Here is a 54,728-nt window from a genome sequence, read left to right as displayed (position 1 = left end):
GGAACGGCGCGGGGGGTTGCTCCGCCGGGCTTATTGCTCCGCCGCGGTCATCATCCGTTCGATCCAGCCCGGCTGCCGCGGTTCCGGCCGGATGTCCGGCGGCGGGCTCGCCAGAGCAGTGTGGCCGTTGCGGTGCGGGTCGGGAATGTGGTGGCAATCCACGTCGGCCAGCGTCTTGTAGCAATAGACACGGGAGCGGTCGACGTAGACCTTCTCCGGGCAGTAATGCCCGGTTTCCGAGAAGGACACGGACGAGCAGTCGCGCCCGGTCGCGGCGGACACCAGATGATCGCCGAGCGTCTTTTTGGTGCTGGTGACGGAGGCCAGATCGGCGCCGAGGCTGGCGACCATCATCGGCCCGCCGCAAGCGCCGAGCGGGATCACCGCCAACGCCAGCACCGCGATTGACTGAGCGAGCCTCATCACCCTTCGCACCCCGTCCCGTGTTCGATCCGATTCCAGGCGAACCTCATTAAGAAGCCGTGAATCAGCGCAGCAGCGTGCAGATCCGCGACCGGCACTGCACCAGCACGAAGGTGTCCTTGTCCTCCGTGCAGCCCACCTTGAACACGGTCTGGCCGGAGCGGCCGGTGACGTAGCTCATCACCTCCACCTTGGCGGGCGTGCAGTTGCCCAGCGACTTGGCGGCCTCCTTCGCCTCGGCCTGCCCGGCGGAGACGTTGGCGGCCTGGACCGTCGGCGACGCCGACAGGCACAGCGCGAGGGCGCCGAGGGCAGCGAGGCGGGGAGCGGTGACGCGCATGGCCGGATCGGTGGGCTGGTGGATGCTGAGGAAGTTTATGGCACGGGCGTCGCGAATTCGGCTGTGCAAAAGTGGTAACCGCCGACTCACGCGCTTTTTGCGGGCTTGGCGTGCCGGTGGGACAGGAAGAAACGCAGCATCTCCCGCGCGGCGTCCGGCCCCTGCGGGTCGGTGTAGGTGCCGTCCGGGCTGCCGCCGGACCAGGCGTGGCCGCTGCCGTGGACGGTCCACTGTTCGAACAGCGTTGCTCCATCGCGGTCCTTGTGGACGGTGCGGGTGAAGCCGTGCCCGCCGGGTGCCTGCCCATCCTCGGTCGTCGCGCTCAGCCCCTCCGCGTTGGCCGTGGCCTGGGCCATCACATGGTCGCCGTTGCGCGGGTGCACGACCTTGTCCGCGTCGCCGTGGAAGACGACGGCCGGGACCACCGGAGCCCCCGCCGCCGGACGCTGGCCGGGTGAGGAGCCGGCCTTCATCGCCAGCAGGGCGGAGGGCACGCCGCTGGCCGCGCCGTAGGGCAGGCCGGAATGGACGCCCACCGCGGCGAACAGGTCGGGATAGGTGGTTGCCAGGACCATCGCGGCGGACCCGCCTGCGGAAATCCCGGCGACGTAGACGCGCTGCGGGTCGGCCCCCTGTTCCGCCAGGACCTGCCGGGCCGCTCCGGCGATCAGCGCCGGTTCGCCGCGGTCGCGACGCTGGTGGTTGGGGTTGAACCAGTTCCAGCATTTCTTGTCGTTCGCCGCTGGGGTCTGCTCCGGGTAGAGGACGAGACAACCGGCCTCCTCGGCCAGCCGGTTCATGCGGGTTCCGACGGCAAAGTCTTCCGGCGACTGGGTGCAGCCGTGCAGCATGACCAGCAGCGGACGCGGTCCCGCCGTCGCACCCTTCGGCACGAACAGCCGGTAGGCGAGCGAGCCGGACTCGCCGGTGAAGACCCCGGAGTCCATCGGCTCCGCCACGGGGACGGGCTTCGGCGGGGGCGGAGGAACGGCGGCGCCGCGGCGGAACAGTTTTCCGGTCAGGCGACGGAGAAAGGCGGCGGCGCGGGCCAGGGCCGGGCGGGGCCGGGTGGTGTCGGTCACGATCGGCGGCTCCGGGATCGTTCGGGAGGGAAGGCGGCGGATGGTACGGGACGGAAGCGGCGGAGGACAACCGCCGATCTGTACTCCGCTCCGGCAACTCCATGGCGGTTTGCGCCGAGCCGCCAACTGCGCTAACCATCCGGTTCTGCAAGCGCCCGTCCGGCAAGCGTCCCCTCACAGGCGTCAAGGTGGCCCGACCGTCATGAGCACCGATATCACCCTCGTCCTGGGCGGCGCCCGCTCCGGCAAGAGCCGCTACGCCGAGGGGCTGGTCACCGCATCGCCCGGCCCGCGGGTCTACATCGCCACCGCCCAGGTCTGGGACTCCGAGATGGCCGATCGCGTCGCCCGCCACAAGGAGGACCGCGGCCCCGGCTGGACGACGGTGGAGGAACCGCTCGACCTGCCCGGCGCGCTGCGCCGCCACGCCGGTTCCGGAACGAACGTGCTGGTCGACTGCCTCACGCTGTGGCTGTCCAACCTGATGATGGCCGACGTCGACGTGCCCGCCCGTTCCGCCGAGCTGCTGGCCGCTTTGGCCGGTGTGGAGGGGCGGGTGGTGCTGGTTTCCAACGAGGTGGGGCTGGGCATCGTGCCGGACAACGCGCTGGCCCGCCGCTTCCGCGACCATGCGGGACGGCTGCATCAGGACATCGCCGCCGTGGCCCAGCGGGTGGCCTTCGTCGCCGCCGGGCTGCCGCTGCTGCTGAAGGGAGAGACACCATGACCGAAGACGCCAACCGGAACGATGCCGGCCGGAACCTTGACGACCAGAACGTGCGCCACGCCGAGAAGATGAAGCGGCGCAAGGCGCTGCACGACCGGGTGATGGCCGGCAAGACGCAGGAGAAGGGCCTGCTGATGGTCAACACCGGCAACGGCAAGGGCAAATCCACCGCTGCCTTCGGCCTGATCCTGCGCGCCGCCGGGCACGGCATGCGGGTGGGCGTGGTGCAGTTTGTCAAGGGCGCCTGGTCCACCGGCGAGACGGTGGCGCTGGAGCGCTTCGACGACCTCGTGGACTTCTTCACGATGGGCGAGGGCTTCACCTGGGAGACCCAGGACCGCGAGCGCGACATCGCCGCCGCCAAGGCCGCCTGGGCCAAGGCGCAGGAACTGATGGCCGACCCCCGGTACAGCCTCGTCGTGCTGGACGAGCTGAACATCGTCCTGCGCATGGGCTACCTGCCGGTGGAGGAGGTGCTGCCGGTGCTGACCGGGCGGCGCGAGGGGCTGCATGTGCTGGTCACCGGCCGCACCGCCAAGCCGGAACTGATCGAGGCCGCCGACCTCGTGACCGAGATGACCCTGGTCAAGCACCCCTTCCAGGCGGGCATCAAGGCCCAGCCGGGCATCGAGTTCTGAGCCATGCGCGCGATCATGCTCCAAGGCACCGGCTCCGACGTCGGCAAGTCGCTGCTGGTGGCCGGGCTGTGCCGGGCGCTGGTCCGCCGCGGCCTGACCGTGCGGCCCTTCAAGCCGCAGAACATGTCCAACAACGCCGCCGTCACCGCCGACGGCGGGGAGATCGGGCGCGCCCAGGCGCTCCAGGCGCGGGCCTGCGGGGTGGCGCCGTCCGTCCACATGAACCCTGTGCTGCTGAAGCCGCAGTCGGACGTCGGGTCCCAGGTGGTGGTGCGCGGCGTCGTCGAGGGAACGGCGCGGGCCGGCGATTACCAGTCGCGCAAGGGACGGCTTCTCCCCACCGTGCTCGACAGCTTCGAGCGGCTGAAGGCCGAGGCGGACGTGGTGGTGGTCGAGGGGGCGGGCAGCCCGGCCGAGGTCAATCTGCGGGCCGGCGACATCGCCAACATGGGTTTCGCCACCGTGGCGGGCGTGCCGGTGGTGCTGGTCGGCGACATCGACCGCGGCGGGGTGATCGCCAGCCTCGTCGGCACCCACGCGCTGATCCCGCCGGAGGAGCGGGCGCTGGTCGCCGGCTTCCTCATCAACAAGTTCCGCGGCGACGTGCGGCTGTTCGACGGCGGTCTGTCGGTCATCGCGGAGCGCACGGGCTGGCCAAGCTTCGGCGTCGTGCCCTGGCTGGCCGACGCCGCCCTGCTGCCGGCGGAGGACGCGGTGGCGCTGGACACCTGGAAGACCCGTTCCGGGGGGCGGCTGCGGGTCGCCGTGCCGATGCTGTCGCGCATCGCCAACTTCGACGATTTCGACCCGCTGGCCCAGGAGCCGGACGTGGCCCTGTCCATGGTGCCGCGCGGCCAGCCGCTGCCGGGCGACGCCGATCTGGTCATCCTGCCGGGCAGCAAGGCGACCATCGCCGATCTGGCGGTGCTGCGCGCCCAGGGCTGGGACGTCGACCTCGCCGCCCATCGCCGGCGCGGCGGGCGGGTGCTGGGCATCTGCGGCGGCTACCAGATGCTCGGCCGCCGCATCGCCGACCCGGACGGCATCGAGGGCCCGCCGGGCGAGGCCGAGGGGCTGGCCCTGCTGGAGGTGGACACCGTGCTGAAGGGGCCGAAGGTGCTGGAGGAGGCGACCGGGACGGAGACCATCACGGGGGCCGCGGTCGCCGGCTACGAGATGCACATGGGCCGCACGGAGGGGACGGACCGCGCCCGCCCCATGCTGACCCTGGCGAACGGGCGGACGGATGGCGCGGTGTCCGCCGACGGGCGGGTGATGGGCTGCTACCTACACGGCCTGTTCGGGGCGGACGGCTTTCGCGCCGCCTTCCTGACCGGGCTGGGGGTGGAGGCGTCCGGCCAGTCCTACGCGGCGACGGTCGAACAGGCGCTCGACCGCATCGCCGCCCGGCTGGAGGAGCATGTGGACGTCGACGCCCTGCTGGCCGCGGCGCGCTGATGGAAGGCGGGCGTTTCATGAAACCGATTTCATGATCCCGCAACGCTGAGGTCAGGCGGGCGACGCTACAACTGCAGTCATTGACGACGTTTGATTACTGGCGAGTCATCCACCGGCGGTTCCCGCCGCCGGCCACACACGATCCGGAATGTTCCCGCATACCCTCGGATCGTTTCTTGCGGCGGTGTGCATCGGGTTTTTGCCTTGGATCGGCGTCCCCCGCCCAGGCTTCCCCCCAAACCCTTGCACACCGCCGTCTTCTTTTCTCCTCACGGGCGTCTTCGGAAACCGCCGCGCTTGACGCGGAGCCCCCTCGGCGGGCTTGAATGGGTGCCACAGGCCCCGTGTCCCCGCTGCCGAGACTCCATTCCCGTGCGTCCCGTCGTTCTCTTCCCCCTGTTCCGCCCGGTGACGGCGCTCCCCGGTCTCGGTCCCCGGCTGGGCAAGCTCGTCGAAAAGCTGGCCGGTCCGCAGGTCGTGGACCTGCTGTGGCACCTACCGTCCGGCGTCATCGACCGCCGCTACGCCCCGAAGATCGCCGAGGCGCCGAACGGGCGGATCGCCACCATGACGGTGCGCATCGATTCGCACGCCGCCCCACACAATTCCCGCCATCCTTACAAGGTGCGCTGCACCGACGAGACGGGCGTGCTGGAGCTGATCTATTTCCATGTGAAGGGCGATTGGCTGGAGCGGCAGATGCCGGTCGGCGCGACGGTGGTGGTGTCGGGCAAGGTCGAGTGGTTCCACGACACGCCGCAGATCACCCATCCGGACGCCGTGGTCCCGCTGGAGTCGAAGGACGAGATCGAGGCGGTGGAGCCGGTCTATCCGATGACGGCCGGGCTTCCGGCCAAGACGCTGCGCAAGGCCGTGCGCGCCATGCTGACCGACGTGCCGGAGCTGCCGGAATGGCAGGACGCCGCGTGGCGGTCGCGCAACGGCTGGCCGACCTGGCACGAGTCGATCCGCCGCGCCCACACCCCGGAGGACGAGGCCGACCTCGCCCCCACCAACCCGATCCGCCGAAGGCTGGCCTATGACGAGCTGCTGTCGAACCAGCTCGCCCTGACGCTGGTCCGCATGCAGCAGCGCCGCCTATCGGGCCGCGTCATCCAAGGCGACGGGCGGCTGCGCGCCAAGGTGGCCGCGGCGCTGCCCTTCTCGCTGACCAAGTCCCAGGCCGGATCGCTGGAGGAAATCTACGAGGACATGGCGGCGGAGCGGCGGATGCTGCGCCTCCTCCAGGGCGACGTCGGCAGCGGCAAGACGGTGGTCGCTCTGATGGCGATGCTGAACGCGGTGGAGGCCGGTCATCAGGCCGCCCTGATGGCGCCGACCGAGATCCTGGCCCGCCAGCACGCCGAAAGCCTCGCCCCGCTGTGCAAGGCGGCGGGGGTGGACCTCGCCTTGCTGACCGGGCGCGACAAGGGCAAGGCGCGGCAGGCGGTGCTGGACCGGCTGGCCTCGGGCGAGCTGCCGCTGCTGGTCGGCACCCACGCGCTGTTCCAGGAGGACGTCGCCTTCAAGGACCTCGCCCTGGCGGTGATCGACGAGCAGCACCGCTTCGGCGTCCACCAGCGGCTCCAGCTCTCCGCCAAGGGGCGGGCGGTGGACGTGCTGGTGATGACGGCGACGCCGATCCCGCGCACGCTGACCCTGACCGCCTACGGCGACATGGACGTGTCGCGCCTGACCGAGAAGCCGGCGGGGCGCAAGCCGATCCAGACCGTGACCGTCGCGCTCGACCGTCTGGAGGAGGTGGTGCACGGCATCCACCGCAAGGTCCAGGAGGGCGCGCGGGTCTACTGGGTCTGCCCGCTGGTCGACGAATCGGAACAGACCGACCTCGCCGCCGCGACGGAGCGCCACGCCTTCCTGCGCGCCACCTTCGGCGACCGGGTGGGGCTGGTCCATGGCAAGATGCGCGGGCCGGACAAGGACGCGGTGATGGCCGCCTTCCAGGCCGGGACCCTGGACGTGCTGGTCGCCACGACGGTCATCGAGGTCGGCGTGAACGTGCCCGAGGCCACCGTCATGGTGATCGAGCACGCCGAGCGCTTCGGCCTTGCCCAGCTTCACCAGCTCCGCGGCCGGGTGGGGCGTGGCGAGAAGCCGTCGTCCTGCCTGCTGATGTTCGACCCGCAACTGACGGAGACGGCGCGCGCCCGCCTGAAGACGATGCGCGACACCGAGGACGGCTTCGTCATCGCGGAGGAGGACTTGCGGCTGCGTGGCGCGGGCGAGGTGCTGGGCACCCGTCAGTCGGGGTTGCCCGAGTTCCGCATGGCCGATCTGGCGGTGCACGGCGACCTGCTGGCCGCCGCCCGCGACGACGCGAAGCTGATCGTGGACCGTGATCCCGATCTGGCCGGCGAGCGCGGTCAGTCGCTGCGGACTCTGTTGTACCTGTTCGAACGGGACGCAGCGGCGAAGACGTTGCGGTCGGGGTAGGAGCGCAGATCAAGACCCCGTTTTCATGGGCGTAAACCATTGATTTTTCTCGGTCCGATCAAAAACTTGATCGGCGCCTCAAGTCTGTTCTCCAGCAAGCTTCTCAAGCCTGACGTGCGCGCGCTTTTTCGCGCGAGCCTGCCCGTTGCCGGGTCCCAAAAGAGTGCCTCTCTTTCAATGCCTCACCGCTGCCAAGTCGGCAGGAGAAATGCTCGTCTACACTCCTTCAACAAAAGGCGATGCATACGTGAATATTCAAATAATTTGTGTCTGTGTCTAATGATTAGATAACTAATGGTTTGTGCACTTTTGTGTTTTCCCCTTGAAAATTGTCTCCCTGTCGGCTAAGGGACTGTCTGAAATTTCGTGTACGGGCCATAACTTCGGGACCGAAGGAGGCCCCGCATGGCACGACGCAAACACCCCAGCATTCCGGATGCGCTGCTTGACCAATTGCTCGCCGGCGCCGATCCGAAGAGTGCCTTCGCCAAGGATGGCCTGCTCGATGAGCTGAAGAAGGCGCTCGCCGAGCGGGCGCTGAACGCCGAGATCGACCATCACCTGGAGAGCGGTGAGCCGGACGGGCGGTCCAACAGCCGCAACGGCTATGGGCGCAAGACGGTGCTCACTGACACCGGCAAGATCGCCCTGGAGGTGCCGCGCGACCGGCTCGGCACCTTCGACCCGCAGCTCATCGCCAAGTACCAGCGCCGCTTCCCGGGCTTCGACGAGAAGATCATCTCCATGTACGCCCGCGGCATGAGCGTGCGGGAGATCCAGGGACATCTGCGCGAGTTGTACGGCATCGAGGTCTCGCCCGACCTGGTCAGCGCCGTCACCGACGCCGTGCTGGAGGAGGTAGCGGCCTGGCAGGAGCGCCCGCTGGAGCCGCTTTACCCGCTGGTCTTCTTCGACGCGCTGCGGGTCAAGGTGCGCGACGAGGGCACGGTGCGCAACAAGGCGGTCCATGTCGCGCTCGGCGTGCGGCCCGACGGCACCAAGGAGGTGCTGGGGCTGTGGATCGAGCAGACCGAGGGCGCCAAGTTCTGGCTGCGCGTCATGAGCGAGCTGAAGAACCGCGGGGTGGAGGACGTGCTGATCGCCATCGTCGATGGCCTGAAGGGCTTTCCCGAGGCGATCACCGCGGTGTTTCCGCAGGCCCAGGTGCAAACCTGCATCGTCCACCTCATTCGCGGGTCGCTGGAGTTCGTGTCCTGGAAGGACCGCCGGGCGGTCGCGGCGGCGCTGAAGGAGGTTTACCGGGCCACCGACGCGGCCGCTGGGGAACGAGCCCTGGAGGCGTTTGCTGCCGGCCCCTGGGGCACCAAGTATCCGGCGATCGCCCTGGCTTGGCGGCGCAACTGGGTGGCGGTGATCCCCTTCTTCGCGTTCCCTGACGACGTCCGCCGGATCGTCTACACCACGAATGCCATTGAGGCGCTGAACGCGAAGCTGCGCCGGGCGGTGCGCACCCGCGGCCACTTCCCGACCGACGACAGCGCGCTGAAGCTGCTGTTCCTGGTCTTGAACCAAGTCACCAAAGACTGGAAGATGCCACCACGCGAGTGGGGCATGGCGAAAGCCCAGCTCGCCATCCTGTTCGAGGACCGGTTCTCGCTCACCTGATCACAACCGGCCCGTACACGGAATTCCTGACAGTCCCTCGGCTAATGATGAATCCTCATCAATGGAACCATTAATAGAATAAGGAGTTCGTCATGGCTGTGATTATTGGAACGGCGGGCGCGGATTATCTGCCTGGAACCGCCGGGGACGATAGTATTGTTGGCCTTCAAGGAAACGACGAAATATACGGCGGCGGCGGAGATGACTGGATCTACGCCGATGATGGAAACGATTACGCTGACGGCGGCTGGGGACGGGATCGTGTTTACGGGAACAACGGCAACGATACGCTCCTCGGCGGAGGAACAGCGTCCGGATTGAGCAATGCCGATACGCTATACGGCGGATCTGGCAATGATTTGTACTATCACGACTTTTCTCTTGGCGGAATTACCGTTATTGATGATCTCTCAGGGAATGAGTTCAATAATTCTGACTTTCTTTACATGGTGAATGCCACATCGCTCACGGTGACTTGGGGCGATGATCGATCCACATTTTACATTTACCAGAGCGGCGAGCTTAACGATGGCAGCTTCGACAATGGGATCATGATTCGCGGAATGCTGACGAATCTCGGAAACGATGGTGTTGGTACCATTGAGGGAGCCGCAGTCAACGGATCGCTCGTCAGCGGTTGGGGCGCTCTCGCGCACTCGTCATGGAACAGCCTGTTCACCTGAGTAATTCTTGGAAGAGAGTAATTAAACATTAACAATATTGATCAACGCTTGTACACAGGACGCGTGAGAAATTCAAAGCGCCTTGTCTGCTGGGCGTTGATCAATGTTTGATATTAGCATAATGAGTCCTGAATTTATTAACGCATATGTATGTTGTTTTGCGTATGAATGGTGTATTCTTGATCCTTTTTGTTTATAATTAGCGCAATGTCCCTTTTCCTAACTGGCGAGGAATCCGGCGATGAGCATTTCCGATGTCTCCTCACAACTGGGCGGATCAATCCAACGCACATCGTCTTCCGTTCCGTCTCCGTCCGCTTCGTCGGCGTCAGGAGGCGGAACAGCGCGGGCGATCGGTGGGACCACCGGAGGGATTGCGGACAGTGTGTCGTTGAGCCCTCTGGCCTCTTCTCTGCGCGATGAGTCTTTGACCGCGTTCAATGCGCTGTCTGCTGAAACACGGACGCAGTTGTCGTCGTTGGTCGACAGCGGCAAGCTGACCGGCGAAGACGTCCATAATGCGCTCAAACAGCGGCTTAAAGAGTCCCGTCTCACGGCGTACTCGGCGACGTTTCGCATGGCTCACAATGATAATGCGGGGCTTTTCTCCAGCGACGACACCACGTCGGATGATTTCAGAAAGGCTCTCAGCGCGACCAGCGCAAAGCGAGAGGAGCTTATGGGAAAGCTGTCCCTGCTGGATCAGCGTGGTCAGGGAGCGTCGGAGCAGTATGGGGAGATATCGACCTCACTGATGGCGCAGGGCACCAACCCGGCGCTGTTGCTTGCTCAATCCGGTAACCAGCGTATGATTCTGGATCCCTTCCAGGGCTTCAGCATCACGCAGCCCGCCGATTCGCGGATGGCGTACACACGAAAGGAAGCCGATGCGGCTTATAAGTTGAAGGATGCCGGGGTTGACCTGTCGTCCATCGACAAGGCCCTTCGCTCCCTCGGAGAGCGTGATGCGGCTTCTCTGATTGCCGAGCGGACGGGGCAGCCATCCACCCATACGGTTGCGCAGGACCGTGAATTCACGTCGGACGATTCGTTGTTTCCTTCGATCTCCCTTCCCACATCGCAAGCCAGGACGGACGCTCCGGCGATGGGCCAGCGGGTTCAATTGCGCGAAGAGGTCATGGCGGCGTGGGAAGCGATGCAGAAGGGCGGAGTTGGTGCCTTCGAAGACGCGAAATCCGCTCAGCAATACCGTGAAGGCATCCGTGTGAGCTACTGAGCGGGTTGAGGGCGCTGGTGACCGTCAGGCGCTTTTGCGCTCCCGATCCAGCTTGTGAAGCTGCGGTGGAGGCTTGCGGTCGGGCGGGGTGACGATGCCGCCGGACATCACCAGCTTCAGCCCGTCCTCCACCGTCATGTCCAGAACGGTCACCTCGCGCCGCGGCAGGATCGCCAGATAGCCGGCGGTCGGCGGGGCGCAGGGGATGAAGACGTGCACCATCTCCTCCTCGGAGATCTTCTGGATCTCCGGATGGGCGCCGCCGGTGATGAAGCCCAGCGACCACATGCCGTGGCGCGGGAACTCCACCAGCACCACCTCGCGGAAGGCCTTGGACTTCTTGGCAAGCACCGTCTCGACGATCTGCTTCACCGCCCCGTAGACGGAGCGGACGACCGGCATGCGCTCCACCACGCCCTCGCCGATGCGCACCACCAGCCGCCCGACATAGCCGGCGGCAAAGGCGCCGATCAGGGTCAGCACGATGATCAGCGTCAGCACCCCGATGCCGGGAATTGAGAAGGGTAGGTAATTCTCGGGATTGTAGGCGGAGGGAATCAGCGGTCGCGCATGCCCGTCGATGAAGGCCAGCAGCCACCAGCCGAGATAGACCGTGACCGCGATCGGTGCCGTCACCAGAACACCCGCCAGGAAATAGGCGCGCAGCCGCCCCATCAGCCCGATGCCGGCGGGCCGGTGGGACGTGCTCTCGTCCGCCGCGCTCTGGCTGTCCTGCTCGTTCCGATCCACCGCCCCACCCCCGAAAATCCAATGCCCGCTATAGTGATACAGGACGTGGCTTCCGCTCAATCCACATCGACATATCGGAGGGCGGGAAAGCGTCGCGGGGGAGAAAGCGAAGGAACTCCCTCCGGAGGGCTGGTCCGCCACCCCCGCGCGCATCACATCGCTGAGGATGAACCATACCCCCCGCATCCTCTCGCTCGCCACGGCCCTGCCGCCCCATCGTCTTGGCCAGGACGAGGCGCTCGGCGTCGCGCGGGCCGTCTTCGGGCCGCGGATGCGCGACTTCGAACGGCTGGTGCCGGTCTTCGCCAACACCGGCATCGAGACTCGCCACGCCGTCATGCCCATCGACTGGTATATGGAGCCGCGCGGTTGGCCGGAGCGCACCGCCGCCTTCCGGGAGGGCGCCCTGGCCTTGCTGGAAGAGGCGGCTGGGCAGGCCCTGGCCCGTGCCGACCTGAGGCCGCAGGATGTGGACGCCATCGTCTGCGCCTCGACCACCGGCATCGCCACGCCCAGCCTGGAGGCCCTTCTGCTGGAGCGCATGGGCTTCCGCCCCGACACGGTGCGGCTGCCGCTGTTCGGGCTGGGCTGCGCCGGCGGCGTGCTGGGGCTGACCCGCGCCGGGCAGATCGCCCAGGCGATGGCGGGGCGGACGGTGCTGTTCCTGGTGGTGGAACTGTGCACGCTGGCCTTCCGCTCGGCCGAGGCGACTCCGACCAACGTCGTCGCCAGCGCCCTGTTCGCAGACGGCGCCGCCGCGTTGGTGCTGCGCGCCGATGATGACGGAGAAGGACCGCGCCTCGTCGATGGAGCGGAGCACACCTGGCCCGGAACCCAGGACGTGATGGGCTGGCGGGTCGAGGATGACGGGCTCGGCGTGATCTTCAGCCAGAGCATCCCCACCCTGATCCGCAGCCGTTTGGAGCCGGTGCTCGACGGCTTCCTGGAGCGGCGGCGGCTGGCCCGCGGCGACCTCGCCGGGCTGATCGTGCATCCTGGCGGCGCCAAGGTTCTGCACGCGCTGGAGGAGGTCTGCGCTCCGGTGACCGCCGGGCTGGACGACGCCTGGGCGGTGCTGCGCCGTTGCGGCAACATGTCGGCGGCCAGCGTGCTGTTCGTGCTGGAGCGCCGCATCGAGTCCGGTGCCCGCGGCCCCCATCTGATGAGCGCGCTCGGCCCCGGCTTCACCGCCGCGTTGGCCCAGATCGATCTTTAGGAGCACGGGGAATGGAGACGCTGCCGCTGGGCTGGCCCCACGTCATCCTGCTGCTGGTCGCGGCCCAGCGTCTGGGCGAACTCGTCGTCGCCCAACGCAACACGCGCCGTCTGCTGGCCGAGGGCGCGCAGGAGGTCGGGGCCGCCCATTACCCGCTGTTCGTCGGGCTTCACGCCGGCTGGCTGGCGCTGCTGTTCGCCGTCGTGCCGGCGGACGCGCCGATCAACGGCTGGCTGCTCGCCCTGTTCGTGCTGCTGCAGGCCGGGCGGGTCTGGGTGATCGCCACGCTGGGGCGGTTCTGGACCACCCGCATCGTCACCTTGCCCGGCGCCCCGCTGGTGCGGCGCGGGCCGTTCCGTTGGGTCCGCCACCCCAACTATCTGGTCGTGGCGGGCGAACTGGCCGTGCTGCCCCTGGTCTTCGGGGCGTGGTGGATCGCGGCGCTGGCCACGCTGCTGAACGTGCCGTTGACCCTGCACCGCATCCGTGTCGAGGACGGCGCGCTGTCCGGACGCCGCGCGCTCAGGTCAGCAGGAAGCACAGCATCGTGACGCAGCCGGCGATGGCCGCCCCGTCGAGGTGGTTCGGAAAGGCATGCCAGAAGGATTCGCGGGACTCGGGCTCCTCGCGGTCCATCTCGTCCAGCCACAGGCCGGCGGGCAGGCCGCCGTTGGCGCGTTCCGCCAGGGCACCGGACAGATGGGCCATCGACACCGCCAGATAGCAGAACTTCACGAAGTTCAGGACGAAGGTCATCGGCCCGCCGGCCTCGGCGATGGGATCGGTCACGCCGCCCATCGCCGCTACGGCGGTCGCCATGGCGATGGCCGCGGCGAAGGGGATGGCGACGACCGACAGCAGGCGCTGCGAATCCACGCGGCCGGCATAGGGGATCAGGCTGCGGGGAACGGGGCCGGAGGGCAGTTGGAACGACATGGCTCTCTCAATTCCGGTGGGCGCGTCCCGTCCGTTCTGCCGCTTTCAGGGTTAACGGGACGTTAGCGGCACCCGTTGGAGGGAGGCGGTTCCACCTTTGCGCAGGTCCGGCTATGCTCCGCGTTGCGCTTGAGGGCGGTTGTCAGAAAAGGATGCGACCCCGTGCCTGCCGACGCTGGACCTTCCCGGCTGGATGGAATCACGCTGCTGAGCCCGCTGTCCGCGGAGGAGCGCGCCGCCGTGGCGCGCCAGTGCCGCTGGCGCCGCTTCCACGCGAACGAGCAGATCATCGACCATCAGGGAGAATCGCGGGATGTGGCGCTGGTGGTCGATGGCCGCGTGCGGGTGCTGAGCCATTCCCCGACAGGCCGCGAAATCAGCTTCGATGACATCGAGGCCGGCGGTTTCCTGGGCGAGATGGCAGCCATCGACGGACTTCCCCGTTCGGCCTCCGCGGTGGCGCTGGAGGAGGGGACTCTGATCGCCTTTCTGGCGCCCCGACCCTTTCAGGATCTGGTGTCTGGTCATCCGGACCTTGCCATGGCGGTGATGAGGCGGCTGTGCCGGGTCGTACGCATCGCCACCGACCGGGTGATGGAACTGTCCACGCTGGGCGCCAACAACCGTGTCCACGCCGAATTGCTGCGGCTTGCCAAGCGAGGACGGATGGAAGGGGGGACGGCTGTGATCGCTCCGATCCCCGTGCACGCCGACATCGCCAGCCGGGTCAGCACCGCCCGGGAAACGGTCTCCCGCGTGCTGAACGATCTCGCACGCGATGGGCTGGTGGAGCGGCGGGCCGACGCGCTGGTCGTCCGCGACCTGTGCCGGTTGGAAGCGTTGGTGGAGGACGTCCGGGCCGGCGTCTGATGGTGCTGGACGCGGAAACGGGGATCAGCCCGCCCGCCCCAGGACGGTCAGGATCAGGGCGCGAAGCGATTCAGGATCGTAGGGCTTGGGAAGGAAATGCCAGCCCGCGGCACGAATGTCCGCCTGGGTGCCCGCGGACTCGTCGCCGGTGGTGATGATGACGGGGAGGGCGGAGCCGATTTCCGCCAGCACCGCCCTTATCGATTCCGGCGCTTTGCCGTGCCGTCCCAGATGATAGTCGGAGACCAGGATGTCGGGGAGGGCCCCGCCGTTCAGCGCATCCAGAAGAGCGGTAGGAGTCGGGGCGCTGACCAGCAGCATTCCCCAATCCTCGAACAGGGTTTCCATGCACAGGCACAACACCATGTCGTCCTCGAGAAGGGCGACGGTCAACGTGCCGGAGCTTGCGGATCGGCCAGCGAGGAGGGCGTCGGTCATGCGTTATCCAATGAACAGCGGTGGACCAGTGAACAGCAGGACGGCGAAGCCGGTCGCCCGATGCCCTCCGTCCGGCCTGTCTTGAGAAGCCGTCCCGGGATGGCGGCTGTCCGCTCGGTGGTCGATCTGCTCAATTATCCGAGCAGGTAATTTAGATTCTATATCGAGCCTCTCGCCGGTGCATTGTCATAGGTTAATCGGAAGGAGGGATATCGAAGGGGATGGGAGACTGTAATCAGTCGCCCGCGCGCTTGCGGTCGGCCTTGGCGTCCAGCGCATGCTCCAGCTGCTTCGGTGCCTGGATCAGGTGCAGGTACAGCTCATCGAATTGCCCGACGGAAGAGAGTTGCTTCACGTCGTGGACGGTGATCTGTTGGCCCGCCAGATCGATCAGTCCGATGTCGCGCAGACGGCGGAGCGTCCGGTTGATGTGAACGATGCTGAGGCCCAGCGCGTCGGCCAGGATTTCCTGGGTGACCGGCAGGGTGAAGCGCCCCTCCTCGACCAGCCCGACGATGCTCAACCGCCGCAGCAGCTCGACGATCAGGTGGGCGGTGCGCTCCAACGCGGTGCGGCGTCCGACGCTGAGCAGACGTTCGGCAATGATCGCCTCTTCCTTGGCACCCGACCAAGCGAGAGCGGCGGCCAGACGGGGGAAGAGCTTGAACAGTTCGATGATTCGTTCCGGCTGGAAGTTGGCGACTTCGGCTGGAGTCAGGGTGGTGACGCCATGGTCCGCCGTCTCGAACAGGTTGCAGTAAAAACCGATGATGTCCCCGGGCAGGACAAAATTGACGACCTGCCGCCGCCCGTCGGGAAGCGCCTTGTGACGGATTGCCCAGCCTTTGCGCATCACGCGCACGCAACCGTAGCGTTCGCCCTGCTGAAGAAGATCGGATCGCGAACCGTGCCGGGTAACATTGCGCTCTAACTCGTTGAGGAAACTCTTCTCCTCATCTGTCAGGCTCATGTAACTCGTTATCTTGCGCCCCAGTGGAGATGACGGTATGTTGGCCTGGGCGCGGGTCATTTCTGTTCCAGCCTTTGATCGTCCAATTGTTATGGCCCCGAAGCGAGTGCCACTGCCAGCCCAATTCCGGGCGGCCTCGAACGATTAAGCCAAACGATAAAACCATCTATAACATAGGTTAATGGGGATCAGATTTTCTCGACCGGACAGGTGAGGGATCATATACAAAACTGTTGGTGGCATTGGCCGTATGGGGTTTTGGACGGCCGTCAGTGGTAACAGATCAGTGCGGGGGGCGGCATGGCGGCGGAGCGGGATGCGGCGGGACTGGCTGCCCTCTCGATTTGTGAATCCCTTATGCTCGCATTGGTGGAACGCGGCGTTTTACGGCTCGAAGAGGCGCATGCTGCGCTCGAAGACGCCGCCGCCGCCCATCAAAATCGCGACCCAAATGGCGAAGACCCGAATCTGCACCGCCTGGCGCTGCAAATCGTCGAACGCCTGATGATCCAGGTGAACGCCGCCCATCCCGCGTCGGCTCATGTCGGGGTCGGGCAGATGGTGGACGGCGGTTCCCGGGACTGAAAGGACGGACGCAACATCGAAAGGCCGACATGAAGAGAGCCCCGCCGGGGTGGTGGGGCTCTCTTCATGTCGCGCTCCGATGGGGGCGGTCAGTCCGCCCCGGCCTTGGCGGCTTCCGTGGGCTCCGGCCGCTGCTTGCCCAGCCCGATGTTCGGGAAGGCGTTGATCAGCGCGGTGATGAAGGCCGACAAGTAGGGCAGGGACTGCACGACCAGCAGGCCCGACCACATGAAGGCGTCGCGGTTCTCGTGGCCGAACACCAGCACGATGGCCAGGGCGGCGCCCCATAGGCCCATCAGCAGCGCGATCTCCTCCCGTGCCATCAGGAAGGCCTGCATCAGCGCCGGCTGGTTTTCGCACTTTGGGGTGCGGACGAAGGGGCGCCCGGAGGTGAACATGCCGAGCCACATGGCGCGGCCCACCGTGTGGGTCAGCGCCATGCCGGCGATGGCCGCGCCCACCTTGTCCCAGAAGCCGCACTTCACCCGCGCCTCGTACAGCCAGAGCGAGGCGCCGACCTTGAAGGCGAAGACGCTGAGCGTCGGAATCATGAAGACGCTGGGCGGGAACTCGAAATACTTAGGGAAGGCCAGCAGGCCGAGCGACCAGATGATGCCGGCGATGCCGAAGATCATGTGGGCGGCATCGGCGAACCAGGGCAGCCAGCCGGTGATGAAGTGGTACTTCTGGCCGGCGGTCAGGCGCGGGCCGCCCGGCAGCAGGTCGCGCCAGTGGTGCTTGAGGATCTGAACGGCGCCGTAGGCCCAGCGGAAGCGCTGCGTCTTGTAGGCGGAGAAGCTGTCGGGGACGAGGCCCTTGCCGTAGCTCTCCGGCATATAGACGGCCTCGTATTTGTGTTCGAACAGGCGCAGGCCGAGGTCGGCGTCCTCGGTGATGCACCACTCGCCCCAGCGGCCGACCTCCTCCAGCGCCGACTTGCGGATGATGGTCATGGTGCCGTGCTGGATGATCGCGTTGCGCTCGTTGCGCTGGATCATGCCGATGTGGAAGAAGCCGGCGTATTCCCAGTTGATCATCCGCTGGAACAGATCGTGGCTCCAGTCCCGGTAGTCCTGAGGGGACTGCACGAAGCCAACCTCCGGCCGATTGAAGTGGGGAATGGTCGCCTTCAGCCAGTCGGGATGGACCTGATAGTCGCTGTCGATGACGGCGATGTGCTGGGCGTCCGGCGCCGTCTGGGCGAGGCCGAAGTTCAGCGCACCAGCCTTGAAGCCCGGCCAGTTGTCCAGGTGGAAGAAGCGGAACTTCGGCCCCAGCTTGCGGCAGTACTCCTCGACCGGGCGCCACACCGCCGGGTCCTTGGTGTTGTTGTCGAGCAGCAGGACCTCGTAGTTCGGGTAGTCCAGCCGGGCCAGCGCGTCCAGAGTCTCCATGACCATGTGCGGCGGCTCGTTGTAGCAGGGCACATGGATGGACACCTTCGGCGCGTTGGGCAGGGGCGCGGCCGAGCAGGGCTGGAACTTGCGCTTGAAGCGGTCCTGCCAGACGACCTCGGTCAGCTCCAGCCCGTCAATCAGCATGACGGCGAGCAGGACGAGCTGGCAGAAGACCAGGATGCCCCAGGCGATTTCGGTGGTGGTGGCGAGGCCGGCGACGCTGGCCGCGGTGAAGGTGAAGACCAGCACCGACGACACGCCCTGGATCATCGCGCCGTAGAAGATCTGCCCGCCGAACTTCAGGTCGCCGCCGCGGCGCCACAGGAAGAAGACGAGCGGCAGGAAGCCCACCGCGATCGAGATGCCGCAGAGCAGCGGCCAGTTCCGCAGCTCCGTCACCTCGCCGATCATCGGGAATTTCGGCTTGCGCCACGCGTCCCACAGGCCCCAGCTGGTGCCGGCGGTGCCTTCGATCTCCCGCTTCCAGGGCTGGTCGAAGGCCTCCATGATGAAATAGTCGAGCTTGTTCTGCGCCGCGACGTTCAGGAAGGTGCGGATGAACTTGGCCTGGTTGACCTGGCTTGCCTCGGCGCCGCGACGCCACGGGCCGTCCGCCGGCCAGCCGATTTCCGAGATCAGGATGTGCTTGTTCGGGAACTTGGTCTTCAGCTCGTTGTAGCGGAACATGGCGTAATCGACCGACTGGTCGGCGGGCACGCCTTCCCAGTAGGGCAGCAGGTGGACGGCCAGGAAGTCCACCGCGTCGGCCAGTTCGGGATGCTCCAGCCAGACGTGCCACGGCTCCGCGGTGGAGACCGGGACGTTGACCTTCTTCTTCACACGCTTGATGTATTCGATGGCCTGCGGAACGGTGACGTCGGCGCGCAGGATCGCCTCGTTGCCGACCAGGACGCGGCGGACGTTGTTGTTGTCGCGCGCCAGCTTGATCAGGCCGTTGATCTCCGGCTCGTCGATCTCCGGCTTGCCGGCGATCCAGGCGCCCGCGGTGATCGGAATCCCGTACTTGCGGGCGATGGGCGCCGTCTGCTCCGACCCGTCGGTGGTGGAGTAGATGCGCACGCCCTTGACCGACCCCTCCAGGGCCTTCATGTCCTTCTCGATGTCCTCCGCGGAGGCCTTGTCGCCCTTGGACGGGCTCTTGTCCGGGTGGAAGGGCGTGTAGCCGACGCCGCTGATGGCGCCGCCCCAGGACCGTTCGGCGACCGGGCGGTTCCACAGCGCCCAGACTCCGATGTTGCCCAGGATCACGAGAAGAAGAGCCGCGATCGTCGACTTGCGCATGACCGTCTTTCTTTGTCCCAAACGTCTGCCGGCCGTCCTGGCTCTGTCCGCCCCGGCCGGGCATCTTTCAATTCAGCGAAGGGGTTCAACCGGATCGGCGCGCAGGGGGACTCGCCGCCCCGACACCGTCTTCGGACCGAACACCCGTACCCACCACCCTGGTTGCAGGACACGCCTCAATCCGCCGCGCGATCCGTATAAGCCGGAAGACCGAACGCCACCGACCGGAACATCACCGGACCGAATAAAGATCGTGCGGCAGTTTATACATTTTTCCCAGTCCCGCAACCAGTCCCACTCCGACGCGCCGTCAGCCAGCCCCGCGGTGGCGGTAATCCCCACTGGACGAACGCACCAGATGGGCGTTTTCATCCCCCGAGTGCTCTAACAGAATCCTTGCGAGCCGAAGGGAAGACACGGGACCCCATGATGATGTTCCATCTGCACGACCGTTTGCAGGCTGACACCGCCCCGATCGCCGAATGGCCGCTGTGCCGCGTTCTGCTGATGGACAATCGGGTGTGGCCGTGGCTGATCCTGGTTCCCGCCCGGCATGGCCTGACGGAGATCCACCAACTGCCCCGAGAGGACCAGCACCGGCTGGTGGACGAGATCGCCCTGGCCTCGCGCACGCTGGAAACCCTGTTTGCCCCGGACAAGATCAACGTCGGGGCCCTGGGCAATCTGGTTCCGCAGCTTCATATCCACGTCATCGCCCGCTCCAGGACGGACCCGGCGTGGCCCGGGCCGGTGTGGGGTTCGGGCTTCGCGGAGCGCCACAGCCCGGAGGAGCGAAACACCCTGATCCGAAAGATCGAGGAGGGGTTGCGCCAAAAGTGAGGTCCGACAGCGCCGAACGCGACGGATCCCTCTCCCTTTGCGAACAAGCGAAGGCGTGACGTTTCTCCTGCGGCCCTGTTTACGGTCGCTGAAACGTTCACCGATCAAAGGAGAGGGCACCATGAACACCGACCGCATCACCGGTGCCGGTAAGGAACTGAAGGGCGAAGTCAAGAAGCAGACCGGCGACCTGACCGGCAATCAGGAGCTGAAGGACGAAGGCCGCGCCGACAAGGCCGAGGGCAAGATGGACAAGGTCGTCGGCAAGGTGAAGGACATCCTGCGCGGCGACAAGTGATGGGCACGGAAGAGCGGGGGCATCGCAAGGACGATGCCCCGTCCGACGCCGCCCAGCGGATCGAGGACAAGCTCATCGAGGAAACCGGGCAGGCCTCGGGCAACCCGGACAAGCCCGTCCAGGAGAAGTTCGATGAGTTGGGCGAGAAGCCCGACATCAAGAAGAAAAGCTTGAGGGACTAGGAATCGCCCCCTTCCATCCGGAAGGGGGTTTTTTCTTTGTCATCCAACGGTGATCCGCGCCTCGACCCGCACCGGGAAATTCACCGAATTGGCGATGAAGCACTTCTCGTGGGCCTCGTGGTGCAGGCCCATGGCTTTGGTGGAATCACTGCCGGGGGCGAGGGTGACCTGGGGGCGCAGGACGACGTCGGTGAAGCGTCCACCGCCGTGGGACTCCTCGGCCATCGTTCCGCCGGCATCGTCCGTATAGGCGGTCACGCTGACGCCGTTCACGGCGCACAGATGCAGGTACCACAGCATGTGGCAGGCCGAGAGCGAGGCCACGAGCATGTCCTCGGGATTGTAGCGCGTGGGATCACCGCGGAAGGCCGGGTCGGACGAGCCGGGGATCGGCGGCTTGCCGGGCGCGGTGATCTCGAGATCACGGCTGTACGCCTTGTAGCCCGAGGTTCCGGTTCCCTGGTTGCCGGTCCAGGTCACCGTTGTGCCGTATTGGTGTTCGCGCCCTGACATTGGTCCCTCCGGATGTGTTTCCGAGAGGGTAATCGCTAACAATGTTGCTGAAAAGAAAACGGGAGGGCCGAAGCCCTCCCGCGATCTCAACGCAGACCTGCCGTAAGGCTTGCGCCTCAGCTGGCTTCGGCGGCGCGGGCGTGACGCTTGCGCTCGTTCGGGTCGAGGTAGCGCTTGCGCAGGCGGATGGACTTCGGCGTCACCTCCACCAGCTCGTCGTCGCCGATGTAGGACAGGGCGCGCTCCAGCGTCATCTGGATCGGCGGGGTCAGGCGGACCGCCTCGTCCTTGCTGGTGGTGCGGATGTTGGTGAGCTGCTTGCCCTTGATGACGTTGACCTCAAGGTCGTTGCCGCGGGTGTGCTCACCGATGATCATGCCCTGATAGACCGGAACGCCCGGATCGATCAGCATCGGGCCGCGATCCTCCAGGTTCCACAGCGCGTAGGCGACCGCGGTGCCGTCGGCGTTGGAGATCAGCACGCCGGTGCGCCGGCCGGCGATCGTGCCCTTGTAGGGCGCGTAGCCGTGGAACAGCCGGTTCATGATGCCGGTGCCGCGGGTGTCGGTCAGGAACTCGCCCTGGTAACCGATCAGGCCGCGCGACGGGGCGTGGAAGACGATGCGGGTCTTGTTGCCGCCCGACGGACGCATCTCGATGAGGTCGGCCTTGCGCTCCGCCATCTTCTGCACGACGGTGCCGGAGAACTCCTCGTCCACGTCGACGACGACTTCCTCGATCGGCTCCAGGCGCTGGCCGTTCAGCGGATCGGTCTTGAACAGCACGCGCGGACGGCTGATGGCCAGCTCGTAGCCCTCGCGGCGCATCGTCTCGATGAGGATGCCGAGCTGCAGTTCGCCGCGGCCCGCCACCTCGAAGGCGTCGCCGCCCTCGGTGTCGCTGACGCGCAGGGCGACGTTGCCTTCAGCTTCGCGCATCAGGCGGTCGCGGATCATGCGGCTGGTGACCTTGTCACCCTCGCGACCGGCCAGCGGGCTGTCGTTGACCGAGAAGGTCATCGCCAGGGTGGGCGGGTCGATCGGCTGGGCGGCCAGCGGCTCGGCGACTTCCGGCGCGCAGATGGTGTCGGCCACGGTGGTGGTGGTCAGGCCGGCCAGGGCAACGATGTCGCCGGCGTGCGCCTCGTCCACCGGAACGCGCTCCAGGCCGCGGAAGGCCAGCACCTTGCTGATGCGGGCGTTCTCGATCAGCTTGCCGTCGCGGCTGAGCGACTTGATGGCCATGTTGACCTTGACGCTGCCGGTCTGGATGCGGCCGGTCAGGATGCGGCCCAGATAGGGGTTCGCCTCCAGCGTGGTCGCCAGCATGGCGAAGGGCAGGTCCTCTTCCACCTTGGGCGGCGGGACGTGGTCGCGGATCAGCTCGAACAGCGGGGTCAGCGTCTCGCGGGCGCCGTTCTCCAGGTCCGTGGTCGCCCAGCCGTTGCGGCCCGAGGCGAACAGGGTCGGGAAGTCGAGCTGCTCGTTCGAGGCGTCGAGCGAGGCGAACAGGTCGAACACCTCGTCGTGCACCTCGTGCGGACGGCCGTCGGGGCGGTCCACCTTGTTGATGACGACGATCGGGCGCAGGCCCAGCTTCAGCGCCTTGCCCAGCACGAACTTGGTCTGCGGCAGCGGCCCTTCGGCGGCGTCGCAGAGCAGGACCACGCCATCCACCATGGAGAGGATGCGCTCGACCTCGCCGCCGAAATCGGCGTGGCCGGGAGTGTCCACGATGTTGATGCGCAGGTCGTTCCACAGGACCGACGTGCACTTGGCCAGGATGGTGATGCCGCGCTCGCGCTCCAGGTCGTTGGAGTCCATGGCGCGTTCGGCGACCTGCTGGTTCTCGCGGAACGAACCGGCCTGCTTGAGGAGCTGATCGACCAGGGTCGTCTTGCCGTGGTCGACGTGCGCGATGATGGCGACGTTACGAAGATTCATGTGTCGGGGACTCTTAAATCCGCTCTGGGGCTTCCGTTGCGCAATGCCGCCCCGACACCGCGGCACGTCGGCCGCGCACAACAAAAAAACCCTCCGAGATCGATCGGGGGGTTCTGCCGGGGAAACTGTTGCGACGCAATATAATGATCCGGCTTCATAACGCAAGCGGCGTGATGGTGGAAACTCGCCCAAAGCGCCTATGCGGAATTTCCTTGCGTCACGGCGACCGAATCATTGGCGTCTGCATCTCGGAATCCCACATGGTCCGATGATGACCCGCCGCGTTTCCGCTTCCCGCCTCGCCGTCATTCTCCTGTCCAGCGCGCTCGTTGCCGTGCCGGGCGACCCGTTGCGCGCGCAGGACCCTGCGCCGGACCCGGTTCAGGAGGCCGCTCCGCCGCCCGCGGCGCAGGACGGTTCCGGGCAGGACGATCCCACGCCCGACGCCCCCGGCCCGCAAATCCCCTATGAGGTGGAGTTCACCGGGCTTGAGGACGACGATCTGCGCACCCTGCTGCGCGACAGCTCCTCGCTGGTCAGCCTGAAGGACGACCCGCCGCCGTCGGTGCTGGGGCTGGAACGGCGCGCCGACAACGACCGGGAGCGCCTGCAGACGGCGCTGCGCTCCGCCGGCTTCTACGACGCCGTGCTCGACATCCGGGTGGACGCGGCCCGGACGCCGGCCAAGGTGACCGTGGCGGTGACGTCCGGTCCGGCCTACCGCTTCAAGACCATCACCATCGCCTCCACCGACGGCGCGCCGCTGCCGGGCGGCGATGTGACGCCGGCCGATATCGGCCTGCCGGTGGGGGAGCGGGCGCGTGCGCCGCAGGTGGTCGACGCCCAATCCGCGCTGCTGCGCCGGATGACCGACCGCGGCCACCCCTTCGCCACCGTCGCGGAGCGGCGGGTGGTGGTGGACCACGACGACCACAGCATGGACGTCACCTACACGGTCGATCCCGGCCCGCTGGTGATGTTCGGCGACACCAAGATCGACGGGCTGGTCAGCGTCGACGAGGGGCTGATCCGCGGGCGCCTGCCCTGGAAGCCGTATGACATCTACAGCCCGGCCAAGGTCGACCGGGCGCGCCAGCAGATCGCCCAGCTCGACGTGTTCGACACGGTGCGGGTGCGGCTGGCCGAGGAGCCGGGGCCGGGCGGCGTCACGCCGGTGGACGTGACCCTGGCCGAGAAGCTGCACCGCTTCATCGGGGCGAGTGCCTTCTACTCGTCGGAGGACGGGGTCGGCGGCTCGGCCTATTGGGGCCACCGCAACCTGTTCGGCGGGGCGGAGCGGCTGCGGCTGGGCGTCGAGGTCGGGCGGATCGGGGGCGACAACGGCGCCGCGCAGGGACCGCGCGGCAGCTTGGACCTGCCGGACATCCGATTGTCCGCCAACTTCCGCAAGCCCGATTTCCTGGCGCCGCGCCAGTCGCTGATCCTGGATTTCCAGGTCGCGTCGGAGCAGCCGCCGGCCTACGACCGCGTCGCCACCATCGGCTCGGCCTCGCTGGAGCGGCAGGTGACCGACCAGCTCAAGGTCTCCTACGGCGTGTCGGGGGAGCGCGGGCGGGTGCGTTCCAACCTGCGGGAGTATCAGACCGGCTTCATCGGCGTGCCGCTGGGCATTGCCTGGGACGGCTCGGACAATCTGCTGAATCCGTCCAGGGGATACCGCGCCTCGCTGCTCGCCACCCCCTGGTTCCCCTACGCCGGGGATACGGACTCGATCTTCACCAGCTTCCAGATCAACGCGTCGGCCTACCGCGATCTGTCCGACGACGGCCGTTACGTCGCGGCGGCGCGCATCGGAGTCGGCAGCACGGTGGGAGCCTCGCTGGACCAGGTTCCGCCGGACCACCGCTTCTATGCGGGCGGCGGCGGGTCGGTGCGCGGCTACGGCTTCCAGAAGGCCGGACCGCGCGACATCTACGGCGACCCGACCGGTGGGCGCTCGCTGTTCGAAGCCGGGCTGGAGTTGCGGGTCAAGGTGACTGAGACCGTCGGCATTGTGCCCTTCGTCGACGCCGGCACCGTCTTCGACAGCGCCTTCCCGGACTTCAAGGAACCGTTGAAGGTCGGTGCAGGCATCGGCGCCCGCTACTACACCGATTTCGGGCCGCTGCGGGCCGATGTCGCCTTCCCGCTGAACGCCGACTCCGGCGACGCGAAGTGGCAGCTCTATCTCAGTCTGGGTCAGGCCTTCTGATTCGTCCTTTCAACCGGTGATGCCGGGTCGGGTCGCATTTTTGCCACTTGGATCGGGATCGCCCATGCTCTTTCCCGTTATACCATTCGGGGAATGCCGCAACGGGGTGCGTGGTGTCGGTTTTGCGTCGTCTGATCGTCCTTCTTCTGGCCATCACTGTCCTCAGCGGGGCGGTCCTGACGGAGGCCGCCCGCGCGGCCGACACCGACGGGGGCGGCTGGGGGCCGGCCAACGCCGTCCGGCGCTGGATCGCCCAGACCATCGAGAAGGCGGTCAACGGTCCGGACCTTCAGGTCAGGATCGGCACCATCGGCGGTGCGGTGCCCGTCAATTTCACGATTTCGGACGTCACCGTCGCCGACCGCGAGGGCGTGTGGCTGCGGCTGGAGGATTTGCGCGTCAACCTCGCCCCGACCGCGTTGCTGACCGGGCGGGCCAAGGCCGACGCCATCGAGGCGCAGCGCGTCGTCGTGGAGCGCGCGCCGTTGCCCGCCGAGGGGGCGGAGCCGCCGCCCGACCAGGGACCGACCTCCCTGCTGCCCAGTCTGCCGGTGGGCGTCGCCGTGGACAAGCTGGCCATCGCCGAGCTGGTCCTGGCGGAGCCGCTGATCGGGCAGGAGGCGCGGCTGAAGATCGACGGGTCGCTGGACCTCGCGTCGGGCGGATCGTCGCTGGAGGCGCACCTGAACGTGGACCGGCTGGGCGAACAGCCGGGCACGGTGGCGCTGGACGTCGCCTTCAACCCCGACGACAAGCGGCTCGACCTGAATCTGAAGGCGTCGGAGCCGGCGGGCGGGCTGATCGCCACCGCGCTGAACATCCCTGGCGCCCCCCCGGTCAACGCGTCGCTGGACGGGCAGGGCTCGCTGGACGACTGGAAGGGCACCTTCACCGCGGCGGCGGAGAACGCCGCCCGGCTGGCCGCCGACGCGACGATCAAGGCGGTGCCGGAAGGGCACGCCGTCTCCATCGCGGCGACCGGCGACGTGGCGTCCCTTCTCGGCCCCGACATCGCGCCGCTGGCCGGGCCGCAGCCGGCGCTCAAGGGCACGGTGGTGGTCGCTCCGGACGGTGCCCTGACCCTGCAGCCGGTGGCCGTCGAGACCGCCGCCGCCATGGCCAACCTTTCCGGACGCGTCGGCGCCGACCGCCGCAGCCTCGACCTGCGCTACGAGGTTCAGGCCGGGCCGGACTCCACCCTGCACGGCTTCGCCCCCGGTATCGCTTGGCGGGAGGGCACCGTGTCGGGCACCGCCCAGGGCACGCTGGACGCGCTGACCGTTGTGGTGGAGGGGCTGATCCACGACCTCGCCGCCGATGACCCCGCCCTGGCCTCGGTCGCCGGGCCGGAGGTGCGGCTGGACGGGCGGGCGCGGATCAACGCCGACACCGGAGCGGTGGGGATCGACGGGGTGACCCTGACCACCGCGGCGGCCAGCGCCGGGGCGCAGGGCAGCGTGACCGGCTGGGGCCAGACCGCCGACGTGACGGTGTCGCTGAACGCCGATGATCTGTCGCGCCTCTCCGCCCTCGCCGGGCAACCGCTGGCCGGGTCGCTGGCCCTGGCCGGGCCGGTGCGCCGGCAGGAGGACGGCACGCTGACGGCCGGTCTCAGCGGCGCGCTGCGCGGTCTGCAGACCGGAACGCCCGCCGACGGCGTGCTCGGCCGCGACGTCAGCCTGGGCGCGCAGGCGATTATGGAGCCGGGCGGCGCCATGCGCCTCACCGACCTGACGGTGGATGGCCGCAACGGGCGGCTGACCGGTGCCGCGGCCCTGGTGGATGGGGCCGTGGACGCCAAGACCCGGCTGGAAATCGCCGACCTCGCCCCGGTGGGCACCGCCGCCGGGACGGAGATGGCCGGCGGCCTGACGCTCGACGCTACGGCGAAAGGCCCGTTGGACGCGCTGGTCGCGGAGGCGGCGCTGCACGCGCGGAACCTCGCCGTGCAGGGGCGTCGCTTCGGCGACACGCGGCTGAACGCCACCGCACAGAATCTGCCGGGCGCGCCGCAGGGTCGCGTGTCGGCCCGCACCGAACTGGCCGGCGCCGGTCTGACGGCGGACGCCGCCTATGCGCTGGAAGGGCAGGCGCTGCGCATCAGCGACCTTGCCGTTGCGAACGGGCCGAACCGGATCACCGGGGCGGTGCGCGTGGCGCTCGACGCCATGACCGCGACCGGCAAGCTCGACGGCAACCTGCCGCAGCTCCAGGCGCTGTCGGAACTGGCTGGCGTGCCGCTCACCGGGGCGGCGGGCTTCACCGTCGCGCTCGACGCGCCGAACGGCAAGCAGGCGGCCAACCTGACCGCCAACGCCACCAATCTGCGCGTCGAGGGCGAGGGCGGACCGCTGTTCGCCGCGCGCCGCCTGACCGCCAACGCCGACGTCGCCGATGCGCTGGGCAATGCCAGCGGCAAAGCGCGCGTGGAGCTTCAGGACGGGGCCGCCGCCGGCAACGACCTGTCGCGGGTGACCGCCAGCGTGGACGGCTCGCTCGCCAAGGCGGCCTTCCGGGCCGAGGCCGCGGGGGTGGGGCAGGACCCACTGGGGCTCGACCTGGCCGGGGAGTTTACCCAAAGCGGCGCGCTGAACCGCATCCGGCTGGATCGGCTCCAGGGCCGCTACAGCGGCGAATCCTTCCGGCTGACCCAGCCCGCCGCCATCGCCCTGGGCGAGCGGCGCTACGAGGTGTCCGGCCTGCGGCTGGTCAGCGGCAACGCCCAGCTCGCCGCCGACCTCGGCCTGAATGGGGAGCGGCTGTCGGGCGAGCTGCGGCTGGACCGCGTGCCGATGGCGCTGGCCCGGCTGGCGAACCCGACCCTTCGGCTGGACGGGACCCTGAACGCCCAGGCGACGCTCGGCGGCACCGTCCGCCGTCCGCAGGCCGACGCCACGGTGCGAGTCGCCAACCTGAAGGCGCAGCAGACCACCCAGGCCGGCGTGCCGGGCCTGAACGCCACCGTCAACGCGCGTTGGAGGGAGGCCCGCCTGTCGGTGGACGGCGACGTCGCCACCAGCAACAACGCGGGCCGGGTGACCCTGACCGCCGCCGCACCGCTGGCGATGAACCCGGACACGCTGGCCTTCTCGGTTCCGGAGCGTGGCCGGCTGGAGGCGGCGCTGCGCGGCGCCATCGACGCCTCGCTCGCCAACGACCTGCTGGCGGCCAGCGGCGACCGGGCGCGCGGCACGCTGCGGCTGGACGTGAGCGTCGACGGCACCGTGGCGGCTCCCCGGCTGGGCGGCACGGTGACCCTGGCCAACGGGCGCTACGAGAACCGGGCGAGCGGCGCCATCATCAGCAACATCGACGCCCGCATCGTCGGCGACGGCGACGTCTTCACCATCCAGAGCTTCCGCGGGCGGACCACCAACGGCGGCGAGATCAGCGCCCGCGGCGTGATCCGCCCGGCCGCCGCGGACCCGCAGCAGCAGCTCGACCTCGCCATCCAGGCCGATCGGGCGCGGCTGGTGCAAAACGACCTTGCGGCGGTCACCATTGGCACCAACCTGACGCTGACCGGCAGCTTCCTGAATCCGCGGCTGGCCGGCCCCGTGCGGATCGAGCGGGCGGAGATCCAGATCCCCAACCAGACTCCGCCCAACGTGGTGGACCTGAAGGTCGTCGAGGTCGGGAAGGGCCGCAAGGCGCAGCCGGTCAGCCTGAAGAACGGTCAGCCGGGCAACGGGGCGCCGGAGCCGGCCTTTGCGATGATCCTCGATCTGACGATCAGCGCGCAGAACCAAATCTTCGTCCGGGGCCGCGGGTTGGAGGCGGAATTCGCCGGACAGCTCGCCGTCACCGGCACCTCCAGCCAGCCGCTGGTCAGCGGGCGGTTGAACATGCTGAAGGGCGAGTTGGACCTTCTTGCCAAAACCTTCGTCTTCAGGCGCGGCATCATCGAGTTCGACGGCGGTCCCGCCATCGACCCGCGGCTGGATTTCCTGGCGGAGGCCACCGCCAACGATGTGACCGCCCAGGTCCTGGTCACCGGCACCGCCGGACAGCCGAAGCTGGAGTTGACCTCTCCGCAGGGCTTGCCGCAGGACGAGGTGCTGTCCGCCGTGCTGTTCGGGAAGTCGGTCGGCAACTTGAACGCGGTGGAGGCGGTCCAACTCGCGCAGTCCGCGGCGACGCTCGCGGGCTTCGGCGGTGGCGGACCCGGCCTGCTCGGCAACCTGCGCCGCGGTCTCGGCGTCGACCGGCTGGAATTCACCGGCGGCGCCGATGGCAAGGGTGGCGCGGTGGAGGCCGGGCGCTACGTCAGCGACCGCGTCTATGTCGGGGTGGAGCAGGGCATCGGCGCGAACCAGAGCCGCGCCACGGTGGAGGTCGACATCACCAAGAACATCAAGGCCCAGGCGGACGTCGGCGCCGATTCCGACACCCGCGTCGGCGTCAAGTGGGAGTGGAATTACTGACCGGCACCAGCTTTGTGCCGTTCCTGACGCTGCTTTCGGGCGCTGGTCATCGGCACAAGAGCCCCCATATCGAGCAAGGGTGAAGGCCGGGCCGCCAAGGCTCCGGTCATCGGCGAAGGGGGAGCGGTGCGCGCTGCCAGAAGGATTCCCTACGTCAACCAGGGCATGGTCATGGCCTGCACGCTGGCATTCGTGCTGGGCCTGCCGCCGGAATCCCTCGCCTTCGTTCCCGCTTATTTCTTCGGAACGGTGGAGACGGCCGGGCCGCTGCCGACCTGGGCGGTGTGGCGCGGCCTGTTCGGCCATGTCCTGATCCACAGCGACATCGTGCATCTGGTCAGCAACATGCTGGCGCTCTGGGCCTTCGGCGGCGCGGTCGAACTGGCGATGGGGAGCCTGCGCTACCTGCTGTTCTTCCTGCTCTGCGCCGCGGCGGGGGCCATGGTGGAGGGCGCGCTGGCCGTCGACCCCATGGCGCCGCTGGTCGGGGCGAGCGGGGCGATCTGCGGGGTGATGGGCGCCTTCCTGCTGCTGCACCCACAGGCCACGCTCGGCGTGACGCCGGGGCCCCGGGTTCCCGCCTCCTTCGTGGTGGGCAGCTTCCTGGCGATCAACGTGGCGATGACGCTGATGCCGCCGGCTCCGGGTTCCAGTCTGGGCGATGTGGCCTGGGCTGCTCATCTTGGGGGGTTCGGCGCGGGGATGGCGCTCGTCGCTCTGTTCCGCCGCCCCGGCGTGGCGCTGTGGAGCGTGGCCCGCCTCAGCACCGCGGCGAAGGCCGCCGTCTATCTGACCCTGGTGGTGGTTCTGCTGCGAACGTTGTGACCGTTGCCTTTGCCGGGCCAGGGCGGAATACTGCGCCCTCCCATTGACGGAGGCATGTGACTATGGCGCAAACCGGGTCCGCGCCGGTGCTCGGCGTGATCGGCGGCAGCGGCGTCTACGACATCGACGGCTTGGAGAACCAGCGCTGGGTGACGGTTGAAACGCCCTTCGGCGACCCGTCGGACGCGCTGCTGACGGGCGAGTTGGATGGGCAGAAGCTGGTCTTCCTGCCGCGCCATGGCCGCGGTCACCGCATTCCGCCGTCCGAGCTGAACTTCCGCGCCAACATCTACGCGCTGAAGGCGCTGGGTGTGAGCGAGATCCTGTCGGTCTCCGCCGTCGGTTCGCTGAAGGAGCATCTGCCGCCGGGCACCTTCGTGGTGATCGACCAGTTCATCGACCGCACCTTCGCCCGCAACAAGAGCTTCTTCGGCACCGGTCTGGTGGCGCATGTGGCGCTGGGCCATCCGGTCTGCGGGCGGCTGGGTGACCTGATCGAGGAGGCGCTGGTGGAACTGAAGGTCCCGCACCAGCGTCGCGGCACCTACATGGTCATGGAAGGCCCGCAATTCTCGACCAAGGCCGAATCCGAGCTGTACCGGAGCTGGGGCTGCGACGTCATCGGCATGACCAACATGCCGGAGGCCAAGCTCGCCCGCGAGGCGGAGATGTGCTACGCGACCGTCGCCATGGTCACCGACTTCGACTGTTGGCATCCCGACCATGACCACGTCACCGTGGACGCCGTCATCCGCGTGGTGGTGGCCAACGCCGGCAAGGCGCGGTCGCTGGTCAAGACGCTGGCGCCGAAGCTGCAGGTGCGCGACGGGCTGTGCGCCCAGGGCTGCCACACCGCGCTCGACCACGCGATCATGACCGCGCCGGACAAGCGCGACCCTGAGATGCTGAAGGCGCTCGACGTCATCCTCGCCCGCGCGCTGGGCTGAAGACGCAAACGCAAAAAGCCGCGGGATCCGGCGTGCGTCCGGGTCCCGCGGCTTTTTCCTTAGATCGCTTGGAAAGGGATCGGGCGGATAGCCTCAGTGACGGGTGCGCGCCGGAGTGACGTAGACGCCGTCCCAATCGACGCCGAACAGGGCGTCGTCGCCGGCCTCCTCCACCAGCTCATCGTAATCGCTGATGTCGATCAGGCCGAAGATCGAGGCGGTGCCTGAGGCGTCCAGGTCGCAGGTGATGACGCGGCCGGCGAACTCGACGGAGGTGAAGAACACCTCCGGCAGTTCCATGCTGTCGAGGTCGGCGGACACCGCGCACTCGATCTCGTGGACGAGGCGGGAGGAGAGAGAGCCCCGCAGTTTCGCCGCCTGGGAAGCCCAGACGATCTTCTTGACCCGCGCAGCCGGGCGGTTGTCGGTTTCGCCGATGCCCTCGTCGGGCTGGGCGGCCATGGCGATCATCCGGGAAACCAGGTTCGACGGGCTGGGCGCACGCATAGAGACCTCCGCTGAAGAACGAGCGCAGATTCACCCGGCGTCGGTTAACGGGGACTTAAATCCGGACGTCACGGATGGCTTACCTCTTATGCGTAACGGCCTATGACCAGTCAGGCGGTCCGCGCTGCGTAAGCCGCCGCCAGCCGCGCCGCAATCACGGCGTTGTTTCGGATCAGCGCCATGTTTGCGGTCAGGCTGCGCCCGCCGGTGATCCGCTCAAGCGCCGCGAGGAGATAAGGCGTGACGGATTTTCCCGTGATTCCATGATGTTCCGCATCCTTTAGTGCCTGGGCGATGGCTTTCTCCATGGCTTCGCCATCGAGTGCGTCGGCCTCCGGGATGGGATTGGCGAGGACCACGCCACCCTCCAGCCCAAGCTGCCATTTGGCCCGCAGGATGGCCGCGACCTCATCGATGTTGTCACAGCGATGAGAGACGGGCAGACCAGAGTTGCGGCTGTAGAAGGCCGGAAATTCCTCGGTGCCCAGCCCCAGGACGGGAACGCCGCGGGTCTCCAGCACCTCCAGCGTCTTCGGCAGGTCGAGAATCGACTTCGCACCCGCACAGACGACGCAGACGCTGGTGCGGGCCAGCTCGTCGAGGTCCGCCGACACGTCGAAACTGGTTTCGGCACCGCGGTGCACACCGCCCAAACCGCCGGTGGCGAAGACGGCGATTCCGGCCAGCCTCGCGGCGATCATGGTGGCGGCCACGGTGGTGGCGCCCAGCGCTCCGGTCGCCAGAGCGACGGGCAGGTCGCGGCGGCTCAGCTTCATGACACCGGTGCCGCCCTTGGCGAGCCGCTCCAGAGCCACACTGTCCAGCCCGACGCGGATGCGCCCGTCGAGAACGGCGATTGTCGCGGGAACCGCCCCCTCGGCCCGTACCGCGTCCTCCAGCGCCGTCGCCGTTTCCAGATTCTTCGGGTAGGGCATACCGTGAGAGATGACGGTGGATTCCAGCGCCACCACGGGCCGGCCCTCGGCCAGGGCTTCGGCGACCTCGGGCGTTGGTGACAGGCGGTCGTGCATGGTCGGAGTCTCCCTCATTCTCCCGCATCCTGCGCCGTGGTTCGCGCCGGCGCAACCGGAGGAATCGGAATTTTGTCCTTTCGCGAGGACGGCCTATATTGCAGGACATGCCTGCACAAAGCCCCGCCCGCCCCCCCGCCGAACGCTGGATGAAGGTCTGCCCCGAGGGACTCTATGTGGAGCCCGGCGGCTTCTACGTGGACCCGCTGCGTCCGGTGGACCGCGCCGTGGTGACCCACGGCCATTCCGACCACGCCCGGCCCGGCCACGCCCATGTGCTCGCCACCGCCGGGACGCTCGCCATCATGCGGCAAAGGCTGGGCGAGGGGGCGGGGGCGGCGACGCAGACGCTCGACTATGGCGAGGCGATCCGCATCGGCGACGTGACGGTGCGTCTGGTGCCCGCCGGCCATGTGCTGGGCAGCGCGCAGGTGGTGCTGGAGCATGCGGGCACGCGGGTGGTGGTGTCCGGCGATTACAAGCGGCGCTTCGACCGCACTTGCGCCCCATTCGAGCCGGTGCCCTGCGACGTCTTCATCACCGAGGCGACCTTCGGCCTGCCGGTCTTCCGCCATCCGCCGGACCTGGGGGAGATCGACAAGCTGCTGCACTCGTTGTCGATCTTTCCGGAGCGCAGCCATGTCGTCGGGGCCTACGCGCTGGGCAAATGCCAGCGGGTGATCTCCCTGCTGCGCGCCGCGGGCTACGACCGGCCGATCTATCTGCACGGCGCGCTGGAGCCGATCTGCAAACTCTATGAGGGCTTCGGCGTGCCTCTGGGCGAGCTTCGCCCGGCCACCGTTGCGGCCAAGGAGGAGCTGAAGGGCGCCCTGGTGCTGGCCCCGCCCGGCGCGGTGGCCGACCGCTGGGCACGCCGGCTGACCGACCCGGTGGTGGCGATGGCCTCCGGCTGGATGCGTGTCCGCCAGCGGGCGCGCCAGCGCGGCGTGGAACTGCCCCTGGTCATTTCCGACCACGCCGATTGGGACGAGCTGGTCCAGACGCTCGACGAGGTCGCCGCGCCCGAGGTCTGGGTGACCCATGGCCGGGAGGAGGCGCTGGTCCACCACGCCACCCAGCGCGGCATCCGCGCCCGCGCCCTGGCCCTGGTCGGCTTCGAGGAGGAGGGGGCGTGAGGAACTTCTCCGCGCTGATCGACGGGCTGGTCTTCATGCCAGCGCGCAACGGCAAGATCCGCCTGCTGGCCGACTTCTTCGCCACCACGCCGGACCCCGACCGCGGCTGGGCGCTGGCGGCCCTGACGGAATCGCTGGTCTTCCACGAGGCCAAGCCGGCGGCCATCCGGCAACTGGTCGCCACCCGCGTCGACCCCGAACTGTTCGCCCTGTCCTACGACTATGTCGGCGACCTCGCCGAGACGGTGGCGCTGATCTGGCCGGAGCGCCCGGAGCGGGCGAACAGCCTGCCGCCTTCCATGACCGAGGTGGTGGAGACTCTGCGCGCGGCCAAGCGTGGGCAGGTGATGGGGCTGGTGGAGGGCTGGCTCGACACGCTGGATTCCTCGGGCCGCTTCGCGCTGCTCAAGCTCATCACCGGCAGCCTGCGGGTGGGCGTGTCGGCTCGGCTGGCCAAGACGGCATTGGCGGAGTGGGGGAAGGTCGATCTCGGCGACCTTGAGGAGTGCTGGCATGGGCTGACCCCGCCCTACGCCGACCTGTTCGCCTGGCTGGAGGGGAAGTCCGACCGGCCGGCGGCGGGGAAGGGGGCGGGTTTCCGCCCGCTGATGCTTTCCCACCCGCTGGAGGAGGAGGACATGGCCGGGCTCGACCCGGCCGACTACGCCGCGGAATGGAAATGGGACGGCATCCGCGTGCAGTTGGCGGCCCGCGGCGGCGAGCGGCGCGTCTACAGCCGCACCGGCGACGACGTGTCCGGGGCCTTTCCCGACATCGCCGACCACATGACCTTCGATGCCGTGCTGGACGGCGAGTTGCTGGTTGCCCGCGACGAGGGCGCCATCGCGCCCTTCAACGACCTTCAGCAACGGCTGAACCGCAAGACGGTCACTGCCGCGATGCTCAAGGAGTTTCCCGCCTGGGTGCGGCTCTACGACATTCTGTTCGACGGCGAGGAGGACCTGCGCGGCCTGCCCTTCACCGAGCGACGCGCCCGGCTGGAGCGCTGGCACGACGCGGTGCGGCCACGGCGGATGGACCTGTCGCCGCTGGTGCCCTTCGAGGGTTGGGAGGCGCTGAAGGGCCTGCGCGAGGGCAGCCGGGAGAACAGCATCGAAGGGCTGATGCTGAAGCGCAAGGACAGCGTCTACGTCGCCGGGCGTCCCAAGGGCCCCTGGTTCAAGTGGAAGCGCGGGGCGCTGACCCTCGACACCGTGCTGATGTACGCCCAGCGCGGGCACGGCAAGCGGTCCAGCTATTACTCGGACTTCACCTTCGGCGTCTGGCGTGGCGGGGAGCTGGTGCCGGTCGGCAAGGCCTATTTCGGCTTCACCGACGCGGAGTTGGTCGAACTCGACCGCTGGGTGCGCAACCGCACGACCCGCCGCTACGGCCCGGTGCGCGAGGTCGAGCCGGGCTTGGTGCTGGAGGTTGCCTTCGACAGCGTGCACCCGTCGAACCGCCACAAGAGCGGGCTGGCGATGCGTTTCCCGCGCGTCCACCGCATCCGCTGGGACAAGCCAGCGGCGGAGGCCGACCGGCTGGAGACGCTCCAGGCCATGGTCGTCGGCTAGGTTGGGCGGGTAAACCACACCGCTTCTTCCATTTTGAACCGGGTCGACGTTGACGCTGGTGGGGCAGCGCTTAGTCTTCTGCAACCGTTCGCTGCGGTCGAGCGGGTTGTAAGACATCAAGCCGGAGACCTGACCATGCCGTTCGCCGCCGCTCCCGAATTCAAGAAGCACAAGGCGAAGTGCGAAGCCGAGGCGAAGAAGATCCCCAATTCGGGCGATGCCCTGGCGGTGGTGAAGAAGTCCGGTGATGTGGAGAAGGCCGCCGCGGCCTGGGACAAGGCCTACAAGGCGGGGGACGCCAAGGCGCTGCGTGCGGCACTGGCAGATCTGCTCCAGGCGACAAAAATTTTTCGGGCGAAGCTCAGCGCCGTCATCGTCAAGGCGCAGAAGGCGAAGAACGAGGGCGCCGTCGAGGTGGCGGCCGACATGCTGGGTGGCGCCATGAACGTCGAGCAGATGGCCCAGTTGGAAAGCCTGACCGCTCTGAAGAAGCTGGAGAAGGCTGGCAGCGGCAAGGAGATGCCCGCCACCACCTTCTTCGCCGACTGGACCGCCGCCAAGAAGATGTTCGAGGCGCTGACCGGCAAGAAGAAGCCCGCCGAGGGTTTCCTGCTCGCCTTCCGGGCGTCGAGCGGCCTGGAAAAGGCGACGAAGGCGCTGGACGCCGCCACCCGTGCCAACGATGTCGATGCCCTGCAAAAGGCCATCAAGGGATTCGAGAAGACCGGCAGCGAGTATTTCGCGACCGTGAAGAAGAAGGCCAAGGTCTCCGTCGCCGCCGACGACACCGACATCCCGGACGAGTCGGAGGAGGCCTTCAACTACGATCAGGCGCTGGCGATCCTGCTCAAGAACCTGAACGTCATCCGCAAGGAAGCCGGCGACATCCTGGCCGAGGCCAGGAAATAAACTGGATTGTCCGCCCTAGCGGCTCAGCCGCATGTCGATGTGGTCGATGCCGACATCGTCGTAAATCTCACTGACGCGCCGGAATCCGAAACCGCCGTAAAAGCTCTCCAAGTAAAGCTGCGCGCTGATCTGCACGTCGTGCTCCGGCCATTCCTGGGTCAGCCGCTCCAGGCATTCCGCGACCAGCCGGCGGCCCAGCGCCTTGCCGCGCCACGCCGGAGCGACCGCCAACCGCCCGAAGGAGGTGGCGCCGGTCTCAACGTCAGGGCCGAAAATGCGGGCGTAGCCGACGGGTGTCGGTGCGTCGCCGTCATACAGCGCCAGATGCTGCGCCACCGGGTCGCGTCCATCCAAGTCGGGAAAGGGCGAGGCCTGCTCCACCACCAGCACGCTCTGGCGGAGGTGGAGCATGTCGTGGAAGGTGCCGGCGGACAGGTCGGCGAAGCGGTACCAGCGGGAATGCATGTCGGGCCTTAAAAGGAAGGTTCGGCGGGAGACAGATGCTCCACCGTGAAGCCGAAACGGCTGTGAAGCAGTTCGCCGACGCGGAGCCGGTGGCAGAGGTGCGGCGACGCCTCGAAACAGAGCAGACACGCCGGCTTTTCCTGCGCCAGCGCGGCGGCGCGGTTCAGGTCGTGCTCGGCTTCCGGCGTCTGCATCTTCGCGTCGACGATCGACCAGAAGCGGTCCAGCTCGCCTTGATGGGCAGCGACACGGCCCTCCTTGGGCGTGCCCAGCCCCTTCAAATGGACGTAGCCGATCCCAGCCTCCTCCAACCCCGCCGACAGCGGCCGTTTCGAGAAGCCGGCGCGGCGGGACAGGGGCAGTTCGCGCACGTCCAGCAGAACTCCCACGCCTCGCGCTTTCAACGCGCGCAGTACGGAGTCGAAGGAGGCGCCTTCGTAACCAATGGTGTAGAGCGGCGGGCGGTCGCTCATGACGGGGAGGGGAGGGCGTTGCGGATCATGTATTCGCCGATGTCCTTCGGCTTCACCTTGACGTCGATCAGCGGCTCGTCGGCGGACATGGCCTTGGCAACGAGAAGGCTGTTCTGCACGTTGGTCAAGGTGATGCGGAAGACGCCCGAGGCACCCTTCAGCTTCGGATAATAGGTCGGATCGATGACCTTTTCCTTGCGCATCAGCCGCTCGATCACCGCCTCCTCGTCAAGGTCCGGCACCTCCTGGCTGTGGATCAGGCGCCAGTCGGATTCGCCGGCCCAGCCCGCGTCGATCGCGGCCTTGGCCTCGTCATTGTCGGCGGCCACGCCCAGCTTGAAGATGTGCTTTCCCTGTCCGACGTCGGACGCCCACTTCGTCAGCGCGGCACTGCGCGCCACATACACCACGGCCATTCTCGCGTTTCCTTACCGGTCAGGCGGCCATGCTGCCGCGAAGTGGCCGATGAGGCAACCGCCGGAAGGGGGGATGTGTCAGGGAAAGGAGGATTGGCGGGACAAAGGGGTGATGAGGATGCGGCTGACGACGTCCTTGCCGAACAGCTTGACGCTCTCCTCGTCGATCTTGCGGCGCAGAGCGGGCATGTTGGCGATGTTGCCGCGGACGATCCATCCCTCCTCGATGCCCAGATAGACCGCACGGAGCGTGGCGTCGTGCAGCCGCGGGATGGCGACCTGGACTTCACCCAGGCGGGTAGCGTTCGCCACCTCCAACATCACCTCGATCTGCGTGTAGCGCTCCACCTGCCCGCGGGTGACGATGGGGACCATCACCGGCTTGATGCGGACGGAGGGCGGCAGGGCCGCCGGCCCCTCCGCCGCCTGAACCACCGTGGACAAACCGGCGATGGTGGCGGCGATAAGAAGGGAACCGAGGATGGACGCGACCCTGCGCATGGGGGCACCGGAGAAATCGATTGGATGAGCCCGATAGTAGGGGCTCGCCCGCCCGCCTTCAATGGCGCCCGCTGTAACAAGAGATTCGGCTTATGACCCGGCGCGCCGTCGTCAGGCCGCCTTTTTCCCGCTGGCCTGGATCGCTTTTTTGTTCACGTCGTTGATTGCCAGCATGTTCAGCTTCTTGTCGGTTTCCTTCTCTTCGTTCAGAGTCTGCTCCAACAGCTCCGCCACCTTGGTGAGGCCGCAGGCGGTGGCGTAGGCGTGGACGGTCCCGTAGCTGGCGATCTCGTAATGCTCCACCTTCTGGGCGGCGGCAATCAGGGCAGCGTCCTGCACTTCGGGGGCGAGACCCATTTCCATGATCTCGCGCGCTTCGCTGATCAGCCCCTCCATCGCGTCGCAATGCTTGCCGCGGGTGCGGGTGTCCAACTCGTCGAACACCTGCTCCAGCCGTTCGATCTGGCCGCGGGTTTCTTCCAGATGGGATTCGAAGGCCGTGCGGAGCTGTTCGGAGTGTGCCGCCTTGGCCAGCTTCGGCAGAGCCTTGGTGAGCTGCCTTTCGGCGTGGTAGATGTCGCGGAGTTCTTCGATCAGCAGATCCTGCATGGTCTTGGCAGCCATGGTGCCGGTACTCCCTTGCTGTGTGCGTCGTCCGCCAACAACAGGACGTGGCAGACGGGGTTCCGGAGCGGTTGCGCTGTGCTAAGGTGGTAACGGGACCGGTGAAGGCCGGTGATGGAGAAGAAGTGATGGTGGGCAATCGGGCGCCTGGAAAAGGCCAGACGGCTGGAAACGGCGCGGGAAACGGCGTCGGCGAGGTGCTGTTCGAGTTCCAGCGGGTCGGCAGCTATCTGAAGGTCATGGCCATTGATCCCGTCACCGCGACGGAGGTCTCGGTCGTCGGGCCGGCCACCGGCAGCCTGGAGCTTTTGAAACGGACCGCGATCAGCAAGCTCCAGTTCGTCATGAAGCGCGACGCGGCCAAACGCTGACCGAATTGCGCGGGTACAAACGCCAAGAAGCGCGCCCACCCGGCGGGGCGGGGGGGCGCGGCTAGTCTTGGCTTCTGCTGATGGTGAGCACTGACATCCCGGTGCCGGACCTGCGGAACCGGTCCGGAGGGTGAACTGCTCGGCTCCGACTCTAGACCTATGCCACGCCGTGGGCACTGGTGCATCGGATGTAACGCCTGTAGAAACCGTTCCACGAACGAACGGACCGCCGCGCTTTCCGGACAATGCTGTCCAGGCGCGGCAGTCCTGACCGAATGCGGAGGGAGACGATCGCAATGCGTTGCGTGACGGTCTTGCGGAGATTGCCCGTGCTGTTGAGAGAGACCCTGAAGCCGGCGGCCACGCTGCTGGTGCTGGCCGTGGCGCTGCAAAGCCCGGCGGCGCGGTCGGAAACCACCATCATCTGCACGAAGCCCGGCGTTCCGCTCTGCATGAGCGACACCACCACCTTTGTCAGCGCGGACAAGATGGCCACCTGCCAGTTCGAGGTGAAGGAGTATGTGGACAAGACCATGGACTATCTGCGCTGCCTGAACGAGGAGAACACCAGCACAGGGCAGGAGTTGACCCGTAATGTTGAACGCTTCAACTGCCGCCTGTCCGGCCGTAACTGTGGGTGAGGAGCGGCGCGGGCGGGCTCGGTAAGGTCCAACCGCCTCACGGTCCGGATCAACGAAAGACATGACGCTGAAACGACACAGGGCCGGCCTCCCATCGGGGAGGCCGGCCCTGTTCGTTCAGGACGGTGCTGGCGCTCAGCCGGCCTTGCGGCGTGTCTGGCGGCCGGAACTGCGGCCGAGGCCGATGCGCTTGGCGAACTCGGAACGCTGCGCCGCGTAGTTCGGCGCAACCATCGGATAATCCGGCGGCAGGCTCCAGCGCGCCCGGTATTCGTCCGGCGACATATTGTAGGTGGAGCGCAGATGGCGCTTCAGCATCTTCAGCTTTTTGCCGTCTTCCAGACACACGATGTATTCGGGCGTCACCGACTTGCGGATCGGCACGGCGGGCTTCAGCGGCTCCGAAGGAATTTCTCGGGGCTGCGTGTTCAGCCCGGTCAGCGACGAGTAGACCGTGTTGATCACCTCGGGAATCTGCTGCGCCGGCAGAACGTTCTTGCTGACATATGCGGAGACGATGTCCGCGGTCATCCGCAGAAGCTCGTTATCGGGCACATCGGCGCGAAGCTGGTCACTCATTGCCATTAGTCCTGATTTTTCATTTTGTCCCTAGCAACCAAGTTGCACAGCGTGATTTGGGTGTCAATATAATTTCGAGAGGAGCGAATTAAGTTATTTGCAAACTGCATGAAGTTACAAGGCGTGGCAAATCAGATGTCGCAGGAAATGGCCGGGCTGCGGCTGCACTGCCCCACGTTTAGGCATCGTCTAGTGCGGGGAAGCTAGGCAAGACCATGAGAATCGGGCACCGCAACTGACCGATTCGTGGTGCGAGACCGAATCGGTCGACCTGCTTACTGGCCGCTAATGTCAACGGTGGCGGGAAATAGAGAAACATTTGTTCTCGGCATGCATTGTGGATCGGCTCCCCTTCGCCGTGCCGACGCCCGGCATCCCCCCTTTGCGGTTCTGTGTCCGGTGCAAAGCCCCTGTGCGTTGTGTCCTTCTGGCGGTTCGGGGCGATATCTGGTAGCTTGCGCGCCATGCCGCCGTCCCCGCCGGGTGTTTCCCCGGGCCGGCGCCATTCGTATTCGTGCACGGAGTTTTTCTTTCATGACCACCATCGCGATCGCGTCCGATCACGCGGGGTACGAGATGAAGGCCCAGATCGCCTCCTGGCTGGCCGACGCCGGCTACGAGGTGCTGGACCTCGGCTGCAACGGTCCGGAATCGGTGGACTATCCGGATTTCGCCACGGCGCTGGCCGCTGCCATCAACGACAAGCGCGCGGCGCGCGGCGTCTTGATCTGCGGCAGCGGCATCGGTATCAGCATCGCGGCGAACCGTCACCCGGGCATCCGTGCGGCCCTGGTGCATGACGTGACGACCGCCCGCCTCGCGCGCCAGCACAACGACGCGAACGTGGTGGCTCTGGGCGCCCGCATCATCGGCGCGGAGATCGCGAAGGATTGCGTGGACGCCTTTTTGAAGACCGATTTCGAAGGCGGTGAACGGCACAGCCGGCGAATCGCCAAGATGGGATGAGATGGCCCTTCACCCGGCCCGTGACTGCTTTCTGAACCAAGGACCTGCCCTGCCATGACCGTGACCAACGCCGACCCCCGCGCCGAGATCGGCCGCTTCTTCGCTGCCTCGCTTGCCGAGACCGATCCCGAACTGGCCCGCGCGGTGCGCGACGAGCTTGTCCGCCAGCAGGAGCAGATCGAGCTGATCGCGTCCGAGAACATCGTCTCCCAGGCGGTGCTTGAGGCCCAGGGCTCGGTCATGACCAACAAGTACGCCGAAGGCTATCCGGGCCGGCGTTACTATGGAGGTTGCGAGTATGTGGACGTGGCCGAGACGCTGGCGATCGAGCGCGCCTGCAAGCTGTTCGGCTGCGGCTTCGCCAACGTCCAGCCGAACTCAGGGTCGCAGGCCAACCAAGCGGTCAACCTCGCCCTGCTCCAGCCGGGCGATACCATCCTCGGCATGTCGCTGGCGGCCGGCGGCCACCTGACCCACGGCGCTGCCCCGAACCTGTCGGGCAAGTGGTTCAAGGCCGTGCAGTACGGCGTGCGCCGTGACGACCACCTGATCGACTTCGACGAGGTCGAGCGTCTGGCCCGCGAGCACAAGCCGAAGCTGATCATCGCCGGCGGCTCCGCCTATCCGCGCGTCCTCGACTACCAGCGCTTCCGCGCCATCGCGGACGAGGTCGGCGCCTACTTCATGGTGGACATCGCCCACTACGCCGGCCTGATCGCCGGCGGCGTCTACCCGAACCCGTTCCCCTACGCCGACGTGGTCACCACCACCACCCACAAGACGCTGCGCGGCCCGCGCGGCGGCATGGTGCTGACCAACAGCGAGGAGATCGCCAAGAAGATCAACTCGGCGGTGTTCCCCGGCCTGCAGGGCGGCCCGCTGATGCACGTCATCGCTGCCAAGGCGGTGGCCTTCGCCGAGGCGCTGCGTCCGGAGTTCAAGACCTACGCCAAGAGCGTCCTGGACAACGCCCGCGCCCTGTCGAAGGTGCTGATCGAGGGCGGCCTGGACATCGTCTCCGGCGGCACCGACAGCCACATCGTGCTGGTCGACCTGCGCCCGAAGAACCTGACCGGCAAGGCCGCCGAGGCGAGCCTCGAGCACGCCGGCATGACCTGCAACAAGAACGGCGTGCCGTTCGACCCGCAGAAGCCGATGGTCACCTCCGGCGTCCGTCTGGGCAGCCCGGCGGCCACCACCCGCGGCTTCGGCGTGGCCGAATTCGAGCAGGTCGGCCGCCTGATCGTCGAGACGCTGGACGGTCTGGCCGCCAGCAACTCCGGCGACAACGCGGCGGTCGAGGCCAAGGTGCGGGAGGAGGTGCGCGAGCTGTGCCGCCGCTTCCCCATCTATCCGACCCTGTAATCATCACGACCGACTAAGGGGAAAGGCCGGACATGCGCTGCCCGTTCTGCGGACACGAGGACACCCAGGTCAAGGACTCGCGACCGACCGAGGACAACTCGGCGATCCGCAGACGGCGGTTCTGCCCCAGTTGCAGCGCGCGCTTCACCACCTTCGAGCGCGTTCAGCTCCGTGAGCTGACGGTGGTGAAGAGCACCGGCCAGCGGGAGCCTTTCGACCGCGAAAAGCTCCTGCGCTCCATGCGCATTGCCCTGCGCAAGCGCCCGATCGACGCCGACCGTATCGACCGGGTGGTGAACAGCCTGGTGCGCCAGCTCGAATCCTCCGGCGAGAGCGAGATCCCGTCGAAGCAGATCGGCGAGATGATCATGGTGGCGCTCCAGACGCTCGATCAGGTCGCCTACATCCGCTACGCCTCGGTCTACAAGGACTTCCGCGAGGCGTCGGACTTCAACGAGTTCGTCGAACAGCTCGCTCCCGAAGCCCAGAACGGGTGAGGAGGCGGGCGGCGCCCATGGCGATGCAAGCCATCCACCCCGACGATGTCCGCCACATGCGGGCCGCGCTGGCCCTGGCGGCGCGCGGGCTCGGCAACACCTGGCCGAACCCGGCGGTGGGCTGCGTCATCGTGCGCGACGGCGTGGTGGTCGGGCGCGGCTGGACCCAGCCGGGCGGGCGGCCCCACGCCGAGACGGAAGCACTGGCCCGCGCCGGTGGCGCTGCGCGCGGCGCCACCGCCTATGTGACACTGGAGCCCTGCAACCACTACGGGAAAACTCCACCCTGCGCTCTGGCTCTGGTCGAGGCCGGGGTGGCGCGGGTGGTGGTGGCCTGCGGCGATCCCGACCCGCGGGTGGCGGGTGGCGGGCTGGAGCGGCTGCGCGCCGCCGGGATCGCGGTGGACACCGGCGTCTGCGAGGACGCGGCCTGGACGCTCAACGAGGGCTTCTTCCGGCGCATCCAGGACGAACGCCCACTCTATACACTGAAGGCGGCGACGACGCTGGACGGGCGCATCGCCACCCACAGCGGCCAGTCGCAATGGATCACCGGGCCGACGGCGCGGGCCTGGGGACACCGGTTGCGCGCCACTCACGACGCGATCATGGTCGGCATCCGCACCGCCCTGGCCGACGACCCGGAACTCACCTGCCGTCTGCCGGGGCTGGCCCATCGTTCGCCCGTACGGATCGTGGTGGACAGCCGGCTGCGCCTGCCGCTGACCGGGAAGCTGGCCGTGGGCGCGCGGCCCGTGCCGACCTGGGTCGTCACGCGCGAGGACGCGGACCCCGGCCGTCTGGCCGTCTTCCAGGACTGCGGACTGGAGGTCATCCGTGTGCCGGCCGACTCCGCGGGGCTGCCGGATCTGGTCGCGGCGAGCGCCGCCCTGGCCCGCCGCGGTCTGACCCGCGTGCTGGTGGAGGGCGGCGCAACGCTGGCGGCCTCGCTGTTGCGGGCCAATCTGGTGGACCGACTGGAATGGTTCCGCGCCGCCTCCGTCATAGGGGGCGACGGGCTGCCGGCGGTCCATGCCTTCGGGGTGGACGGATTGGAGCGCATGGCGCGATTCCGCCGGACCGACCTGCGGCAGGCCGGGGACGACCTCGTGGAAAGCTACGTCCGGCGCGGTTAAGCGACGCTGATTTTCATGGCGTCCGGCACCGTGCCGTGCGCAACAGTCCGTTGCGTGCCACGCCGTGCGGATGAATCTTTCACACGATTGAAAACCTGCTAAATTGCCGGCCCATGTTCACCGGAATCATCACCGATGTTGGGCGCGTTCGGGCCGTGGAACGGCAGGGCGACACCCGGTTCACCGTCGAAACCGTCTTCGCTATGGAGACGGTTCCCATCGGCGCGTCCATCGCCAACAACGGCGTCTGTCTGACCGTGGTCGAGAAGGGACCGGGCTGGTTCGCCGTGCAGGCCTCCGCCGAGACCCTGTCGAAGACGACGCTGGGCGGCTGGGCCGAGGGCACGCGCGTCAATCTGGAGCGCGCGCTCAAGGTCGGCGACGAGCTGGGCGGGCACATCGTGTCCGGCCATGTCGACGGCGTCGCCACCGTGGTCGATGTCCGCCCCGACGGCGAATCCAAGCGGTTCACCTTTGAGGCGCCGGCCAATCTGGCGAAGTACATCGCCCCCAAGGGGTCTGTGGCGCTGGACGGCGTGTCGCTGACGGTGAACGAGGTCGATGGCGCGCGCTTCGGCGTGAACATCATCCCGCACACCCAGGATGCGACCACCTTCGGCGCGCTGAAGGCCGGGGACCGGGTGAACCTGGAAATCGATATGCTCGCGCGGTATGTCGCACGGCTGGCAGGGCAGGAATGACGTCCGAGTTTCATGAATATCTGTCGCGCCCCGAGGAGATCCTTGAGGAGGCGCGCCAGGGCAAGATGTTCATCCTCGTCGATGACGAGGACCGCGAGAACGAAGGCGATCTGGTCATCCCGGCCCAGTGCGCGACCCCCGAGGCCGTGAACTTCATGGCCAAGTACGGGCGTGGCCTGATCTGCCTCGCCATGGACCAGAACCACATCGAACGGCTGCGCCTGCCGCTGATGGCGCAGCAGAACGGCACCCGCCACCAGACCGCCTTCACCGTCTCCATCGAGGCGCGCGAGGGTGTCACCACCGGCATCTCCGCCGCCGACCGCGCCCGCACCATCCAGGTCGCCATCGACCCGACGGCCGGGCCGGACGCCATCGTGACGCCGGGCCACGTCTTCCCGCTGCTCGCCCGCGACGGCGGCGTGCTGGTCCGCGCCGGCCACACGGAAGCCTCAGTGGACATCGCCCGCATGGCCGGCATGACCGCGGCAGGCGTGATCTGCGAGATCATGAACGACGACGGAACCATGGCCCGCCTGCCGGATCTGGTGAAGTTCGCGCAGTTCCACGGGCTGAAGGTGGGCACCATCGCCGACCTGATCGCCTATCGCCGCCGCACCGAGACGATCGTCGAGCAGAAGCTGGCGGCGACGCTGGACAGCCGCTTCGGCGGGCGTTTCCAGATGTACGTCTACGTCAACAAGGTGGCCTACGCGGAGCACATCGCGCTGGTGCGCGGCGACATCTCCGGCGACGAGCCGGTGCTGGTGCGCATGCACGCCCTGTCGGTGCTGGACGACGTGCTGGGCGACAAGAGCGCCGCGCGCGACGGCGAGCTTCAGGCCTCGATGGAGATGATCGCGCGGGAAGGCCGCGGCGTCATCGTCCTGCTGCGCGAGCCGATGGCCAACAGTCTGACCGAATCGGTGCTGGCGCGGCTGGAAGGCCACGAGAATCCGACCCCCGCCCTGCGGGATTATGGCGTTGGCGCGCAGATCCTGCTGGACCTGGGCGTACGCGACATGGTTCTGCTGTCGAACCGCAAGAAGTCCATCATCGGGCTGGAGGGGTACGGCCTGACCGTGCTCGGCCACCGCCCGATTCCCCTGCATGACCAGTAACCGCCAGCCGAGCGACCCGAGATGACCGAAAAGCCCCACCTGATGATCGTGGAAGCCCGCTTCTACGAGGACATCGCCGACGAGCTGGTGAAAGGCGCCATCGCCGAGATCGAGAAGGAGGGCGCCACCTACCAGCGCGTCTCGGTCCCGGGATGCCTGGAGATCCCGGCGGCGATCCTTTACGCCCTGCGCTCCATGGATTTCTTCACGGCGCGCAAGCGTTTCGACGGCTATGTCGGGCTGGGCTGCGTGATCCGCGGCGAGACCACCCATTACGACATCGTCTGCAACGAGAGCGCCCGCGGTCTCCAGGACCTCGCGCTGCGCTACGCGCTGGCCATCGGCAATGGTGTGCTGACGGTGGAGAACCGCGAGCAGGCCTGGGCGCGGGCTTCGGTGACGGCCAAGAACAAGGGTGGTTTCGCGGCGCGCGCCTGCCTTGACATGATCGAACTCAAGCGCCAATTCCGCCTCTATCCGCGGTGACCCCGCGGTGCAATTCCTGACAGACTGAGCATCATGAGCAACGACGACGCGGCTGGCCGCGCGAAACAGAAGCGCGGCTCCCGGAACCGGACGGGTGGCGGATCGGCCAAGGCCCGGCGTAAGGCCGCGCGCCTTGCCGCCGTTCAGGCCCTGTACCAGATCGACCTGAACCAGATCGAACCGACCGGCATCGCCGTGGAATCCGTGATCGGCGAGTTCGTCAATCACCGGCTGGGCGAGGAGATCGACGGGGCGAAGTTCGTCACCGCCGACCCGCAGCTGTTCGCCGACATCGTCCGCGGCGCCGCGCACCGCCGGACGGAGGTGGACGGCATGCTGGCCTCGGCCCTGGAGCCGCGCTACGCGCTGGACCGCCTGGAACTGCTGATGCGCGCCATCCTGCGGGCCGGCGCCTATGAGCTGTTCGTCCACAACGATACTCACCCGCGCATCCTCATCAGCGAGTATGTGGATGTGGCGCACGCCTTCTTCGCGGCGCGCGAGCCGGGCATGGTGAACGGTGTGCTCGACCATGTGGCCCGGGCGTTGCGGCCGGACGAACTGGCCCAGCCGGACCCTAGCCGTGACCAGTCCAAAGACCGCTAGGGAAACGACCGGCAAGCCGCTCGGCGAGTTCGGGCGGATCGACCGCTATTTCAGGCCGCTGGCGTCCGGTTTCCCGGGCGCCCGCGGGCTTGCCGACGACGCCGCCGTGTTCGGTGTTCCACCGGACCAGGAACTGGTCGTCACCACGGACGCCATGGTGGCGGGCGTCCATTTCTTCCCCGACGACGCGCCCGGCGACATCGCCGCGAAGCTGCTGCGCACCAACCTGTCGGACCTCGCCGCCATGGGCGCGGCTCCCTACGCCTACACGCTGGTCACCGCACTGCCGAAGACGGTGGGCGAGGACTGGCTGGCCAGCTTCGCCGCCGGTCTGGGCGAGGATCAGGCCCGGTTCGGTATCGCCCTGGCGGGTGGCGACTCGGTCTCGACCTCCGGTCCCATCACCCTGTCGGTGACCGCCTTCGGTCTGGTGCCGAAGGGCGGGGCGGTGCCGCGCTGGGGTGGGCGCCCCGGCGACCGAGTCTACGTCACCGGCAGCATCGGCGACGCGGCGCTCGGCCTGCGGATCGCCTACGGAACGCTGGAGGTGGCCGACGACTCGGCGCGCGCCGCACTGCTGGGTCGTCTGCGGCGGCCCGATCCGCGGACCACGCTGGGGCCGCGTCTGGTCGGACTGGCGACCGGCTGCCTGGACGTGTCGGACGGTCTGGTCGCGGATCTCGGCCACCTGTGCGAGGAATCGGGCTGCGCCGCGCTTCTGGAGTCGGGCCGCGTGCCCCTGTCGGACGCCGCAAGGTCGGTCATCGGCGACGATCCGGTGCGCTTCGCCATGGCTCTGACCGGTGGCGACGATTACGAACTGCTCTTCACCGCTGCGGAAGATGCCGCGTCAGCGCTCGCCGCCCTGTCGGCGGAGACCGGCGTGCCGGTGACGGCCATCGGCCGCTTGTTGGAGGGGCCGGCGGGAGAGGTCACGGTGGCCGATCCGCAGGGGCGGGTTCTCGACCTGCCGACTCGCGGCTGGGACCATTTCTGACAGCGCCGGCATTTCCCAGAGCGCCGTCGTCCCGCGACTCCGCTTAACGCAATCGAAAGCAGGGCGGCGCTAGACTCGACCCGTTCCGTATCCGGGAAGGGATGGGCGTGATCAAGGCCGTCATATTGCTGGTTTTGGGCCTGCTTCTGCTGGGCGGTGCGGGTTTCGGCGGCTGGATGATCTACAACAAGTATTTCGTCGAGCATGAGGAGTCGGCCCCCAAGAAGGAGGAGCCGCCGCCCAAGCCGCCCACCGGCTTCGTCCGCATGGCTCCCTTTGTCGTTCCGGCCATCGGCACGCAGAAGGTCGAGCAGTTCGTGACTGTGGTCGTTACGCTGGAGGTGGTTCTCGACAAGGTTCCCTATGTCCAGGCCCGCCAGCCGCTCGTCTTCGATCGCTGCCTGACGGCCCTCTACGCGGGCGTCGACGACCGGTCGGTGATGACGGGCAACTTGGTCAACATCATTGCCGTAAAAGAAAAACTCGCTGCCGCCGCTGCGAAAGTGGTGGGGGAGGGCGTGGTGCAAAATGTTCTTGTTCAGGTGGTTACACAGCGCAATTTGTAACCGTTCTTAAAAAAGCCTATCCGAAAGTCAGGAGCGCCTCGGCCAAATCGCCGCGCCTATTCGGGCGCGGCGGCTGTTGCATTGTGCCATTCTCTTCGGCATCCTTTTTAGGAACAACTCGCCCGTCATCCACCTTCGTTTGTACGGGTCGTTTTCACGACAAGGCGGTAATCGGGCCCGAAACCATAAGAATTTGGGGGAACCGATGGCAGCAGCGTTCGTCATCATCATCGCCAGCGGCCTGTTGGCCCTGGCGTATGGGTACTACGCGGGCAAGCAAGTCATGGCGGCCTCCGCCGGGTCCGACCGCATGCAGGAAATCGCAGCGGCCGTGCAGGAGGGCGCCCGAGCCTATCTGAATCGCCAGTACACCACCATCGCCATCGCCGGCGTGGTGCTTCTCATCATCCTCGGCGCCTTCCTCGGCCTGCATGTGGCCATCGGCTTCCTGATCGGATCGGTCCTGTCGGGGGCCGCCGGCTATGTCGGCATGAACGTGTCGGTGCGGGCGAACGTGCGCACGGCCCAGGCGGCGACCCATGGCTTGGCCCCGGCGCTGGACATCGCCTTCAAGGCGGGGGCGATCACCGGCATGCTGGTGGTCGGGCTGGGTCTGTTGGGGGTGGGTGTCTATTACGGCATCCTGACCATGATCTACCGCGTGACCGACCCGATCGAGGTCCGCTCCGTGCTGGAGGCCCTGGTCGCCCTCAGCTTCGGCGCCTCGCTGATCTCCATCTTCGCGCGGCTGGGCGGCGGCATCTTCACCAAGGGGGCCGACGTCGGCGCCGATCTGGTGGGCAAGGTCGAGGCCGGCATCCCGGAGGACGATCCCCGCAACCCCGCGGTGATCGCGGACAATGTGGGCGACAACGTCGGCGACTGCGCCGGTATGGCCGCCGACCTCTTCGAAACCTACGCCGTCACCATCGTCGCCACCATGCTGCTGGCGGCGATTTTCTTTTCGGGCGAGGTGATCCGCCTGCTGCTCGTCTACCCGCTGGTCATCGGCGCGGTCTGCATCGCCGCCTCCGTCGCCGGCACCTTCTTCGTGAAGCTGGGCAGCAACAACAACATCATGGCCGCCCTCTACAAGGGGCTGGCGGCGACCGCCGGCATCTCGCTGGTGCTGATCCTGATCGTGACCGCGATCATGTTCGGCTTCACCCGGCCCATCGCGCTGAACGGCGGCGGCTACGTCACCGGAGGCAACCTGTTCGTCTCGTCCCTGGTCGGGCTGGGCGTGACCGGCCTGCTGGTGTGGATCACCGAATACTACACCTCCACCGCTTTCCGCCCGGTGCGCAGCGTCGCCCGCGCGTCGGAGACCGGGCACGGCACCAACGTGATCCAAGGGCTGGCCGTGTCGATGGAGGCGACGGCGCTTCCCGTCCTGGTCATCTGCGTCGGCATCATCATCGCCTACGGACAGGCCGGCATCTTCGGGATCGGCATCGCCGCGACCACGATGCTCGCATTGGCGGGCATGGTGGTGGCTTTGGACGCCTACGGTCCGGTGACCGACAACGCGGGCGGCATTGCCGAAATGGCCGACATGCCGAAGGACATCCGCGTGACGACCGACGCGCTCGACGCCGTCGGCAACACCACGAAGGCGGTGACCAAGGGCTACGCCATCGGCTCCGCCGGTCTGGCCGCGCTGGTGTTGTTCGCCGCCTATGTGCAGGATCTGAAGCACTACTTCCCGAACGTGACGGTCGAGTTCCGGCTGGACGATCCCTACGTGGTCGTCGGGTTGCTGATCGGCGGCCTGCTGCCCTACCTGTTCGGGGCGATGGGCATGACCGCGGTCGGGCGTGCCGCCGGATCGGTGGTGGTGGAGGTGCGCCGCCAGTTTCGTGAGATCAGCGGCATCATGGAGGGCACCGCCAAACCCGACTATGGCCGCGCCGTCGATATGCTGACCCGCGCCGCGATCAAGGAGATGGTCATCCCGTCGCTGCTGCCGGTCCTGGCGCCGGTGGTCCTGTACATCGTCATTGCCGCCATTGCTGGTCAGGCGCAGGCTTTCGCCGCCTTGGGCGCCATGCTGCTGGGCACCATCGTGACGGGAATCTTCGTCGCCATCTCGATGACCTCGGGCGGCGGCGCCTGGGACAACGCCAAGAAGTACATCGAGGAGGGGAACCACGGCGGCAAGGGTTCCGACGCGCACAAGGCGGCGGTGACCGGCGACACCGTCGGCGACCCGTACAAGGACACCGCCGGTCCGGCGGTCAACCCGATGATCAAGATCACCAACATCGTGGCGATCCTGCTGCTGGCGATCCTCGCCCAGATCGGCTGAGTCGGATCGACATCGATCGGGACGGCACCAAAAGAAAAGCCCCGCGGAAGCGGGGCTTTTCGTGTCTCTGCAGACCGGTTGGCGTCAGCGGCCGGGGCCGCGGTTGCGCGAGTCCTTGGCGGAGAAGCGTCCGACGTTGCCAAGCATCTGTTCGAGGAAGCTCAGCTCGCGGCCGGCGGTGGGGGTGCTGCGATCGACGATGTCGATCTGCTGCCCGTCGGTGGCGTCGAGCTGCTTCATCTCCGTCACCACGCCCGCATCGTCGAAATGGACGACGACGACACGGCGCTCCATCACGCTCGGCTGGAAGAAGGCGACCTTCTCCGTCTTTTGGCCGATGTAGTACCAGACATTCTGGTCGAAGGTTCCCACGGAGGTCGGCGTGCCGAGGATGTCCGCCACATCCTCCCGCCGCGACTGGCCGGCCTTGATCTCGGCGATGCGGTCGGGGTCCGCCATGTTGCCGCGGGTCGCCACGGTGGGCGAGCACGCGGAGACGGCGAGACCCAGAAAGGCGAAGGCGCACAGCGCCGAAGGAATCGATCTCGTCATGGTGCTCAGGCTATGATGGCGCGGGCGGACCGCCGGACCCTTGCGGCAGGCCGGACTCCGCCCGCAATGCCGGGACAATCGCATCGCGCGGTTTGTCCTGTCAACGAAACTCCGAACGAGAGAGAAACCGTGCTTGACCGCCTGTTCCGGCGTCGGCGTGAAGCCCGCGCCGTCGCCGATTTCTATCTCACCATCGCAGCGCAGGCCCGCTTGCCGGCCTTCTACCGTGACCTTGGCGTTCCCGACACATTGGATGGGCGCTTCGACATGGTGGTGCTTCATGTCTTCTTGGTCATGCGCCGCCTGAAGGGGCAGGGGGCCGCCGCCGCGGACCGCTCGCGCCTGCTCTTCGAGGCGATGATCGACCATTTCGAGAAGTCGCTGATGGAGCAGGGGGTGGGCGACAGCGGAGTCGGGCGGCGCATCAAGACCATGGCACGCGGCATCGCCGGCCGGATCGAGGTCTATGACCGTGCGCTCGCCGACGAGGGGGAGCAGGCGTTGGAGGTCGCCCTCGACAACAACGTCTATGGCACCGTGTCGGAGGTGCCGCCGGAGCGGCTGGCCGTCATGGCGGCCTATGTCCGGCGCGAGGCCGCCGGGCTGGAGACGCAACCGCTGGAGTCGCTCATGGCCGGGGAGGTGCGCTTCGGTCCGCCGCCCGGCGCCGGGACCGACTGATCGCGTCCATCGAGTCTCTCCTTATTATAGGGGTGGCGATTGGATTATAGGGGTGGCGATTGGACTTGCCTTTCCCGGCGTCCGAATTCATCTGACAGTGAGACGAAGGCGTCCGCTTCAGAACGGGCGCTGTGACAAGGAACTGCTCGACATGCGCAACACAACTCAACCCTCCGCCAGCCCTGCGCCGGAATTTTCGCGCATCGTCCGCGCCGACGCCGTTCACCGTGACGGCGATCTGGTCGAAACCATCGAGGCGACGGAAGCCGAGCGCAAGGCGCTGGCCGAACGGTTCGAACTGGAGGGAATCGGGCGGCTGACCGCCCGGGTCCGCTTGCGCTCCGTGCGCGGCGGCCAGATGGTGCGCGTGGAAGGAGAACTGGAGGCCGACGTGGTACAGACCTGCGTCATCACGCTGGAGCCGGTGCCCGCCCAGGTGTCCGACCGCTTCGGCGCGCTGTTCGCGCCGGAGTCGATGGTCCCCGACGAGGACGACGAGATCGAGATCGACCCGAACGTCGCCGAGGAGGACATTCCGGAGGCCATGACCAACGGACGCATCGACATCGGCGAACTGGCCGCCCAGCATTTGTCCCTGGCGCTCGACCCCTATCCTCATGCAGAAGGCGTGGCGTTCGACGGGTACAGCGAAGGCGAAGATGAGGAGGAGGGCATGGCCCCCGCCGATGATGATGCCGATGCCGCTCCGGAGAAGCCGAACCCGTTCGCCGCGCTGGAACGTCTGAAACGACAGAATTGAGGGCGGAACGGGCTTGCCCTCCGTGGGCAATTGCCGTATTGAATGCCGCTCGCGTCAGGCGGCCCCTCTTCGGGCCGCCTTTTACAATGAAGAGAGTTTACGGCCATGGCTGTTCCGAAGAAGAAGACCTCCAAGTCGCGCCGCAACATGCGTCGCTCGCACCACGCTCTCCCGACCTCGTCCTACGCCGAGTGCTCGAACTGCGGCGAGCTGAAGCGCCCGCACCATGTCTGCGACTCTTGCGGTCACTACGACCAGCGCGAAGTGGTTCAGAGCGCTCCGGCGGCCTGATGGCGGTTTGGTTGGCCGCCCTACGTCCTAGCCAGGGAGCCTGTCCGCGGTGAGCCAGCGCCTGACCATTGCCCTTGATGCCATGGGCGGTGACAAAGGACCCGACATGGTGATTGCCGGGGCGGATATCGCCCGCGAGCGTCACCCGCAGGTGCATTACCTGCTGTTCGGGGACACCGCCCGCATCGAGCCGCTGCTCGCGCAGCGGCCCGCCTTGAGAGCGGTGGCCGAGGTGCGCCACACCCCGGACGCCGTGGCCGGCGATGCCAAGCCGTCGGTCGCGTTGCGCGCCGGACGCCAGTCGAGCATGCGTCTCGCCATCGACTCGGTGGCGGGCGGGCAAGCCGCCTGTGTGGTCTCCGCCGGCAACACCGGCGCGCTCATGGCCATGGCCAAGTTCGTGCTGAAGACGATTCCCGGAATCGACCGTCCGGCCATCGCCTCCTTCTTCCCGACCCTGCGGGGGGAGAGCGTCATGCTCGACCTCGGCGCCAACACCGAATGCCAGCCCGAGAATCTCGTGCAGTTCGCCGTGATGGGCGCGGTCTTCGCGCGCACCGCGCTGAACCTGTCCGAGCCGACCATCGGCGTGCTGAACATCGGTTCGGAAGAGGTGAAGGGGAACGAGGTGGTGCGCGCCGCCGCGACCCGTTTGCGCGAGATGCCGCTGCCGGGGCGTTTCCACGGATTCGTCGAGGGCAACGACATCGCCACCGGTACGGTGGATGTGATCGTCACCGACGGCTTCACCGGCAACGTCGCCCTGAAGACCGCCGAAGGCACGGCGAAGCTCTTCACGGAGTTCCTGCGCCGGACGTTCCAGTCCTCCTGGACGGCGCGTCTCGGCTACCTGCTGGCCCGCGGGGCCTTCAAGCGCTTGAAGCAGCGCACCGATCCGCGCCGCTACAACGGCGCCATGTTCCTGGGCCTGCGCGGCGTCTGCGTGAAGAGCCACGGGGGCACCGACGCCATCGGGTTCGCCAACGCCATCGGTGTGGCCTACAATCTGGCGGCAAACGGTTTCAACGACCGAATCAAGGAAGAGATGCAGCGTCTCGCCGACGCCAAGCCTCTTCCCGACACGAAGGCGGCGGCGGTCTAACATCATGGTCAAGCGTTCCCGAGTTCTCGGCTGCGGTTCCTACCTCCCGG

General features: G+C 67.3%; 58 protein-coding genes (1 of these 58 cut by a window edge). 39 read left to right on the top strand and 19 right to left on the bottom strand.

Going from position 1 to position 54,728, the window contains the following annotated elements; translation table 11 throughout:
* Positions 1 to 30: 30 nt before the first annotated feature.
* From AMK58_RS08530 to AMK58_RS08520, 3 genes are all read right to left on the bottom strand, one after another.
* A complete protein-coding gene (locus tag AMK58_RS08530) occupies positions 31 to 423 on the bottom strand; it encodes a hypothetical protein (RefSeq protein WP_035679026.1) in 393 nt (130 codons plus the stop codon).
* 64 nt (positions 424 to 487) lie between these two features.
* Positions 488 to 832, bottom strand: a complete 345-nt coding sequence (locus tag AMK58_RS08525; protein ID WP_236778086.1) for a hypothetical protein — start codon at positions 830 to 832, stop codon at positions 488 to 490.
* 17 nt (positions 833 to 849) lie between these two features.
* Positions 850 to 1,845, bottom strand: a complete 996-nt coding sequence (locus AMK58_RS08520; RefSeq protein ID WP_236778085.1) for an extracellular catalytic domain type 1 short-chain-length polyhydroxyalkanoate depolymerase — start codon at positions 1,843 to 1,845, stop codon at positions 850 to 852.
* A gap of 202 nt (positions 1,846 to 2,047) precedes the next feature.
* On the opposite strand from AMK58_RS08520, the gene cobU reads away from it, so the two are divergent.
* The 7 genes from cobU to AMK58_RS08490 all read left to right on the top strand — a co-directional run bounded on the left by cobU (position 2,048) and on the right by AMK58_RS08490 (position 10,668).
* On the top strand, positions 2,048 to 2,572 hold the full coding sequence (cobU, locus tag AMK58_RS08515) for a bifunctional adenosylcobinamide kinase/adenosylcobinamide-phosphate guanylyltransferase (protein WP_035679031.1): 525 nt from the start codon (positions 2,048 to 2,050) through the stop codon (positions 2,570 to 2,572).
* Entirely contained in the window at positions 2,569 to 3,210 is a 642-nt protein-coding gene (cobO, locus tag AMK58_RS08510; protein WP_051140624.1) for a cob(I)yrinic acid a,c-diamide adenosyltransferase, read from the top strand. Before cobU ends, cobO begins: the two co-directional genes overlap by 4 nt.
* A 3-nt stretch (positions 3,211 to 3,213) precedes the next feature.
* Positions 3,214 to 4,668: a cobyric acid synthase gene (locus AMK58_RS08505; protein WP_059398802.1), complete on the top strand. Its 1,455-nt coding sequence runs from the start codon at positions 3,214 to 3,216 to the stop codon at positions 4,666 to 4,668.
* Positions 4,669 to 5,040: 372 nt separating this feature from the next.
* Complete coding sequence (recG, locus tag AMK58_RS08500; RefSeq protein ID WP_035679045.1) at positions 5,041 to 7,122, top strand: ATP-dependent DNA helicase RecG; 2,082 nt, start codon at positions 5,041 to 5,043, stop codon at positions 7,120 to 7,122.
* Positions 7,123 to 7,527: 405 nt separating this feature from the next.
* Positions 7,528 to 8,748, top strand: a complete 1,221-nt coding sequence (locus AMK58_RS08495) for an IS256 family transposase (protein ID WP_059398593.1) — start codon at positions 7,528 to 7,530, stop codon at positions 8,746 to 8,748.
* Between the two features lie 92 nt (positions 8,749 to 8,840).
* Positions 8,841 to 9,431 (top strand): calcium-binding protein, encoded by a 591-nt coding sequence (locus AMK58_RS30355; RefSeq protein ID WP_107685990.1) that lies wholly within the window; start codon positions 8,841 to 8,843, stop codon positions 9,429 to 9,431.
* 241 nt (positions 9,432 to 9,672) lie between these two features.
* A complete protein-coding gene (locus tag AMK58_RS08490) occupies positions 9,673 to 10,668 on the top strand; it encodes a hypothetical protein (RefSeq protein ID WP_137165100.1) in 996 nt (331 codons plus the stop codon).
* Between the two features lie 24 nt (positions 10,669 to 10,692).
* On the opposite strand, the gene AMK58_RS08485 is transcribed toward AMK58_RS08490, so the two are convergent.
* Entirely contained in the window at positions 10,693 to 11,418 is a 726-nt protein-coding gene (locus tag AMK58_RS08485; RefSeq protein ID WP_035674483.1) for a DUF502 domain-containing protein, read from the bottom strand.
* A 166-nt stretch (positions 11,419 to 11,584) separates the two neighbouring features.
* Between AMK58_RS08485 and AMK58_RS08480 the strand changes: the two genes are divergently transcribed.
* Complete coding sequence (locus AMK58_RS08480; protein WP_035674486.1) at positions 11,585 to 12,634, top strand: type III polyketide synthase; 1,050 nt, start codon at positions 11,585 to 11,587, stop codon at positions 12,632 to 12,634.
* A gap of 11 nt (positions 12,635 to 12,645) precedes the next feature.
* Complete coding sequence (locus AMK58_RS08475) at positions 12,646 to 13,185, top strand: isoprenylcysteine carboxyl methyltransferase family protein (protein WP_035674489.1); 540 nt, start codon at positions 12,646 to 12,648, stop codon at positions 13,183 to 13,185.
* On the opposite strand, the gene AMK58_RS08470 is transcribed toward AMK58_RS08475, so the two are convergent.
* Positions 13,157 to 13,570, bottom strand: coding sequence for a hypothetical protein (locus AMK58_RS08470; protein WP_051140275.1), 414 nt, complete (start codon positions 13,568 to 13,570; stop codon positions 13,157 to 13,159). The two genes, AMK58_RS08475 and AMK58_RS08470, sit on opposite strands and share 29 nt — an antisense overlap.
* A gap of 162 nt (positions 13,571 to 13,732) precedes the next feature.
* Here AMK58_RS08470 and AMK58_RS08465 point away from each other — a divergent pair, with 162 nt between their 5' ends.
* Positions 13,733 to 14,440 (top strand): Crp/Fnr family transcriptional regulator, encoded by a 708-nt coding sequence (locus AMK58_RS08465; RefSeq protein WP_035674492.1) that lies wholly within the window; start codon positions 13,733 to 13,735, stop codon positions 14,438 to 14,440.
* Positions 14,441 to 14,464: 24 nt separating this feature from the next.
* On the opposite strand, the gene AMK58_RS08460 is transcribed toward AMK58_RS08465, so the two are convergent.
* Positions 14,465 to 14,878, bottom strand: a complete 414-nt coding sequence (locus AMK58_RS08460) for a response regulator (RefSeq protein WP_035674494.1) — start codon at positions 14,876 to 14,878, stop codon at positions 14,465 to 14,467.
* Positions 14,879 to 15,113: 235 nt separating this feature from the next.
* Positions 15,114 to 15,848, bottom strand: coding sequence for a Crp/Fnr family transcriptional regulator (locus AMK58_RS08455; protein WP_236778084.1), 735 nt, complete (start codon positions 15,846 to 15,848; stop codon positions 15,114 to 15,116).
* 300 nt (positions 15,849 to 16,148) lie between these two features.
* Between AMK58_RS08455 and AMK58_RS30350 the strand changes: the two genes are divergently transcribed.
* Positions 16,149 to 16,433 carry a hypothetical protein gene (locus tag AMK58_RS30350; protein ID WP_137165099.1) on the top strand — a complete coding sequence of 95 codons (285 nt, stop codon included), beginning with the start codon at positions 16,149 to 16,151 and terminating at the stop codon, positions 16,431 to 16,433.
* Positions 16,434 to 16,522: 89 nt separating this feature from the next.
* Here the strand turns inward: AMK58_RS30350 and AMK58_RS08450 are convergent, their stop codons facing one another.
* Entirely contained in the window at positions 16,523 to 19,132 is a 2,610-nt protein-coding gene (locus AMK58_RS08450) for a glycosyltransferase (protein ID WP_035674498.1), read from the bottom strand.
* Positions 19,133 to 19,558: 426 nt separating this feature from the next.
* Here AMK58_RS08450 and AMK58_RS08445 point away from each other — a divergent pair, with 426 nt between their 5' ends.
* The 3 genes from AMK58_RS08445 (at position 19,559) to AMK58_RS08440 (ending at position 20,452) form a co-directional block, all read left to right on the top strand.
* Positions 19,559 to 19,972: an HIT domain-containing protein gene (locus tag AMK58_RS08445; protein WP_079285193.1), complete on the top strand. Its 414-nt coding sequence runs from the start codon at positions 19,559 to 19,561 to the stop codon at positions 19,970 to 19,972.
* Between the two features lie 121 nt (positions 19,973 to 20,093).
* On the top strand, positions 20,094 to 20,270 hold the full coding sequence (locus tag AMK58_RS29440; RefSeq protein WP_079285192.1) for a CsbD family protein: 177 nt from the start codon (positions 20,094 to 20,096) through the stop codon (positions 20,268 to 20,270).
* Positions 20,270 to 20,452 (top strand): hypothetical protein, encoded by a 183-nt coding sequence (locus tag AMK58_RS08440; protein WP_035674501.1) that lies wholly within the window; start codon positions 20,270 to 20,272, stop codon positions 20,450 to 20,452. The genes AMK58_RS29440 and AMK58_RS08440 overlap by 1 nt, the downstream gene beginning before the upstream one ends.
* Before the next feature lie 39 nt (positions 20,453 to 20,491).
* Here the strand turns inward: AMK58_RS08440 and AMK58_RS08435 are convergent, their stop codons facing one another.
* Positions 20,492 to 20,965: an OsmC family protein gene (locus AMK58_RS08435; RefSeq protein ID WP_035674505.1), complete on the bottom strand. Its 474-nt coding sequence runs from the start codon at positions 20,963 to 20,965 to the stop codon at positions 20,492 to 20,494.
* A 116-nt stretch (positions 20,966 to 21,081) separates the two neighbouring features.
* Positions 21,082 to 22,908, bottom strand: a complete 1,827-nt coding sequence (gene typA / locus AMK58_RS08430; RefSeq protein ID WP_014240708.1) for a translational GTPase TypA — start codon at positions 22,906 to 22,908, stop codon at positions 21,082 to 21,084.
* A gap of 268 nt (positions 22,909 to 23,176) precedes the next feature.
* Between typA and AMK58_RS08425 the strand changes: the two genes are divergently transcribed.
* From AMK58_RS08425 to AMK58_RS08410, 4 genes are all read left to right on the top strand, one after another.
* Positions 23,177 to 25,120 (top strand): autotransporter assembly complex protein TamA, encoded by a 1,944-nt coding sequence (locus AMK58_RS08425; RefSeq protein WP_236778083.1) that lies wholly within the window; start codon positions 23,177 to 23,179, stop codon positions 25,118 to 25,120.
* 113 nt (positions 25,121 to 25,233) lie between these two features.
* Complete coding sequence (locus AMK58_RS08420; RefSeq protein WP_059399046.1) at positions 25,234 to 29,544, top strand: translocation/assembly module TamB domain-containing protein; 4,311 nt, start codon at positions 25,234 to 25,236, stop codon at positions 29,542 to 29,544.
* 126 nt (positions 29,545 to 29,670) lie between these two features.
* The gene (locus AMK58_RS08415) at positions 29,671 to 30,369 is read left to right on the top strand and encodes a rhomboid family intramembrane serine protease (RefSeq protein ID WP_051140277.1); all 699 of its coding nucleotides are present in this window, start codon (positions 29,671 to 29,673) and stop codon (positions 30,367 to 30,369) included.
* A gap of 62 nt (positions 30,370 to 30,431) precedes the next feature.
* Positions 30,432 to 31,316, top strand: coding sequence for an S-methyl-5'-thioadenosine phosphorylase (locus AMK58_RS08410; RefSeq protein WP_035674526.1), 885 nt, complete (start codon positions 30,432 to 30,434; stop codon positions 31,314 to 31,316).
* 93 nt (positions 31,317 to 31,409) lie between these two features.
* On the opposite strand, the gene AMK58_RS08405 is transcribed toward AMK58_RS08410, so the two are convergent.
* Together AMK58_RS08405 and AMK58_RS08400 are read right to left on the bottom strand one after the other, a co-directional pair.
* Positions 31,410 to 31,823, bottom strand: coding sequence for a hypothetical protein (locus AMK58_RS08405; RefSeq protein ID WP_035674528.1), 414 nt, complete (start codon positions 31,821 to 31,823; stop codon positions 31,410 to 31,412).
* Positions 31,824 to 31,933: 110 nt separating this feature from the next.
* The gene (locus AMK58_RS08400; RefSeq protein WP_035674531.1) at positions 31,934 to 32,854 is read right to left on the bottom strand and encodes a pseudouridine-5'-phosphate glycosidase; all 921 of its coding nucleotides are present in this window, start codon (positions 32,852 to 32,854) and stop codon (positions 31,934 to 31,936) included.
* 149 nt (positions 32,855 to 33,003) lie between these two features.
* Here AMK58_RS08400 and AMK58_RS08395 point away from each other — a divergent pair, with 149 nt between their 5' ends.
* The 3 genes from AMK58_RS08395 to AMK58_RS08385 all read left to right on the top strand — a co-directional run bounded on the left by AMK58_RS08395 (position 33,004) and on the right by AMK58_RS08385 (position 36,473).
* Positions 33,004 to 33,990, top strand: a complete 987-nt coding sequence (locus AMK58_RS08395) for a ligase-associated DNA damage response exonuclease (RefSeq protein ID WP_119508245.1) — start codon at positions 33,004 to 33,006, stop codon at positions 33,988 to 33,990.
* Positions 33,987 to 35,564: a cisplatin damage response ATP-dependent DNA ligase gene (locus AMK58_RS08390; RefSeq protein WP_035674537.1), complete on the top strand. Its 1,578-nt coding sequence runs from the start codon at positions 33,987 to 33,989 to the stop codon at positions 35,562 to 35,564. Before AMK58_RS08395 ends, AMK58_RS08390 begins: the two co-directional genes overlap by 4 nt.
* A 135-nt stretch (positions 35,565 to 35,699) precedes the next feature.
* Entirely contained in the window at positions 35,700 to 36,473 is a 774-nt protein-coding gene (locus AMK58_RS08385) for a hypothetical protein (protein WP_035674539.1), read from the top strand.
* 15 nt (positions 36,474 to 36,488) lie between these two features.
* Here the strand turns inward: AMK58_RS08385 and AMK58_RS08380 are convergent, their stop codons facing one another.
* From AMK58_RS08380 to AMK58_RS08360, 5 genes are all read right to left on the bottom strand, one after another.
* Positions 36,489 to 36,938, bottom strand: coding sequence for a GNAT family N-acetyltransferase (locus tag AMK58_RS08380; RefSeq protein ID WP_035674541.1), 450 nt, complete (start codon positions 36,936 to 36,938; stop codon positions 36,489 to 36,491).
* Between the two features lie 8 nt (positions 36,939 to 36,946).
* On the bottom strand, positions 36,947 to 37,411 hold the full coding sequence (locus tag AMK58_RS08375) for a DUF488 domain-containing protein (protein WP_035674543.1): 465 nt from the start codon (positions 37,409 to 37,411) through the stop codon (positions 36,947 to 36,949).
* Positions 37,408 to 37,827 (bottom strand): hypothetical protein, encoded by a 420-nt coding sequence (locus AMK58_RS08370; protein WP_035674546.1) that lies wholly within the window; start codon positions 37,825 to 37,827, stop codon positions 37,408 to 37,410. The genes AMK58_RS08375 and AMK58_RS08370 overlap by 4 nt, the downstream gene beginning before the upstream one ends.
* A 78-nt stretch (positions 37,828 to 37,905) precedes the next feature.
* Positions 37,906 to 38,328, bottom strand: coding sequence for a hypothetical protein (locus AMK58_RS08365; RefSeq protein WP_035674549.1), 423 nt, complete (start codon positions 38,326 to 38,328; stop codon positions 37,906 to 37,908).
* Positions 38,329 to 38,439: 111 nt separating this feature from the next.
* Positions 38,440 to 38,952, bottom strand: a complete 513-nt coding sequence (locus AMK58_RS08360; protein ID WP_035674551.1) for a YciE/YciF ferroxidase family protein — start codon at positions 38,950 to 38,952, stop codon at positions 38,440 to 38,442.
* A 128-nt stretch (positions 38,953 to 39,080) separates the two neighbouring features.
* On the opposite strand from AMK58_RS08360, the gene AMK58_RS08355 reads away from it, so the two are divergent.
* Together AMK58_RS08355 and AMK58_RS08350 are read left to right on the top strand one after the other, a co-directional pair.
* On the top strand, positions 39,081 to 39,323 hold the full coding sequence (locus AMK58_RS08355; protein ID WP_014240724.1) for a DUF6898 family protein: 243 nt from the start codon (positions 39,081 to 39,083) through the stop codon (positions 39,321 to 39,323).
* A 329-nt stretch (positions 39,324 to 39,652) separates the two neighbouring features.
* Positions 39,653 to 39,964 carry a hypothetical protein gene (locus AMK58_RS08350; RefSeq protein WP_236778081.1) on the top strand — a complete coding sequence of 104 codons (312 nt, stop codon included), beginning with the start codon at positions 39,653 to 39,655 and terminating at the stop codon, positions 39,962 to 39,964.
* A gap of 135 nt (positions 39,965 to 40,099) precedes the next feature.
* On the opposite strand, the gene AMK58_RS08345 is transcribed toward AMK58_RS08350, so the two are convergent.
* Complete coding sequence (locus AMK58_RS08345) at positions 40,100 to 40,543, bottom strand: Ros/MucR family transcriptional regulator (RefSeq protein WP_014240726.1); 444 nt, start codon at positions 40,541 to 40,543, stop codon at positions 40,100 to 40,102.
* A 534-nt stretch (positions 40,544 to 41,077) separates the two neighbouring features.
* Here AMK58_RS08345 and rpiB point away from each other — a divergent pair.
* The 11 genes from rpiB (at position 41,078) to AMK58_RS08290 (ending at position 51,292) form a co-directional block, all read left to right on the top strand.
* Positions 41,078 to 41,509 (top strand): ribose 5-phosphate isomerase B, encoded by a 432-nt coding sequence (gene rpiB, locus AMK58_RS08340; protein ID WP_035674554.1) that lies wholly within the window; start codon positions 41,078 to 41,080, stop codon positions 41,507 to 41,509.
* 54 nt (positions 41,510 to 41,563) lie between these two features.
* Entirely contained in the window at positions 41,564 to 42,874 is a 1,311-nt protein-coding gene (gene glyA, locus AMK58_RS08335) for a serine hydroxymethyltransferase (RefSeq protein WP_014240730.1), read from the top strand.
* Between the two features lie 32 nt (positions 42,875 to 42,906).
* On the top strand, positions 42,907 to 43,371 hold the full coding sequence (gene nrdR / locus AMK58_RS08330) for a transcriptional regulator NrdR (protein WP_014240731.1): 465 nt from the start codon (positions 42,907 to 42,909) through the stop codon (positions 43,369 to 43,371).
* A gap of 17 nt (positions 43,372 to 43,388) precedes the next feature.
* A complete protein-coding gene (ribD, locus tag AMK58_RS08325) occupies positions 43,389 to 44,507 on the top strand; it encodes a bifunctional diaminohydroxyphosphoribosylaminopyrimidine deaminase/5-amino-6-(5-phosphoribosylamino)uracil reductase RibD (protein WP_059398799.1) in 1,119 nt (372 codons plus the stop codon).
* A 113-nt stretch (positions 44,508 to 44,620) separates the two neighbouring features.
* Positions 44,621 to 45,208 (top strand): riboflavin synthase, encoded by a 588-nt coding sequence (locus tag AMK58_RS08320; RefSeq protein ID WP_035674571.1) that lies wholly within the window; start codon positions 44,621 to 44,623, stop codon positions 45,206 to 45,208.
* The gene (ribB, locus tag AMK58_RS08315; RefSeq protein WP_035674573.1) at positions 45,205 to 46,329 is read left to right on the top strand and encodes a 3,4-dihydroxy-2-butanone-4-phosphate synthase; all 1,125 of its coding nucleotides are present in this window, start codon (positions 45,205 to 45,207) and stop codon (positions 46,327 to 46,329) included. The genes AMK58_RS08320 and ribB overlap by 4 nt, the downstream gene beginning before the upstream one ends.
* A 21-nt stretch (positions 46,330 to 46,350) precedes the next feature.
* Positions 46,351 to 46,815: a 6,7-dimethyl-8-ribityllumazine synthase gene (locus AMK58_RS08310; protein WP_014240735.1), complete on the top strand. Its 465-nt coding sequence runs from the start codon at positions 46,351 to 46,353 to the stop codon at positions 46,813 to 46,815.
* Positions 46,816 to 46,848: 33 nt separating this feature from the next.
* Positions 46,849 to 47,421 carry a transcription antitermination factor NusB gene (nusB, locus tag AMK58_RS08305; RefSeq protein ID WP_035674576.1) on the top strand — a complete coding sequence of 191 codons (573 nt, stop codon included), beginning with the start codon at positions 46,849 to 46,851 and terminating at the stop codon, positions 47,419 to 47,421.
* Positions 47,399 to 48,418, top strand: coding sequence for a thiamine-phosphate kinase (gene thiL, locus AMK58_RS08300; RefSeq protein WP_035674578.1), 1,020 nt, complete (start codon positions 47,399 to 47,401; stop codon positions 48,416 to 48,418). Before nusB ends, thiL begins: the two co-directional genes overlap by 23 nt.
* A gap of 101 nt (positions 48,419 to 48,519) precedes the next feature.
* Positions 48,520 to 48,984: a hypothetical protein gene (locus tag AMK58_RS08295; RefSeq protein WP_035674581.1), complete on the top strand. Its 465-nt coding sequence runs from the start codon at positions 48,520 to 48,522 to the stop codon at positions 48,982 to 48,984.
* Positions 48,985 to 49,189: 205 nt separating this feature from the next.
* On the top strand, positions 49,190 to 51,292 hold the full coding sequence (locus tag AMK58_RS08290) for a sodium-translocating pyrophosphatase (RefSeq protein WP_035674583.1): 2,103 nt from the start codon (positions 49,190 to 49,192) through the stop codon (positions 51,290 to 51,292).
* 84 nt (positions 51,293 to 51,376) lie between these two features.
* Here the strand turns inward: AMK58_RS08290 and AMK58_RS08285 are convergent, their stop codons facing one another.
* Complete coding sequence (locus AMK58_RS08285) at positions 51,377 to 51,844, bottom strand: outer membrane protein assembly factor BamE (protein ID WP_014240740.1); 468 nt, start codon at positions 51,842 to 51,844, stop codon at positions 51,377 to 51,379.
* A gap of 129 nt (positions 51,845 to 51,973) precedes the next feature.
* Here AMK58_RS08285 and AMK58_RS08280 point away from each other — a divergent pair, with 129 nt between their 5' ends.
* The 5 genes from AMK58_RS08280 to AMK58_RS08260 form a co-directional block, all read left to right on the top strand.
* Entirely contained in the window at positions 51,974 to 52,525 is a 552-nt protein-coding gene (locus tag AMK58_RS08280) for a ubiquinol-cytochrome C chaperone family protein (protein ID WP_035674586.1), read from the top strand.
* Between the two features lie 151 nt (positions 52,526 to 52,676).
* Positions 52,677 to 53,285 (top strand): YceD family protein, encoded by a 609-nt coding sequence (locus AMK58_RS08275; protein ID WP_035674589.1) that lies wholly within the window; start codon positions 52,677 to 52,679, stop codon positions 53,283 to 53,285.
* 105 nt (positions 53,286 to 53,390) lie between these two features.
* A complete protein-coding gene (rpmF, locus tag AMK58_RS08270) occupies positions 53,391 to 53,576 on the top strand; it encodes a 50S ribosomal protein L32 (RefSeq protein ID WP_035674592.1) in 186 nt (61 codons plus the stop codon).
* Positions 53,577 to 53,625: 49 nt separating this feature from the next.
* Entirely contained in the window at positions 53,626 to 54,678 is a 1,053-nt protein-coding gene (gene plsX, locus AMK58_RS08265; protein ID WP_014240745.1) for a phosphate acyltransferase PlsX, read from the top strand.
* A 4-nt stretch (positions 54,679 to 54,682) separates the two neighbouring features.
* Positions 54,683 to 54,728: the beginning of a beta-ketoacyl-ACP synthase III gene (locus AMK58_RS08260; RefSeq protein ID WP_014240746.1), read on the top strand. Its footprint extends 926 nt past the window's final position; 46 of the gene's 972 nt are visible here — the first part of the coding sequence; it begins with the start codon at positions 54,683 to 54,685; its stop codon lies off the right edge, out of view.

This window comes from Azospirillum brasilense, from assembly GCF_001315015.1.
Lineage (GTDB): Bacteria > Pseudomonadota > Alphaproteobacteria > Azospirillales > Azospirillaceae > Azospirillum > Azospirillum brasilense.
Note: the sequence above shows the minus strand (reverse complement) of the source record. Positions and strands in the feature narration are given on the sequence as shown.

Bases quoted from the DNA above. Each gene is read 5' to 3' on its own strand.
- AMK58_RS08530 (WP_035679026.1), bottom strand. From the start codon at position 423: ATGAGGCTCGCTCAGTCAATCGCGGTGCTGGCGTTGGCGGTGATCCCG.
- cobU (WP_035679031.1), top strand. From the start codon at position 2,048: ATGAGCACCGATATCACCCTCGTCCTGGGCGGCGCCCGCTCCGGCAAG.
- cobO (WP_051140624.1), top strand. From the start codon at position 2,569: ATGACCGAAGACGCCAACCGGAACGATGCCGGCCGGAACCTTGACGAC.
- AMK58_RS08505 (WP_059398802.1), top strand. From the start codon at position 3,214: ATGCGCGCGATCATGCTCCAAGGCACCGGCTCCGACGTCGGCAAGTCG.
- AMK58_RS08495 (WP_059398593.1), top strand. From the start codon at position 7,528: ATGGCACGACGCAAACACCCCAGCATTCCGGATGCGCTGCTTGACCAA.
- AMK58_RS30355 (WP_107685990.1), top strand. From the start codon at position 8,841: ATGGCTGTGATTATTGGAACGGCGGGCGCGGATTATCTGCCTGGAACC.
- AMK58_RS08490 (WP_137165100.1), top strand. From the start codon at position 9,673: ATGAGCATTTCCGATGTCTCCTCACAACTGGGCGGATCAATCCAACGC.
- AMK58_RS08480 (WP_035674486.1), top strand. From the start codon at position 11,585: ATGAACCATACCCCCCGCATCCTCTCGCTCGCCACGGCCCTGCCGCCC.
- AMK58_RS08475 (WP_035674489.1), top strand. From the start codon at position 12,646: ATGGAGACGCTGCCGCTGGGCTGGCCCCACGTCATCCTGCTGCTGGTC.
- AMK58_RS08470 (WP_051140275.1), bottom strand. From the start codon at position 13,570: ATGTCGTTCCAACTGCCCTCCGGCCCCGTTCCCCGCAGCCTGATCCCC.
- AMK58_RS08460 (WP_035674494.1), bottom strand. From the start codon at position 14,878: ATGACCGACGCCCTCCTCGCTGGCCGATCCGCAAGCTCCGGCACGTTG.
- AMK58_RS08455 (WP_236778084.1), bottom strand. From the start codon at position 15,848: ATGAGCCTGACAGATGAGGAGAAGAGTTTCCTCAACGAGTTAGAGCGC.
- AMK58_RS30350 (WP_137165099.1), top strand. From the start codon at position 16,149: ATGGCGGCGGAGCGGGATGCGGCGGGACTGGCTGCCCTCTCGATTTGT.
- AMK58_RS08450 (WP_035674498.1), bottom strand. From the start codon at position 19,132: ATGCGCAAGTCGACGATCGCGGCTCTTCTTCTCGTGATCCTGGGCAAC.
- AMK58_RS08445 (WP_079285193.1), top strand. From the start codon at position 19,559: ATGATGATGTTCCATCTGCACGACCGTTTGCAGGCTGACACCGCCCCG.
- AMK58_RS29440 (WP_079285192.1), top strand. From the start codon at position 20,094: ATGAACACCGACCGCATCACCGGTGCCGGTAAGGAACTGAAGGGCGAA.
- AMK58_RS08440 (WP_035674501.1), top strand. From the start codon at position 20,270: ATGGGCACGGAAGAGCGGGGGCATCGCAAGGACGATGCCCCGTCCGAC.
- AMK58_RS08435 (WP_035674505.1), bottom strand. From the start codon at position 20,965: ATGTCAGGGCGCGAACACCAATACGGCACAACGGTGACCTGGACCGGC.
- typA (WP_014240708.1), bottom strand. From the start codon at position 22,908: ATGAATCTTCGTAACGTCGCCATCATCGCGCACGTCGACCACGGCAAG.
- AMK58_RS08425 (WP_236778083.1), top strand. From the start codon at position 23,177: ATGATGACCCGCCGCGTTTCCGCTTCCCGCCTCGCCGTCATTCTCCTG.
- AMK58_RS08410 (WP_035674526.1), top strand. From the start codon at position 30,432: ATGGCGCAAACCGGGTCCGCGCCGGTGCTCGGCGTGATCGGCGGCAGC.
- AMK58_RS08405 (WP_035674528.1), bottom strand. From the start codon at position 31,823: ATGCGTGCGCCCAGCCCGTCGAACCTGGTTTCCCGGATGATCGCCATG.
- AMK58_RS08400 (WP_035674531.1), bottom strand. From the start codon at position 32,854: ATGCACGACCGCCTGTCACCAACGCCCGAGGTCGCCGAAGCCCTGGCC.
- AMK58_RS08395 (WP_119508245.1), top strand. From the start codon at position 33,004: ATGAAGGTCTGCCCCGAGGGACTCTATGTGGAGCCCGGCGGCTTCTAC.
- AMK58_RS08385 (WP_035674539.1), top strand. From the start codon at position 35,700: ATGCCGTTCGCCGCCGCTCCCGAATTCAAGAAGCACAAGGCGAAGTGC.
- AMK58_RS08380 (WP_035674541.1), bottom strand. From the start codon at position 36,938: ATGCATTCCCGCTGGTACCGCTTCGCCGACCTGTCCGCCGGCACCTTC.
- AMK58_RS08375 (WP_035674543.1), bottom strand. From the start codon at position 37,411: ATGAGCGACCGCCCGCCGCTCTACACCATTGGTTACGAAGGCGCCTCC.
- AMK58_RS08370 (WP_035674546.1), bottom strand. From the start codon at position 37,827: ATGGCCGTGGTGTATGTGGCGCGCAGTGCCGCGCTGACGAAGTGGGCG.
- AMK58_RS08365 (WP_035674549.1), bottom strand. From the start codon at position 38,328: ATGCGCAGGGTCGCGTCCATCCTCGGTTCCCTTCTTATCGCCGCCACC.
- AMK58_RS08360 (WP_035674551.1), bottom strand. From the start codon at position 38,952: ATGGCTGCCAAGACCATGCAGGATCTGCTGATCGAAGAACTCCGCGAC.
- AMK58_RS08355 (WP_014240724.1), top strand. From the start codon at position 39,081: ATGGTGGGCAATCGGGCGCCTGGAAAAGGCCAGACGGCTGGAAACGGC.
- AMK58_RS08345 (WP_014240726.1), bottom strand. From the start codon at position 40,543: ATGAGTGACCAGCTTCGCGCCGATGTGCCCGATAACGAGCTTCTGCGG.
- rpiB (WP_035674554.1), top strand. From the start codon at position 41,078: ATGACCACCATCGCGATCGCGTCCGATCACGCGGGGTACGAGATGAAG.
- glyA (WP_014240730.1), top strand. From the start codon at position 41,564: ATGACCGTGACCAACGCCGACCCCCGCGCCGAGATCGGCCGCTTCTTC.
- nrdR (WP_014240731.1), top strand. From the start codon at position 42,907: ATGCGCTGCCCGTTCTGCGGACACGAGGACACCCAGGTCAAGGACTCG.
- ribD (WP_059398799.1), top strand. From the start codon at position 43,389: ATGGCGATGCAAGCCATCCACCCCGACGATGTCCGCCACATGCGGGCC.
- AMK58_RS08320 (WP_035674571.1), top strand. From the start codon at position 44,621: ATGTTCACCGGAATCATCACCGATGTTGGGCGCGTTCGGGCCGTGGAA.
- ribB (WP_035674573.1), top strand. From the start codon at position 45,205: ATGACGTCCGAGTTTCATGAATATCTGTCGCGCCCCGAGGAGATCCTT.
- AMK58_RS08310 (WP_014240735.1), top strand. From the start codon at position 46,351: ATGACCGAAAAGCCCCACCTGATGATCGTGGAAGCCCGCTTCTACGAG.
- nusB (WP_035674576.1), top strand. From the start codon at position 46,849: ATGAGCAACGACGACGCGGCTGGCCGCGCGAAACAGAAGCGCGGCTCC.
- AMK58_RS08295 (WP_035674581.1), top strand. From the start codon at position 48,520: ATGGGCGTGATCAAGGCCGTCATATTGCTGGTTTTGGGCCTGCTTCTG.
- AMK58_RS08290 (WP_035674583.1), top strand. From the start codon at position 49,190: ATGGCAGCAGCGTTCGTCATCATCATCGCCAGCGGCCTGTTGGCCCTG.
- AMK58_RS08285 (WP_014240740.1), bottom strand. From the start codon at position 51,844: ATGACGAGATCGATTCCTTCGGCGCTGTGCGCCTTCGCCTTTCTGGGT.
- AMK58_RS08275 (WP_035674589.1), top strand. From the start codon at position 52,677: ATGCGCAACACAACTCAACCCTCCGCCAGCCCTGCGCCGGAATTTTCG.
- rpmF (WP_035674592.1), top strand. From the start codon at position 53,391: ATGGCTGTTCCGAAGAAGAAGACCTCCAAGTCGCGCCGCAACATGCGT.